Origin of the sequence: Croceicoccus naphthovorans (assembly GCF_001028705.1) — a bacterium.
In the GTDB taxonomy this organism is placed as follows: Bacteria; Pseudomonadota; Alphaproteobacteria; order Sphingomonadales; family Sphingomonadaceae; genus Croceicoccus; species Croceicoccus naphthovorans.
Genome location: NZ_CP011770.1, coordinates 1,645,825 through 1,702,995, shown reverse-complemented (window position 1 = coordinate 1,702,995; position 57,171 = coordinate 1,645,825). Strand labels below are relative to the sequence as shown.

General features: G+C 62.6%; 55 protein-coding genes (2 of these 55 cut by a window edge). 20 read left to right on the top strand and 35 right to left on the bottom strand.

Features of this window, described 5'->3' with window-relative positions:
• The 4 genes from AB433_RS08655 to AB433_RS08640 all read right to left on the bottom strand — a co-directional run.
• Positions 1–280: the beginning of an anti-sigma factor gene (locus tag AB433_RS08655; protein WP_047820712.1), read on the bottom strand. 446 nt of this gene lie to the left of the window's left edge; the window shows 280 of its 726 coding nt (coding positions 1–280); the start codon lies at positions 278–280; the stop codon falls past the left edge of the window.
• Positions 273–845 carry a sigma-70 family RNA polymerase sigma factor gene (locus AB433_RS08650; protein WP_047820711.1) on the bottom strand — a complete coding sequence of 191 codons (573 nt, stop codon included), beginning with the start codon at positions 843–845 and terminating at the stop codon, positions 273–275. Before AB433_RS08650 ends, AB433_RS08655 begins: the two co-directional genes overlap by 8 nt.
• A gap of 152 nt (positions 846–997) precedes the next feature.
• Complete coding sequence (locus AB433_RS08645) at positions 998–3,133, bottom strand: Ig-like domain-containing protein (protein WP_156170750.1); 2,136 nt, start codon at positions 3,131–3,133, stop codon at positions 998–1,000.
• 182 nt (positions 3,134–3,315) lie between these two features.
• On the bottom strand, positions 3,316–4,362 hold the full coding sequence (locus AB433_RS08640) for a helix-turn-helix transcriptional regulator (RefSeq protein WP_047820709.1): 1,047 nt from the start codon (positions 4,360–4,362) through the stop codon (positions 3,316–3,318).
• A 278-nt stretch (positions 4,363–4,640) separates the two neighbouring features.
• Between AB433_RS08640 and AB433_RS08635 the strand changes: the two genes are divergently transcribed.
• Entirely contained in the window at positions 4,641–4,829 is a 189-nt protein-coding gene (locus AB433_RS08635; RefSeq protein WP_047820708.1) for a hypothetical protein, read from the top strand.
• 79 nt (positions 4,830–4,908) lie between these two features.
• On the opposite strand, the gene AB433_RS08630 is transcribed toward AB433_RS08635, so the two are convergent.
• The gene (locus AB433_RS08630) at positions 4,909–5,271 is read right to left on the bottom strand and encodes a PilZ domain-containing protein (RefSeq protein ID WP_082134849.1); all 363 of its coding nucleotides are present in this window, start codon (positions 5,269–5,271) and stop codon (positions 4,909–4,911) included.
• A 200-nt stretch (positions 5,272–5,471) separates the two neighbouring features.
• Here AB433_RS08630 and AB433_RS08625 point away from each other — a divergent pair, with 200 nt between their 5' ends.
• Positions 5,472–6,107 carry a hypothetical protein gene (locus AB433_RS08625; RefSeq protein WP_053059070.1) on the top strand — a complete coding sequence of 212 codons (636 nt, stop codon included), beginning with the start codon at positions 5,472–5,474 and terminating at the stop codon, positions 6,105–6,107.
• 19 nt (positions 6,108–6,126) lie between these two features.
• On the opposite strand, the gene AB433_RS08620 is transcribed toward AB433_RS08625, so the two are convergent.
• The 5 genes from AB433_RS08620 to AB433_RS08605 all read right to left on the bottom strand — a co-directional run bounded on the left by AB433_RS08620 (position 6,127) and on the right by AB433_RS08605 (position 10,193).
• On the bottom strand, positions 6,127–6,777 hold the full coding sequence (locus AB433_RS08620; protein WP_053059069.1) for a YitT family protein: 651 nt from the start codon (positions 6,775–6,777) through the stop codon (positions 6,127–6,129).
• A gap of 39 nt (positions 6,778–6,816) precedes the next feature.
• Complete coding sequence (locus AB433_RS20480) at positions 6,817–6,978, bottom strand: hypothetical protein (protein WP_156170749.1); 162 nt, start codon at positions 6,976–6,978, stop codon at positions 6,817–6,819.
• A 109-nt stretch (positions 6,979–7,087) separates the two neighbouring features.
• Entirely contained in the window at positions 7,088–8,503 is a 1,416-nt protein-coding gene (gene lpdA / locus AB433_RS08615) for a dihydrolipoyl dehydrogenase (protein ID WP_047820706.1), read from the bottom strand.
• A gap of 5 nt (positions 8,504–8,508) precedes the next feature.
• Positions 8,509–8,901 carry an acyl-CoA thioesterase gene (locus AB433_RS08610; protein ID WP_047820705.1) on the bottom strand — a complete coding sequence of 131 codons (393 nt, stop codon included), beginning with the start codon at positions 8,899–8,901 and terminating at the stop codon, positions 8,509–8,511.
• A gap of 11 nt (positions 8,902–8,912) precedes the next feature.
• Positions 8,913–10,193: a pyruvate dehydrogenase complex dihydrolipoamide acetyltransferase gene (locus AB433_RS08605; RefSeq protein ID WP_047820704.1), complete on the bottom strand. Its 1,281-nt coding sequence runs from the start codon at positions 10,191–10,193 to the stop codon at positions 8,913–8,915.
• Between the two features lie 147 nt (positions 10,194–10,340).
• Here AB433_RS08605 and AB433_RS08600 point away from each other — a divergent pair, with 147 nt between their 5' ends.
• Entirely contained in the window at positions 10,341–10,796 is a 456-nt protein-coding gene (locus tag AB433_RS08600) for a universal stress protein (RefSeq protein ID WP_047820703.1), read from the top strand.
• 3 nt (positions 10,797–10,799) lie between these two features.
• Here the strand turns inward: AB433_RS08600 and rnr are convergent, their stop codons facing one another.
• Positions 10,800–13,097 (bottom strand): ribonuclease R, encoded by a 2,298-nt coding sequence (gene rnr, locus AB433_RS08595; RefSeq protein WP_047820702.1) that lies wholly within the window; start codon positions 13,095–13,097, stop codon positions 10,800–10,802.
• Between the two features lie 158 nt (positions 13,098–13,255).
• Here rnr and AB433_RS08590 point away from each other — a divergent pair, with 158 nt between their 5' ends.
• Entirely contained in the window at positions 13,256–15,295 is a 2,040-nt protein-coding gene (locus AB433_RS08590) for a M3 family metallopeptidase (RefSeq protein ID WP_082134848.1), read from the top strand.
• Positions 15,296–15,334: 39 nt separating this feature from the next.
• On the opposite strand, the gene proS is transcribed toward AB433_RS08590, so the two are convergent.
• The 7 genes from proS to radA all read right to left on the bottom strand — a co-directional run bounded on the left by proS (position 15,335) and on the right by radA (position 22,826).
• Positions 15,335–16,879, bottom strand: a complete 1,545-nt coding sequence (gene proS, locus AB433_RS08585; protein ID WP_082134847.1) for a proline--tRNA ligase — start codon at positions 16,877–16,879, stop codon at positions 15,335–15,337.
• Positions 16,880–17,021: 142 nt separating this feature from the next.
• Complete coding sequence (gene phaR / locus AB433_RS08580) at positions 17,022–17,585, bottom strand: polyhydroxyalkanoate synthesis repressor PhaR (RefSeq protein WP_047820701.1); 564 nt, start codon at positions 17,583–17,585, stop codon at positions 17,022–17,024.
• Between the two features lie 108 nt (positions 17,586–17,693).
• Positions 17,694–18,749 carry an alanine racemase gene (gene alr, locus AB433_RS08575; RefSeq protein ID WP_047820700.1) on the bottom strand — a complete coding sequence of 352 codons (1,056 nt, stop codon included), beginning with the start codon at positions 18,747–18,749 and terminating at the stop codon, positions 17,694–17,696.
• On the bottom strand, positions 18,749–20,383 hold the full coding sequence (locus tag AB433_RS08570) for an MFS transporter (RefSeq protein ID WP_245626623.1): 1,635 nt from the start codon (positions 20,381–20,383) through the stop codon (positions 18,749–18,751). The genes alr and AB433_RS08570 overlap by 1 nt, the downstream gene beginning before the upstream one ends.
• Before the next feature lie 98 nt (positions 20,384–20,481).
• A complete protein-coding gene (locus AB433_RS08565; RefSeq protein WP_047820698.1) occupies positions 20,482–20,907 on the bottom strand; it encodes an iron-sulfur cluster assembly scaffold protein in 426 nt (141 codons plus the stop codon).
• Positions 20,904–21,440, bottom strand: coding sequence for a CvpA family protein (locus AB433_RS08560; RefSeq protein ID WP_047820697.1), 537 nt, complete (start codon positions 21,438–21,440; stop codon positions 20,904–20,906). The genes AB433_RS08565 and AB433_RS08560 overlap by 4 nt, the downstream gene beginning before the upstream one ends.
• A 9-nt stretch (positions 21,441–21,449) precedes the next feature.
• A complete protein-coding gene (gene radA / locus AB433_RS08555; protein ID WP_047820696.1) occupies positions 21,450–22,826 on the bottom strand; it encodes a DNA repair protein RadA in 1,377 nt (458 codons plus the stop codon).
• A gap of 86 nt (positions 22,827–22,912) precedes the next feature.
• Between radA and AB433_RS08550 the strand changes: the two genes are divergently transcribed.
• A complete protein-coding gene (locus AB433_RS08550; protein ID WP_047820695.1) occupies positions 22,913–25,219 on the top strand; it encodes a patatin-like protein in 2,307 nt (768 codons plus the stop codon).
• A 10-nt stretch (positions 25,220–25,229) separates the two neighbouring features.
• On the opposite strand, the gene dnaJ is transcribed toward AB433_RS08550, so the two are convergent.
• Together dnaJ and dnaK are read right to left on the bottom strand one after the other, a co-directional pair.
• Complete coding sequence (gene dnaJ / locus AB433_RS08545; protein ID WP_047820694.1) at positions 25,230–26,351, bottom strand: molecular chaperone DnaJ; 1,122 nt, start codon at positions 26,349–26,351, stop codon at positions 25,230–25,232.
• Positions 26,352–26,570: 219 nt separating this feature from the next.
• Entirely contained in the window at positions 26,571–28,481 is a 1,911-nt protein-coding gene (gene dnaK / locus AB433_RS08540) for a molecular chaperone DnaK (RefSeq protein ID WP_047820693.1), read from the bottom strand.
• 176 nt (positions 28,482–28,657) lie between these two features.
• Between dnaK and AB433_RS08535 the strand changes: the two genes are divergently transcribed.
• Positions 28,658–29,191, top strand: a complete 534-nt coding sequence (locus AB433_RS08535) for a copper chaperone PCu(A)C (protein WP_053059067.1) — start codon at positions 28,658–28,660, stop codon at positions 29,189–29,191.
• Positions 29,192–29,265: 74 nt separating this feature from the next.
• Positions 29,266–29,673, top strand: coding sequence for a hypothetical protein (locus AB433_RS08530; protein WP_047820692.1), 408 nt, complete (start codon positions 29,266–29,268; stop codon positions 29,671–29,673).
• A gap of 53 nt (positions 29,674–29,726) precedes the next feature.
• Here AB433_RS08530 and AB433_RS08525 read toward each other — a convergent pair whose 3' ends face one another.
• From AB433_RS08525 to hrcA, 3 genes are all read right to left on the bottom strand, one after another.
• Complete coding sequence (locus AB433_RS08525) at positions 29,727–30,017, bottom strand: YMGG-like glycine zipper-containing protein (protein ID WP_047820691.1); 291 nt, start codon at positions 30,015–30,017, stop codon at positions 29,727–29,729.
• A gap of 84 nt (positions 30,018–30,101) precedes the next feature.
• Positions 30,102–30,671 carry a nucleotide exchange factor GrpE gene (gene grpE, locus AB433_RS08520; protein ID WP_047820690.1) on the bottom strand — a complete coding sequence of 190 codons (570 nt, stop codon included), beginning with the start codon at positions 30,669–30,671 and terminating at the stop codon, positions 30,102–30,104.
• A gap of 18 nt (positions 30,672–30,689) precedes the next feature.
• On the bottom strand, positions 30,690–31,772 hold the full coding sequence (hrcA, locus tag AB433_RS08515; RefSeq protein WP_047820689.1) for a heat-inducible transcriptional repressor HrcA: 1,083 nt from the start codon (positions 31,770–31,772) through the stop codon (positions 30,690–30,692).
• Positions 31,773–31,866: 94 nt separating this feature from the next.
• Between hrcA and rph the strand changes: the two genes are divergently transcribed.
• Positions 31,867–32,580: a ribonuclease PH gene (rph, locus tag AB433_RS08510; protein ID WP_047820688.1), complete on the top strand. Its 714-nt coding sequence runs from the start codon at positions 31,867–31,869 to the stop codon at positions 32,578–32,580.
• Positions 32,577–33,212, top strand: a complete 636-nt coding sequence (gene rdgB, locus AB433_RS08505) for an RdgB/HAM1 family non-canonical purine NTP pyrophosphatase (protein WP_047820687.1) — start codon at positions 32,577–32,579, stop codon at positions 33,210–33,212. The genes rph and rdgB overlap by 4 nt, the downstream gene beginning before the upstream one ends.
• On the opposite strand, the gene AB433_RS08500 is transcribed toward rdgB, so the two are convergent.
• The gene (locus AB433_RS08500; RefSeq protein ID WP_082134845.1) at positions 33,209–33,760 is read right to left on the bottom strand and encodes a CAP domain-containing protein; all 552 of its coding nucleotides are present in this window, start codon (positions 33,758–33,760) and stop codon (positions 33,209–33,211) included. The genes rdgB and AB433_RS08500 overlap by 4 nt on opposite strands.
• Positions 33,761–33,806: 46 nt before the next feature.
• On the opposite strand from AB433_RS08500, the gene hemW reads away from it, so the two are divergent.
• Positions 33,807–34,961 carry a radical SAM family heme chaperone HemW gene (gene hemW, locus AB433_RS08495; RefSeq protein ID WP_047820686.1) on the top strand — a complete coding sequence of 385 codons (1,155 nt, stop codon included), beginning with the start codon at positions 33,807–33,809 and terminating at the stop codon, positions 34,959–34,961.
• Positions 34,958–35,875 carry a tyrosine recombinase XerC gene (locus AB433_RS08490; protein WP_082134844.1) on the top strand — a complete coding sequence of 306 codons (918 nt, stop codon included), beginning with the start codon at positions 34,958–34,960 and terminating at the stop codon, positions 35,873–35,875. The genes hemW and AB433_RS08490 overlap by 4 nt, the downstream gene beginning before the upstream one ends.
• On the opposite strand, the gene AB433_RS08485 is transcribed toward AB433_RS08490, so the two are convergent.
• The 4 genes from AB433_RS08485 to rsmI all read right to left on the bottom strand — a co-directional run bounded on the left by AB433_RS08485 (position 35,876) and on the right by rsmI (position 38,791).
• A complete protein-coding gene (locus tag AB433_RS08485; RefSeq protein ID WP_047820685.1) occupies positions 35,876–36,496 on the bottom strand; it encodes a DedA family protein in 621 nt (206 codons plus the stop codon).
• Between the two features lie 65 nt (positions 36,497–36,561).
• A complete protein-coding gene (gene gshB, locus AB433_RS08480; RefSeq protein WP_281177795.1) occupies positions 36,562–37,560 on the bottom strand; it encodes a glutathione synthase in 999 nt (332 codons plus the stop codon).
• Positions 37,561–37,574: 14 nt separating this feature from the next.
• Positions 37,575–37,937 (bottom strand): YraN family protein, encoded by a 363-nt coding sequence (locus AB433_RS08475; protein WP_281177794.1) that lies wholly within the window; start codon positions 37,935–37,937, stop codon positions 37,575–37,577.
• On the bottom strand, positions 37,934–38,791 hold the full coding sequence (rsmI, locus tag AB433_RS08470) for a 16S rRNA (cytidine(1402)-2'-O)-methyltransferase (protein WP_047820684.1): 858 nt from the start codon (positions 38,789–38,791) through the stop codon (positions 37,934–37,936). Before rsmI ends, AB433_RS08475 begins: the two co-directional genes overlap by 4 nt.
• Positions 38,792–38,830: 39 nt before the next feature.
• On the opposite strand from rsmI, the gene AB433_RS08465 reads away from it, so the two are divergent.
• Both AB433_RS08465 and parE read left to right on the top strand, forming a co-directional pair.
• Complete coding sequence (locus tag AB433_RS08465) at positions 38,831–39,994, top strand: penicillin-binding protein activator (protein WP_082134843.1); 1,164 nt, start codon at positions 38,831–38,833, stop codon at positions 39,992–39,994.
• 75 nt (positions 39,995–40,069) lie between these two features.
• Positions 40,070–42,079 (top strand): DNA topoisomerase IV subunit B, encoded by a 2,010-nt coding sequence (gene parE, locus AB433_RS08460; protein ID WP_047820683.1) that lies wholly within the window; start codon positions 40,070–40,072, stop codon positions 42,077–42,079.
• Here parE and AB433_RS08455 read toward each other — a convergent pair.
• Positions 42,076–43,236, bottom strand: a complete 1,161-nt coding sequence (locus tag AB433_RS08455; RefSeq protein WP_047820682.1) for a glycosyltransferase family 87 protein — start codon at positions 43,234–43,236, stop codon at positions 42,076–42,078. The two genes, parE and AB433_RS08455, sit on opposite strands and share 4 nt — an antisense overlap.
• Before the next feature lie 125 nt (positions 43,237–43,361).
• On the opposite strand from AB433_RS08455, the gene AB433_RS08450 reads away from it, so the two are divergent.
• The gene (locus AB433_RS08450) at positions 43,362–44,210 is read left to right on the top strand and encodes an AAA family ATPase (RefSeq protein ID WP_047820681.1); all 849 of its coding nucleotides are present in this window, start codon (positions 43,362–43,364) and stop codon (positions 44,208–44,210) included.
• Between the two features lie 10 nt (positions 44,211–44,220).
• Positions 44,221–45,402: a vWA domain-containing protein gene (locus AB433_RS08445; RefSeq protein WP_047820680.1), complete on the top strand. Its 1,182-nt coding sequence runs from the start codon at positions 44,221–44,223 to the stop codon at positions 45,400–45,402.
• Position 45,403: 1 nt separating this feature from the next.
• Here the strand turns inward: AB433_RS08445 and AB433_RS08440 are convergent, their stop codons facing one another.
• Together AB433_RS08440 and AB433_RS08435 are read right to left on the bottom strand one after the other, a co-directional pair.
• Positions 45,404–46,600 carry an exo-beta-N-acetylmuramidase NamZ family protein gene (locus AB433_RS08440; protein WP_047820679.1) on the bottom strand — a complete coding sequence of 399 codons (1,197 nt, stop codon included), beginning with the start codon at positions 46,598–46,600 and terminating at the stop codon, positions 45,404–45,406.
• A complete protein-coding gene (locus AB433_RS08435) occupies positions 46,597–47,127 on the bottom strand; it encodes a DOMON-like domain-containing protein (RefSeq protein WP_053059066.1) in 531 nt (176 codons plus the stop codon). The genes AB433_RS08440 and AB433_RS08435 overlap by 4 nt, the downstream gene beginning before the upstream one ends.
• Positions 47,128–47,250: 123 nt before the next feature.
• On the opposite strand from AB433_RS08435, the gene tyrS reads away from it, so the two are divergent.
• The 3 genes from tyrS (at position 47,251) to AB433_RS08420 (ending at position 49,725) form a co-directional block, all read left to right on the top strand.
• Positions 47,251–48,480 carry a tyrosine--tRNA ligase gene (gene tyrS, locus AB433_RS08430; RefSeq protein ID WP_047820678.1) on the top strand — a complete coding sequence of 410 codons (1,230 nt, stop codon included), beginning with the start codon at positions 47,251–47,253 and terminating at the stop codon, positions 48,478–48,480.
• A 109-nt stretch (positions 48,481–48,589) separates the two neighbouring features.
• Complete coding sequence (locus AB433_RS08425) at positions 48,590–48,934, top strand: PilZ domain-containing protein (RefSeq protein WP_047820677.1); 345 nt, start codon at positions 48,590–48,592, stop codon at positions 48,932–48,934.
• A gap of 62 nt (positions 48,935–48,996) precedes the next feature.
• Positions 48,997–49,725, top strand: a complete 729-nt coding sequence (locus tag AB433_RS08420; protein WP_047820676.1) for an NYN domain-containing protein — start codon at positions 48,997–48,999, stop codon at positions 49,723–49,725.
• Positions 49,726–49,798: 73 nt separating this feature from the next.
• Here the strand turns inward: AB433_RS08420 and AB433_RS08415 are convergent, their stop codons facing one another.
• On the bottom strand, positions 49,799–51,025 hold the full coding sequence (locus AB433_RS08415) for a tetratricopeptide repeat protein (protein WP_169749323.1): 1,227 nt from the start codon (positions 51,023–51,025) through the stop codon (positions 49,799–49,801).
• Positions 51,026–51,370: 345 nt separating this feature from the next.
• Between AB433_RS08415 and gyrA the strand changes: the two genes are divergently transcribed.
• Complete coding sequence (gyrA, locus tag AB433_RS08410; protein ID WP_221403581.1) at positions 51,371–54,133, top strand: DNA gyrase subunit A; 2,763 nt, start codon at positions 51,371–51,373, stop codon at positions 54,131–54,133.
• Between the two features lie 19 nt (positions 54,134–54,152).
• On the opposite strand, the gene AB433_RS08405 is transcribed toward gyrA, so the two are convergent.
• Positions 54,153–54,815 carry a lysoplasmalogenase family protein gene (locus AB433_RS08405; RefSeq protein WP_047820673.1) on the bottom strand — a complete coding sequence of 221 codons (663 nt, stop codon included), beginning with the start codon at positions 54,813–54,815 and terminating at the stop codon, positions 54,153–54,155.
• A gap of 109 nt (positions 54,816–54,924) precedes the next feature.
• Between AB433_RS08405 and trmFO the strand changes: the two genes are divergently transcribed.
• Positions 54,925–56,295 carry a methylenetetrahydrofolate--tRNA-(uracil(54)-C(5))-methyltransferase (FADH(2)-oxidizing) TrmFO gene (trmFO, locus tag AB433_RS08400; RefSeq protein WP_047823656.1) on the top strand — a complete coding sequence of 457 codons (1,371 nt, stop codon included), beginning with the start codon at positions 54,925–54,927 and terminating at the stop codon, positions 56,293–56,295.
• On the opposite strand, the gene AB433_RS08395 is transcribed toward trmFO, so the two are convergent.
• The gene (locus AB433_RS08395) at positions 56,296–56,760 is read right to left on the bottom strand and encodes an EF-hand domain-containing protein (RefSeq protein ID WP_047820672.1); all 465 of its coding nucleotides are present in this window, start codon (positions 56,758–56,760) and stop codon (positions 56,296–56,298) included.
• Positions 56,761–56,830: 70 nt separating this feature from the next.
• Positions 56,831–57,171, bottom strand: the 3' portion of a protein-coding gene (locus AB433_RS08390) for a squalene/phytoene synthase family protein (RefSeq protein ID WP_156170748.1). 328 nt of this gene lie beyond the right edge of the window; only the last 341 of its 669 coding nucleotides appear in the window; its start codon lies off the right edge, out of view; the stop codon is at positions 56,831–56,833.

Here is a 57,171-nt window from a genome sequence, read left to right as displayed (position 1 = left end):
CCGCAATGCTCCACGGCGCGGGACCGCGGCGGATTGGCATAACGACATCGTCGCCCGTTCCATTCAGGTAGACCTCGATCGCCTGCCATACGCTCGCCGAGGGCTGAACGGCGGCAATCTGCTCGGACCACGTGCCCAGCCGGTTCTCCCACCACGAAACCTCGGTCGCAAAAGCCCGGTCGGACAACATCCGCTGGCGCGCTTCGGCCAGTTCCTGCCCTTCCAGGACGCGGAGCGCATATTCGCCGGCCAGCATATCGGGATCGCCAGCCTCAGCCACCAAGACACCCCTTCAGACTGGCGAGCCCGCGCCTGATCCAGCTTTTCATGGTGCCCAACGGTACGCCAACCCGTTCGGCCAGTTCGGAATGGCTAAGTCCGTCAAAGAACGCGAGGCGGATCGAACGGCGATGGTCGGTCTGCAACCCTTCGAGACATTGCTGGACCCGGTCGGCATCCTCAAGGTCGCACAACACTTCGTCAGCAAGCGCTGCGTCGTCCTCGATCTCTGGCAAGGCGTCTTCGTCCATGGGCGTTTCCCGACCGGTCCGCCGTCTGGAATCGATGGCCGCGTTGCGTGCAATCGCGCAAAGCCACGTGATAGGACTGGCCCGATCCGGGTCGAAGCGACCTGCCCTGCGCCAGACTTTTACATAAACGTCCTGCAAGACATCTTCGGCGGATTCGCGATCCCGCTCGATCCGGACAATAACGCCGAACAGCTTTGCCGAAGTCAGGTCGTAAACCGTCTTTAAAGAAGACCTGTTGCCATGCGCGACTTCGGCCAGCGCAAGCGCCAGTTTCGTCCGATTTTCGCTCGGCTCTTTTGATGCCGCTGCATCCATCCCGTTCAGACGTATAGCATAAATTGGTAGAGAGCGAATCTCGATTGCGCTTGACACCAATTGAAGCAGCGATCGACGGTCCGCCAAACATAGAAGGGCCAAGGCTTTCGCCCCGGCCCTCCTCCCCCAACGAAGCGCAAAGGGACTTGCGCTTATCGCGTGCCGGTAACCGACGTGGTACCCGAGCAGAACGTGCCATTCGGCCCGCTGTAGCTCCACGAGCCGGAGCCCGAGAGGTGGTTGCTGTCGGGGATGCGGATCGTGATGGATTCGGTCGTCTCGCCCGGGTCGTCATCGTAAGTGACCGTTTTCGACCCAACGAGACCGTTCGGATCGTCCTTGCTTCCCATCGAGAACGGGATGGTGATACCGCTGTAGACCGTCTGGTACTGTGTATCCGAAAGCTTGGTCACCGATGTCGCGAAGCTCTGCGCTTCGTTTGGACACAAATTGGGCGAGCTTTCCGATGTTGTGGTTGAGGTGGTGCTTACCTGCCATACGCCATCGAACTTACGGACGACGTTGATCATCACAGTCGCGGTGTTCGAATATCCGTCTTCGTTCAGAGCGCGGAACGTGAACTTGTCCGTGCCGAAATAGGTGCCCGACGGGGTATAGGTGAAACTGCCGTCTGCGGTCAGGTTGAGCGTGCCGTGCGCGGGCCCGGTCACCACCTCGTGCGTGTCGGCGCCTTCGGATACGACCTGCGCACTGCCCGACCGGCCCTGAACGACCTCGACAGCGGAATCGATTGCTTTCGGAAGATCGAACAGGAGCTTACCGGGCACGGAAAGAGCCTCCTCCTGCGATCGGTTGATCAGGAACGTGAAGTCGACTTCGGTACCGCTCGCGGGCTGCGGCGCGTCGAAGGTGAGCTTGAAAACTTCTGCATCAACGGCGGTCAGACTGCCGGAGGCATTGCCGCCGCTTACCGAACCCAATGATATCCGCGACGTGGGAACGGTAACGGTCTTCGCCATCTGGATCTGCTCTAGGCCGTCGATCAGGTTGGCAGGCAGGAACGAGAGCGTTGCGATCGCCGTGTCGATAAGCGACTGCACCTTGAACGCCTGCGCGGCAATCGCCGGAGCGGGTGAATGGGTGCGCGTTATGCGGAACGTGCGGGACGTTTTAGGCCGAAAGGCCTGCTCCGATACCGCGATCGTCAACGGACGCGCGCCATTGACCTGCAGGTCCTCGAAGGGGGCCAACGCGGCAGTCTGCTGCAGGCAGATGTTCGCATAGTTTTCCCAGTTGGCCGTGGCATAGATGAAAGCGGCTGTAAGCGCACCAAGCCCGAGGCCGACGCTGCCGATCCCGGCGATGCCGAGGGCCGGCGCGATCTTGCCGGCAAAACCGGCGGTTACCGAGAGGACAAGCAGAGGCCCGAAATAAAGCGGCGCCACCTTTGTCAGGCAGTCGCCGGAAGTGGGCGTGTAGTTGACCGGGATATACCTCCAGGCTTGGGTCGTTTGCCCAACGCTGATCAGGCCATTGGCGGCGAGAAACGAGGCGAGCTGGGCGACGTCGGCATCGTTGGCCGTCGCAAGATTGGCCTGCGCGGTATTCAGCGTCGCCAGATCCGCTTCGAGCCGGGACTTGTCGTTGGCGTTGATCGTCGGGGTGGCAAGATAGCTGTTGATCAGCTGGCGCATTTCGTTCGCGAAGGTTGCCACCTTCGTGCGGGCATCGGGCACTGCGATCGCGGCATTTACGCTGATCGGAACCGAAAACTGGCGGTTGCCGATCGTGATGTCGAGGGTGCCGGTACCTGCCGTCGTCCCGACCGGGACGGCATAGGCAAGCAGGCCGTTGCCGACCGGAATAACCTCGATGGCCTGCCCGTTGAATGTCGCCTGATAAGTGGCTGCGTCCAGATTGATTCCATCCGCCGCAAGGTACCCGATGCCGCCTGCGCGAATGGTCTGCGACCCCAGCATGGCCTCTACGGTTGCCGTCGCGGGCTGAACAGTGATCGTGACCTTGGCGCTTGCTTTCTTGCCCCCGCTGTCGGTGGCACTGGCGGTACAGTCGATCGTGGTGTTCGCGGTAACGTCAGGCACCGTCAGCAGCGTGCCGGTCAATGATCCGCCGGTGCACGACAGCGTGTAATCGAGGTTTGCGTCCTTGTCGTCCGACACGCTGACGGTCAGTGGCACGATCTCGCCGCTCTCTGCCGTGGCCTTTGCGGTCAGTGTGACGACCGGTGCGCGGTTACCGTCCGATCCGCCGCCGCCACACGCGGTAAGCGAGCCGAGGACAAGCAAAGTGGCAATCGTATTTCTCATGTTTCGCGACCCCTGTTGGTCCGCACCGGCCATTTCGTGGCTGGCGGACAGTCCCTGCAATCCGAAGGTGGGTTCGGATCGCTCCGGGCCGGGGGCATAAACCGCGGTGATTCTGCGAAAATCTGCAATTGTGTAGATGTCGGGATTTTCTTCGGATCGCGGCGCAATCCTGACGGAACTTGTCAGAAATATTGAGAAAGTGTTGCGATCAGTTCCAGCTGGCTGCCGCTGTTCGACTTCGACAGGATGCGGTGCAAGTGGGTGCGCACCGTGCCAAGGCCGATGGCCATCGCATCGGCGATTCCGGCCGCCGCCTTGCCGTCAAGCAAGTGGACCAGCACCGTCGCTTCGGTCGGGGTCAGGGCAAAGGCAGAGCGTGCCCACTCCGCCCGCCGAATCGACCGCGCCCGCCCAAGGTGCAACACCACCATCGCGCAGGGATCAAAATCGAGATCGTGCAGGCGGGGTGCCGGGGTTATGTCGATGTGCAGGGGAATGCCTTTGCGATCACGCAGAACAATCGATGCCGGGGGTGCCGCGGTCAGATCGGCATGGGCAAGGCACGCGGCAGCCAGCGCGGTATCGAATAGCGACTGCAGTTCCGAGACGCAGGTGACGACGCGGCCGTTGGCAAGCGAGATCCAGCGATCGCGTGCAAAGGTTTCAGCTGCGGCATCCGAAACCGACCGCACCCGCCCGTGCCGGTCGCAGATCAGCACCGCCGCGCTGATCCGGTCCATTGCGCCGGTCAGCATGGCAAAGGCCTGACGCTCCAGCGCGAGTTTCGCGGAGACCGCCGATTGCGCATGACGAGAGAGCAGTTTGAACCGCTCTTTGTCATCCGTGTCCATCGCCTCTTGCGACTGGCTGCGGATCGCGCAAAGGCCGATCAGCGCATTGTCCCGCACCAGCAGGTTGGTCGTGCAGGTATAGCCCACGTCATGCCGATCCAGCCACGCACCGAATTCGGGTGAGAAGCGCTTGTCCTCCTCTGTCGTATAGTCGGCCTCGTCCCGAAACTGCAGCTCGCGCGAGACACGGCCGATCCGCACGCGCGAATTGACCGTCGGGTTGCCGCCACCTACCAGTGCGAACTCTACATCCGCGCCCGGCGCAATCTCGGTCATGATGTTGAAGTCGACAACGGCGCCCGCGCCGATGCCCACCATCTGACCCGTTCGCGCACCGATCGCATCGGAAAACCGACGCAGCGCCGCATCCCACGGCAACAGCCCAAAGGCTGCGTCGCGAAAAGCAGTGGCGGCAGTATCGAGAGGGTTGAGCGATGGCAGAATAGCACCCGGGGGAAAGCACCAAAGTTCAGACCTTTAATGCATGTCAGCCGCTTTGCACCTGCAATTTTGTATAGCTGTAGAAATCGGACCGGACGAACCGGGGCTACAGTGACGCTTGCCGCCTACCGAACGCCGGGATTTGCCACATCCACGCTCCCGGTGTCATGATTTTTGGTCCCTCTCTCTGAAGAAGCGCCGGCCCAGCGCGAGCCGTGAAAGTCATCGTCGATACCGACATATCTGGCGATGTGGACGATGCGCTGACGCTTGCTCTTCTAGGCAGGCGAGAGCTTGACGTTCTGGCGATGACTCTTGGGCACGAGGCGCCGGGGATTGCGCCCGCTATCGATGCGGTGAACCCTATTAGGCTTATCCAGGCATTCCGATTGGCGCGGTTCTAAAAGACAGCGCCGCAGTCAGTGGTGCCTGGATCGATCAGCCCGACATGGCGGAAGGCAATGAAGCGCACTGTTCGCCCGGCTAGCCAACGGGTCGAAGGTTCTTCGCTTCCAGCGGTACGGTCTTGCGCGGGCCCGGTCCAAGGATCGACCGCAACTGCGACATGCGCGTAATCGTATCAACCTGCGCGGCCGCCAGCGCGCGGCGGAAGCGCAGGCCTGCGCTTTCACCGTGACGCAGCCAACGAACCTCTGCCTCTACCCGGCCAACGTCATCAATGTCGAGAATGACCCAATCCGACCGGCGCAGCGACAGGCGCGGTCCGCGTAGCGAGCACCCCTCGCTGGATACGTCGGAAAGAACGCCCTTGCGCGACAATCCCGGCCCCGACCGAAATCGGCAATCCGCGCTAATGTCGCGACGTGGTTCCTGGCGGCAATGCATGGTTTGAAAGTCCCCAACTTAACATATGCTAACGCAATGATGCTTCTCACTCAGAACCGCCGCGCGTTTCAATTTTGGTAACCATAGCGCACCGCCCCTGTCCCAGCCTTGCACAGTTTGGGGGCGAACTCGGGAACACGCCGCGCGACCAGCAGTTGGATTGACAACCTAAGGCGGGAGGATGCCGAAGGAGAATTACTGTGCAAGGCATCAATCCGCTGGTCTGGATGATCGTGGCCGTCGTCGTCATCGCCCTGCTCGTCATCTGGTACATGATGGCCCGCCGCCGTACCGCCAACCTGCGCAACCGGTTCGGAGACGAATATGACCGCACCGTCGACCATGTCGGTCATACCGGCAAGGCAGAGGCTGCACTGGAAGAACGCGAACGCCGCGTGGCCCAGCTCGACATCCGCCCCTTGACTGCCGCCGAGCGCGATACGTTTTCGCACGAGTGGCACGATATCAAGGCCGTCTTCGTTGAAAGCCCGGCAGAGGCCGTGCTCCATGCCGACCGCATGTTGCCCAAGGTGATGAAGGCCAAGGGCTTTCCGATGGGCGATTTCGATCGTCGCTATGAAGACCTGACCGTCGATCATGGCGAAGTCGCCCGTCACTACCGCGCCGGTCGCGATCTGGCAGAGCGTCAGAACCGAGGTGAGGCATCGACCGAGGATCTGCGTCAGGCGATGATCCATTATGAAGCGCTGTTTGACGAACTGGTCGCCGACGTTGCCGATGACCGCGATCTTGATCGTCGCGACGACGGCCCAGTTACCTCGTCCCGCCCGGTTAGCTCGCGCCCCGTGTCCTCTCGCGCGCAGCCGGTGGACTAAGTCGCAGCGGGGCGCTGCATCAATATCCGGTGTAGCGCCCCGGCTTGTGATAGGCGATCAGGATACCGCTGACCGCAGCCACGCTAAGGATCGAATAGAGCGCCAGTTCGGATGGGATCATGAGCACCGCAGTGACGATGATCGCGGCGTCGAGCACGAAACTCATCCAACCTACGCTCCAGCCCTTTTTCTTTTGCAGCCAGATCGACAGGATGGTCACGCCGCCGACGCCCGCCTTGTGGCGCAGCATGGCCAGAATGCCCGCGCCCGAAGCGGTGCCCCCGGCCAGCGCCGCGAAAGCGGGGTGGATATAGCCGATCTCCATCGACAGCCGCGTGATCGCGGTCCAGATTGAAACCAGCCCGACGGCGGCAATAGACTTGATCAGGAACGACCGCCCCATCGCGCTTCCTGCCAGCAGGAAGAAGGGCATGTTCAGCAGCCAGAACGCCGCATCGACCGTGATCGGCGTGAGGTACGAGACGAGCAGCGCCACCCCGCCCATGCCCGCCGTAACAATCCCGCTGGCCTTCATCAGCGTTAGGCCGATGGCCATCAGGACAGAGCCGGTCGCGAGGCCGTAGATGTCCTCGCCCAATGTGTGCGGCGTTGCTTTCGGGAACAGCGCCTCTGACGCCGAAGCCTGAATTTCAGGTGTCTCGCTCTCCATCGCTGACCGCTAACGCAGCCGGTCGATGGCGGCAAGTTGTCAGCCTGCCATTTGCTGACTTACCTCTGGCAAGCCGTCAGATCGGCTGGGCCGCGCCTCTCGCGTTTGTTGGCGATTGCGCGCGCCCCGGTCGAGCTGACGGATCACCGGACGCGGTTCTTGCGAAGGCAGGGTTTCGTGATCGCAAATCTCGAATTCCATCGGCCGTCTCCCAACAGGCTGTTATGCCACGGGAAACGCCGATGGTTTGCGCCGGTTCCGCCAGATGCGCCGAACCGAAAATCCGGCGCGGCGGGCGGTCGGAATGACTTCAGATATGCACGGCCCTACCATATGCGGCGAGGACGGACTCGTGCATGGATTCGCTGATCGTCGGGTGCGGGAAGACGGTCTGCATCAGCTCCGCTTCTGTCGTCTCCAGCGTCTTGCCGACCACGAAGCCTTGAATCATCTCGGTCACTTCCGCACCGATCATGTGCGCGCCTAGCAATTCGCCGGTCTTGGCGTCGAACACCGTCTTCACGAAGCCCTCCGGCTCACCCAGTGCAATCGCCTTGCCGTTGCCGATGAACGGGAAGGTGCCTGCCTTGACCTCGTAACCCGCTTCCTTCGCCTTCGCTTCGGTCATGCCGACGCTGGCGATCTGCGGGTGGCAGTAGGTGCAGCCCGGTATATTGTTGCGGTCAAGGCCGTGCGGGTGAACGTCCTTGTTGCCGAGTTCCAGCGCGATTGCTTCGGCCGCAGTGACGCCTTCGTGGCTCGCCTTATGCGCCAGCCACGGACCGGGGGTGCAGTCGCCGATGGCCCAGACACCCTTCACGTTCGTCCGACCGAAGTCATCCACCTTGATGTGAAACCGGTTGTCGGGTTCGATATTCAATTCATCCAGACCGATGTTTTCAACGTTCGGCACGATGCCGATGGCGACGATGACGTGGCTGAATTCGACTTCTTCCGCTTTGCCGGACTTGTCGGTGATTTTCGCCTTCACCGCCTTTGCGCCATTGTCCAGAAGCTCGACCTTGGCGCCTGTCTTGATCGTCATGCCCTGTTTCGTCAGCGCTTTTTCAAGGAATGCTGAAACATCGGCATCCTCGACGGGGACGACGCGATCCATCATCTCAACCACCGTCACATCCGCGCCCAGATCGTTATAGAAACTGGCGAATTCGATGCCGATGGCACCCGAACCGATGACCAGCAGTTTCGACGGCATTTCAGACGGGGTCATCGCATTGCGATAGGTCCAGATACGCTTGCCGTCGGCGGGGAACTTGGGCAGGTCGCGAGCCCGTGCGCCGGTGGCGATGATTATATGCTTCGCCGTCAGTTCTTCGGTGCCCTTGTCGCTGGTCACCTCCAACTTGCCCGGCGCCATCAGCTTGCCGGTTCCCATGTGCACCGTGATCTTGTTCTTCTTCATCAGGTGCGTCACACCCGCATTCAGCTGCTTTGCCACGCCGCGGCTGCGCTTCACCACAGCCTCTAGGTCGGCGGTGATTTCCTTCGCCGCCAGACCATAGTCCTTGGCATGCTGCATGAAATGATAGACCTCCGCCGAACGCAGCAGCGCCTTGGTCGGGATACAACCCCAGTTGAGGCAGATACCGCCGAGCAGCTCCCGCTCCACGATCGCGGTCTTCAGGCCCAGTTGCGCAGCCCGGATCGCAGCAACATAGCCGCCGGGGCCCGAACCGAGGACGATGACATCATAATTGGCCGACATACTTTTCAGAGCTCCTGCCCGGTCGGGTACGTCGGGCGGTCTTTTACCGCTCTCGGACGTCCCTCATCATTGACGACGACGAAGGTAAAGCTGCCGCTGCACACTTCCTTCGTAGCCTCTCCATTCCGTTCGCGCGAAATGCCGCGAACCGCTATTTCGATCGAAGTATTTCCTTCACCCGCGATGTCGGCATAGATCGACAGCTCGTCCCCCACCGCCATCGCGCCGGGAAAGCGAAAATCGGTCGCGCCGATCACCACCGCCGTGCCGTTCGCATGGCGCGAGGCGAGCGAACCCGCGCCCAGCGCCATCTGGCTCATCAACCAACCGCCGAACACCCCGCCATAGGGGTTCGTATCGGCAGGCATGGCGGTGACGCGGATGACGGGTTGCCCCATCCCCCCACTCATCAGGCCAGCAAACCCATCGGCTTTTCGATCAGGTCCTTGAACACCTGCATCAACTGCGCCCCGTCGGCACCGTCGATGGCGCGGTGGTCGAAGCTGCCGGTGGCGGACATCACGGTCGCGATCTGCAGGCTGTCGTCGACTACATAGGGCCGTTTTTCGCCCGCGCCGATGGCCATGATCATACCCTGCGGCGGGTTGATGACCGCTTCGAACTGCTTGATGCCGTACATGCCCATATTCGACAGGCTGGCCGTGCCGCCCTGGTATTCCTGTGGCTGCAGCTTGCCTTCGCGGGCACGGGCGGCAAGGTCCTTCATCTCGGTGCTGATCTTCGACACCGTCTTGTCGCCGGCATCGACTACGATCGGCGTAATCAGGCCCGCCGGAATCGACACGGCAACCGAAATATCGGCGCGAGTAAAGCTAAGCAGCTGATCGCCCGCGAACTGCACGTTGCAGGCCGGAACCGCGATCAGCGACTTGGCCAGCGCCTTTATCATCAGGTCGTTGACCGAAAGCTTCACGCCGCTGCTGGCCAGACTGTCGTTCAGTTCGGCGCGCAGCTTCAGCAAGGCGTCGAGGCGGATATCGACTGTCAGGTAGATGTGCGGCACCTGCTGCTTCGATTCCGTCAGGCGGCGCGCGATGGTTTTGCGCATGTTCGACAGCTTTTCCGCGGTGTGCGGGATGCCGAAATCCTGCGCGGCGACTGGGGCGGGCGTGATCGCGGATGCAGAAGCGGGAGCCGGGGCCGCAGCCGCAGCCGAGCCGGCCTTCGCGCCTTCGACGTCGGCCTTGACGATACGCCCGTTCGGGCCGCTGCCCTTGATAGCGGAAAGGTCGATGCCACGGTTCGCTGCAATGCGGCGAGCCAGCGGAGAGGCGGCGATCCGGTCGCCGTCGCTAGACGACGCCGCCGGGGCAGGCTTTGATTCAGGTGCGGGCGTCGGCGCAGGGGCGCTTTCCGCGACTGCCGGTTCTGCCTTTGCTTCCGACTTCGGCTCTGCCTTCTTGGCGGGAGCGGCTGACACGTCTTCACCCTCTTCGGCCAAAGTCGCGATCACGGTGCCGACCTTCACGTTTTCGGAACCGGCCTCAATCGCGATGTCGGCGATTACGCCTTCGTCGATCGCTTCGAATTCCATCGTCGCCTTGTCGGTTTCAATCTCGGCAATGACATCGCCGGGCTCGATCTTATCGCCCTTTTTGACGAGCCATTTGGCAAGGGTCCCCTCTTCCATGGTGGGAGAGAGAGCGGGCATTTTCAGTTCAATTGCCATCGATTTCCTTGAGGGTAGGAAGCAGGAGTTTCGTAGCGTTTTTGCGCTGTGCGGCATGACGGGTCAAGCCACCATCCAAGCGTTTTTCTTGCGTATTTGCCACCGAACGCGCAACAAAGGCGCAACAAAAATAACAAGTGAAACCGCATGCGCGTATATTTGGTCATCATGGACGAAACGCCCGAAGCCCGCGTGGCTCTGCGCTTTGCATCGCGCCGTGCGGCCAAGACCGGCGGTACCGTCCACATCATCGCGTTGGTCCCGAAACAGCAGTTCGTGGCGTTCGGCGGGGTGCAGGCGACGATCGAGGCCGAGGCGAAAAGCCGGGCCGAAGTGCTGGTCATGGCGCCCGCCGGAAACCTGTTCAACGAAAGCGGACGGATGCCCGCGATTTCAGTCCGCGTCGGCGACGGGGCCAAGGTGGTGCAGGAGTATCTTGCCGAACATGGCGAAGTCGCCGCGCTGGTTCTTGGCGCAGCGGCAGAGGGTACGCCGGGGCCTCTGGTCGGCCACTTCGCGGGCCAGCGCGCGGGGCAGTTGCCCTGCCCGCTGATGATCGTGCCCGGCAGTTTGGACGACGAGCAGATCGACGCGCTGAGCTAAACCCTACTTCCGCTTGCCCGAATGGCGGATATTGCCGGGGCGTCCGCGCTTTCCCTGCATGTACCCGGTCTTGTTCTGCCGCTTGGGTTTCCCCTGCGGCCTGCCCCCACGCGGTTCGATTCGGCCTTCGAATTCCGGCGGTTCGAATTTCAGTGCGCCAGTCAGCGGATTGGCCTCGGCCAGACGCAGCTTCATTCTGTCGCCAGAGCGATATTCGGTGCCCGTCCGCTCACCACGTAGGACTTGCGCGCGATCATCGTAATGGAATCGCTCGTCGCCAAGCACCGATACCGGCACCAGTCCGTCTCCGCCAAAGCCGAGAATCGTGGCGAACAGACCGAATTTCTGCACGCCCGTCACGCGGGTATCAAAGGTCTCACCCACCTTACCCGACAGCCACGCCGCGACATAGCGGTCGATGGTATCGCGCTCCGCCTCCATCGCGCGGCGTTCGGTCTTGCTGATGGCGTCGGTCACGCGCTCCAGCGAAGCGCGGTCGCGGTCCGAAAGGCCCGAATGCGCCGGGATCGTCGCGTCTTTCGGCTTAGGCTGTTCCAAGCCATAGGCCTCGACCAGCGCGCGATGCACCAAGAGGTCCGAATAGCGGCGGATCGGCGAGGTGAAGTGCGCGTAAGACCCCAGCGCCAGCCCGAAATGCCCGGCGTTCTTCGGCCCGTAATAGGCCTGCGTCTGGCTGCGCAGCACTTGCTCCATCACCAACGCCTTTTCCGCCTCGTCCGACACGTCCTTGATCAGGCGGTTGAACAGCGAAGGCGTGATCACTTGGCCCAGCGCGAGGTTGCGATCCATCGTCGCGAGATAGTCCTTCAATGCGACCAGCTTTTCCCGGCTCGGCGGTTCGTGCACGCGATAGACGACCGGCGCGGCCTTTGCCTCCAGCGCCTTGGCCGCCGCGACATTGGCGGCGATCATGAATTCCTCGACCACCTTGTGCGCGTCCAGCCGTTCGCGCACCGCGATCTCGGCGATACGGCCCTTTTCGTCCAGCACCACGCGGCGTTCGGGCAGGTCGAGATCGAGCGGATCGCGCGCTTCTCTCGCCCCATGAAGCACCTTCCAGCAGGCCCAAAGGTGTTTGAGATGATCCGCCGCCGATCCGTCGTCGATCCGTGCCTGCGCATCCTCATAGGCAATGACTTCGGCGATCTGCACGATCGCGCGGGTAAAGCGCCAGTCGCGCACGCGCCCGTCCCGGTCGATGGTCATGTGACAGGCCATCGCCGCCCGCGCCTCGCCCTCACCCAAAGAGCATACTTCGGCAGACAGAACCTCGGGCAGCATCGGCACGACGCGGTCGGGGAAATAGACCGAATTGCCGCGTTTGCGCGCCTCACGGTCAACGGCCGATCCGGGGCGGACATAGAACGACACATCGGCAATCGCGACCAGCGCCTTCCAACCGCCCGCGTTCGCCGGGTCGTCATCGGGCATGGCCCAGATCGCATCGTCATGATCGCGCGCGTCGGCGGGATCGATGCCGACGATGGGCAGCGCACGAAGGTCTTCGCGCTTGTCCTCGCTCAGCGGCAGTTTCGCGGCGATGTCCGCTTCGGACAGTGCCTCTGCCGGGAAGACATAGGGTATGTCGTGCTTGTGGATCGCGATCAGCGAGTAGGACTTGGGCGCCAGCGGATCGCCCAGCAATTCCACCACGCGCACCCCCGCACGCGGGCTTTTGCCCGCCGGTTCGGCCAGCACAAGGTTGCCCTTCTCCGCCCCGCCAAGGTCCGCGATGGGCACCGACGACCGCACCGATTTGTCGATGGGCGCGAGCCAGCCCTTGCCGCTGCCATCGATCTCCACCACGCCCATCAGGCTGTCGTGCACCTGCGGCAGCTTCTTCATCGGGTGCGCGAGATAGCCGGTGCCGGTTTCTTCGGTTCGCGCCAGCACCCGGTCACCCTTGCGCAGTGCGGGCATCTGGCGCGATTTGCCGCGGCCCTTGCTTTCGATCAGACGGATGCGCGGCGGCGGCATGGCGTCGTCGGGCTGCCAGTTGTCGGGAATGGCGATCGCGTCGCCTTCCTCTATTGCCACCACTCGCAAAACCGTCACCTTGGGCACGCCGCCCATGCGATGGAACGCGCGGCGGTCGCCGTCGATCAGGCCTTCGTCTGCCATGTCTTTCAGCAGCGCCTTGAGCGCAATCTTCTCCTGCCCCTTCAGCCCGAAGGCCTTGGCGATCTCTCGCTTGCCGGCGGGCGTGTCGGAACTGCGGATGAACTCCATGACCTGCTCTTTATTGGGCAGGCCGGTCGGGCGCTTGGGTGTACGGGCCATTGGCCCTTATTTGGCGATGGCCGACGCCCCGCGCAAGCCGCTGTACCGGTTGCACACGGTTGCTTCATTGCGCAGTCATCCCCGCCGCGCTATTCGGTTTCACATTAAACCAGTTTTCAGCGCTTACCCCCTTGCGCGCAATTCGAGTACGGACCGTCATGAAAGCCCTCTTTTCCGCCGCCCTTATGGGAGCAACCAGTCTGACCGCCCTTCCCGCCACTGCCGCCGATTTTCAAAGCCCCCGCGACTTTCTCGGCCTGCCGCTGGCCGACGCCGCCGATGCCGCGCCGCTGGCTGCGCGCTGCGATGCGGTGCTTTCGGAACTGGATCGTCGTCTTGCGGCGATGGAAAAGCAGAAGGGTCCGTCCACCGTCGATACGACCCTGCGCGCCTATGACGACATGACGAACATCCTGAACAGCGCGTGGGGCGAATTCGCCGTCTATCGCGAAGTCATGCTTGATGCCGAACGTCGCGCGGCGGGGAGCGATTGCGAAACGCGGCTCGAAGAATTCGAAGGCAAGATGCAGCTTTCGCGCCCGCTTTACGACCGGCTGAACGCGATTGACGCATCGGGCGAGGATGCCGCGACGCAGCTGTACCTGAAAGAAATCATCGCTTCGTTCGACCGCAACGGCGTTGGCCTGAGCGAGGACAAGCGCGCCAAAGTGGCCGAGCTGAAGGCCGAAATCGCCGACGCGGGTGCCGCGTTCGACCGCAACATTGCCGAGAGCGACAAGTCGATCAAAGTCCTGCCCAGCGAACTTGCGGGCATGCCCGAGGATTTCCTCGAGGCGCACCCCGTGGGCGAGGACGGCTTGATCACGCTGACCACCAAGTCCACCGACTGGGTGCCGATCCGGTCCTATGCCGAAAGTGATCTGGTGCGCGAACGGCTGATGCGGACCTATTATTCCAGCGCCTATCCGGAAAACGACGCGGAACTGCGCCGCCTGTTTAACGCGCGCGACGAACTGGCCAAGCTTTTGGGCCGTCCCAACTATGCGGCGATGGTGTTGGAGGACAAGATGCTGACCACGCCCGAAGAGGTGGCGGCCCAGATCGACAAGGTCGCCACCGCAGCCCTGCCCGCGGCGCAGAGCGACATCGCGATCAAGCAGGCCATGCTGCAGAAGATCAAGCCGGGCGACACGCTGGACATCTCCAACGGTTCCTACGTCAGTACACAGGTCAAGAAAGACCGTTTCGCGCTCGATCCGCAGGAAGTGCGCCAGTACTTCACCTATGACAAAGTGCGCGACGGTACGTTCCAGCTGGTGGAAGACCTGTTTCAGGTCGATATCGAGCCGTGGGACACCTCCGTCTGGCACGAGGATGTGCAGACCTACAAGATCGTCGACCGCACCGACATTCGCGGCAAGGGCAAGCTGCTGGGGTATTTCTACCTCGATAGCCACCCGCGCGACGGCAAGTATACCCATGCCAACCACGTCACGATCCGGCGCGGCATTGGCGACAATCCGGCAATTTCCGCGCTGGTCCAGAACCTGCCCAAAGGTGGGTACGACACCGGGTTGATGGAACACCGCGACGTGGAAACGTTCCTCCACGAATTCGGCCACCTGATCCACAATATCCTTGGCGGCGGGCACAAGTGGTACGGCCAGAACGGCGTCGCGACCGAACGGGATTTCGTCGAAGCGCCGTCGCAGATGCTGGAGAACTGGGTCTACGACTACGACACGCTCGCCAAGTTCGCAAAGAACGAACAGGGCGAGGTAATTCCGCGCGAACTGGTCGAGAAGATGCAGGCCGCGCGCTATTTCGGGAATGGCGAGAACGAGCGGACGCAGGCGGGCTATGCCAATGCCTCGCTGCGCTACCACCTCGGCCCTGCGCCGGAGAACATTTCGGACGCCTATCGGGAATGGGTAAACGCCTACGCGATGCTGCCCTTCCCCGAGAATACGCATAACGAGGCGCGGTTCGGCCATCTCAACGGTTATTCGGCGGTCTATTACACCTACGGCTGGTCGCGGGTGATCGCGGCGGACATGTTTACCCGGTTCGAAGAGGCAGGGCTGCGCGTTCCGCAAGTGGCGATGGACTATCGCACCAAGGTGCTGGGCGGTGGCGGGACCAAGCCTGCCGCGCAATTGGTCGAGGATTTCCTCGGTCGCCCCATCTCGTTCGACGCCTTTGGCGAACAGCTGAAAAAGGGCGGCGAGGCCAAGTAATCCGGTACGGGGCGCGTCAATGGCGCGCCCCGGCCAGCCTTAGTAGGAACGACCGACGTAGATCGTTTCGACCGAATCCGCACCGGTGAAGAAGCACGGCTTCTCCGGCTTGCCCGCATCCATCGGCGTGTTGCGGATCGTCAACTTCAGCGACTTCAGCTTCTCTACCACGGCATCAAGGTCCGCCCCGGTCGGGCGCGACCATGCCAGTTCGACCCAGCCCGGCTTGTCGTTGCCATCGGCATAGTGCGCGGTCAGCGCGTCGAAATCGGCGATGTCGCGACGGATATTGTCGTCGCGGCGCTTCTTCGCCTGTTCAAACAGGTTCTTCTGGATCGCCTCTAGCGTGCCCGCGGCGCAGAACAGGAAATCGTCGCGGGTCTGGATGTCGAAATCGGGCTTGCCGTCTTCGCGCCACAGGCGATCGCGGCGCAGGACGGAGACGTTGCCGCCCTCCATATCGCGCGGGCCGACCTCGACGATGATCGGCGCGCCCTTGCGCACCCAGTCCCACCGCTTTTGCGCAACCTTGCCGGGCTTGCTGTCCAGTAACACGCGGATCGGCTCGCGGAACGCGCTTTGATCGGTCAGACCCATGCGCAGCTTCTCGCAATAGGAAATCAGATCGGCATCGCCTTCCTTGTCGCGCAACATCGGCAGGATCACGATCTGATGCGGTGCTATACGGGGCGGCACGCGCAGCCCGTCGTCATCGCCGTGCGTCATGATCACGCCGCCAATCAGCCGGGTCGATACGCCCCAGCTGGTCGTGTGGCACAGCGTCTGCTGCCCGCTCTGATCCTGATAGCGGATGTCCGCCGCTTCTGCGAAACCGGTGCCAAGGTAATGCGAGGTACCCGCCTGCAGCGCCTTGCCGTCCTGCATCATCGCCTCGATCGAAAAGGTCGATACCGCCCCGGGAAACCGCTCGTTCTCGGGCTTTTCACCGGCGATCACCGGCATGGCCAGCACCTCTTCGGCAAAGCTGCGATAGAGTTCGAGGATCTTCAGCGTCTCTACCATCGCATCGTCCTTGTCGGCGTGCGCGGTATGGCCTTCCTGCCAAAGGAATTCACTTGTGCGCAGGAACATGCGGGTCCGCATTTCCCAGCGCACGACGTTGGCCCATTGGTTCAGCTTGAGCGGCAAGTCGCGCCACGATTGCACCCAGCGGCTCATCGCCTCGCCAATCACGGTTTCGGATGTCGGGCGCACGACCAGCGGTTCTTCCAGCTTCGCCTCGGGATCGACGACCAGCGTGCCGTCCTTCGCGGTCAGGCGGTGATGCGTGACGACCGCCATTTCCTTGGCAAAGCCTTCGACGTGGTCCGCCTCTTTCGCGAAGTAGGACAGCGGAATGAACAGCGGGAAATAGCAATTGTCATGCCCCGTCGCCTTGATCTCGTCATCCAGCACGCGCTGAATACGTTCCCAGATGCCGTACCCCCACGGACGGATCACCATGCAGCCGCGCACGCCCGATTCCTCTGCCATGTCGGCTTGCGAAACGACGGCCTGATACCAGCCGGAAAAATCGGCTTCGCGCGTGATGTCGAGGGCGTGGCGGATCTTTGAATTCGACAAGGGGAGACTGCCTTCGTTTGATCGGGTCTTTAAAATGCTGGCCCGACGAAGAAGGGGCGCCCATCACAGCCGCCCCATCTTTGTGCCATCGGCACCGGACCATCAGCCCACTAGGCGGGCTGGGACATATTGCCAAGCGGGCTTACTTGCCCAGCTTGTCCAGCTGCTTCTGCATTTCGGACATCTGCTTGCGCAGCGTGTCCAGCTCGTCCGATTTTTCCTCGCCCTCGGCGGGCGCGGCTTCGCCGCCGGCATTCGGGCGCGCGGCCATGAATGCTTCGGTCGCGGCCTGGAACATCGCCATGTTCTGCTGCGCCAGCTTGGCCAGCGGGTTGGTGCCAAGGCTATCTTCCAGCGCCTTGCGCATCTTCAGCTGATTTTCGCGGAAATGCTGCATCGACATTTCAAGGTAGTGCGGGATCATCGACTGCATCGAATTGCCGTACATCCCGATCAGGTCGCGCAGGAAACTGACGGGCAGCATCTGCGAACCGCCGGCCTCTTCGTCCATGATGATCTGGGTCAGGATCTGGTGGGTGATATCCGCACCGCTCTTCGCGTCGATAACCTGAAAATCGACGCCGTTGCGCGTCATCTCGGCAAGGTGATCCAGCGTGATATAGCTGGACGAGTCGGTGTTATAGAGGCGCCGGTTGGCGTATTTCTTGATGATGATCACATCATCTTTCTTCTCGGTATCAGCCACAGATATCCGTGCCTCCTGCCCAAAAGCGGTCACGTGCCGCAGGTTTATGCTGCAACCGCTATTAGCATATGCACAATGGCCGAGCCAACTGAAATAGGGCCAGACGGTTCAGCTACGAATTCTGGGTCCAAGGACGGTCAGCAACTCGTACTGGCTAAGCCCGCTTTTTTGTGCGGCGGAAGGAAGATCGTACTCGACCGAGACCCAGTCGCCTTCGGCGAGATCGGGGGCGGCGGACAGGTCGATCGCGGTCATGTCCATCGAAACGCGGCCGATTACGGGTAATTTGCGCCCTTCGCTGCGCAACATGCCCAGATCGCTCCAACACCGCAGATAGCCATCGGCATAGCCCAACGCGACGATGCCGACCGCCGTGTCCCGTGTTGCGCGGTAAGTGCCACCATAACCGACGGTTTCTCCGGCAGGAACGTGGCGAACTTGCAATATCGCGGCCTCTGGCGTGACGACTTGCGACAGTTTGCCATGCATTTCGTGCCGGGGCACGCCGCCGTAGAGCGCAAGGCCGGGACGGGTCAGGTCGAAACGATACGCTTCGCCAAGCGCGATCCCCGCACTGTTGGCCAGGCTGGCCCGGTGGTGCGGGACGGTGCCCAAAATCGCTGCAAAGGCGGACCGCTGGTGGTCATTCGCCGCACTGTCCTCATCTGCACAGGCAAGGTGCGACATCAAGACATCGACTTCCAACCGAGCCACCAGCGGATCGCCCAATTCCTCTGGACGCAGGCCGAGCCGGTTCATGCCCGTATCAACCATCAGATCGCAGGGACCTCCGCCACTTTCCAGCCAGATGCGCACCTGCTGCAAGCTGTTGAGCACTGGCCGCACACCGGTCGCCCGCGCATAGGCGCAATCCGCAGCATTCACCGGCCCATGCAGGACGGCCAGCGACGCCGCATCGCAATGGTCCAGCGCCCCGACAACCTCACACCAATGCGCCACGTAGAAATCGCGGCATCCCGCTTCCAATAGCGCAGGCATTGCGTTGTGAATGCCCACGCCATAGGCATCCGCCTTCACAGCCGACGCGGTTGCCGCCCGGTCTGACATCGCATCAAGCGCGCGCCAGTTCGCGGCCAGAGCGGCGCGATCGACCGACAGGCGCAGGGCGGGCGGGGGTATTTCCGGGTGCGGCTTGGCGGACATCAGGCGGTGGTTTCGCTATCCTCAAAATCGCGCGGCGGACCGCCCTTCAGGCCCCACGCCGCGACAACAAGCGATATGGCGACGAAGACCCACGTATACCACAGCCCCGAATAGGGATTGCCCGTCTTGGCAATGATATACCCGGCGATCAGAGGCAAAAACCCGCCGAAATAACCCGCCCCGATGTGATAGGGGATCGACATGGAACTGTACCGGATGCGCGGTGGGAACATCTCTGCCAGCAAAGCCGCAACCCCGCCGTAGTTTGCCGCTGAAAGGAACCCAAAGACAAGGATCAGGCCTACGATACCGACAATGTTGGCAAACGGCGGCACCTGCTTTTCGAAATTGTACCCGTCCTGCTGTAATGCGCCGAGCACGACATCCTTGCGCGCCGCGCCATCGGTCCAGTCGATGCCGGAAAGATCTACCGCGCGCCCGCCGACCGTCATGGCCACCGCATTGGCCTCGGCCAACTCGTACGAGACACCCGCCCCGGTCAGCGTTTCCAGCAACCGTCCGCAGTCCGATTGCTCGTCGCCGGTCAGGTCCGCGAAGGGGTTATAGCTACAGTCCGGCCCGCTGACGACCACCGGATTTCGCTCCGCCGAACGCGCCAGTTCGGGATTGGCGAGCGCGCCAATACCCCACATCAGCGGGAACATCAGGATCAGAATCGCGGCGTTGCCCCAGACAATCGGCTTTTTTCGGCCGATCTTGTCCGACCATTTGCCGATGATCACATAAAACGACATCGAGATCAGCCCGGCAACCAGCATGATGAACTCTACCGTCTCATCCTCGACCTTCATCGGACCTTTGAGGAACGACAAGGTCGAGAAAAACGCGGTATACCAGATCGTCGTCAAACCTGCCGTCACGCCGAACAGTGCGACGAAAATGCGCCTCGGATTGCCGGGATAAGTAAAGCTTTCGACGAAGGGGTTCGCGGCCGTCTCGCCAGCCGCCTTCATCGCGCGGAATACCGGGCTTTCCGAAAGCTTCAGCCGCATCCACAGCGATACGCCAAGCAACAGGATCGAAATGAGGAACGGCACGCGCCAGCCCCAGTCGGCAAACACCTCCGCCGGAATGAACCAGCGACACAAGAGCACGACGATGATCGACAGCACGAAGCCGCCGACGACGCTCGCCTGAATGAACGAGGTATAGAAACCGCGCTTTTCCGGCGCCGCATGTTCGGCAACGTAGATCGCCGCGCCGCCATATTCGCCCCCCAGCGCCAGCCCCTGCAGGATGCGCAACAGGATCACGATGGCGGGCGCGAGCAGGCCGATGCTTTCCGCCGAAGGAACCAGCCCGACCCCCGCCGTCGCCACGCCCATCAGCGTGACGGTGACGAGGAACGTGTACTTGCGCCCCAGCTTGTCACCCAGATAACCGAACAGGATCGCGCCAAGCGGACGAAACCCGAAGCCGATGGCGAACCCGGCCCAGACGAGCAGGGTCTGCAAAACCGCGTTGTCACCGGGAAAGAACGCCGCGCCGATCAGGCCCGAAAGCGTGCCGTAAATGAAGAAATCGTACCATTCGAAGATGGTGCCGACCGACGATGCGCCCACCACCAGTTTCGTGTCGGACTGGCTGAGTTCGCCATCCGGTTCACTTGCCACGACGCCGCCCAAGTCCCTCTCCCCTGCTTGCCGTAAGAGAAACGGCCCTTAATCCGCCAACCCCACCTTTGCCAAGCATTGCGCGGTCTTGGGGAGCATCAGGCCTCCACCCTGCCCAACGCCCGGCATGCCGCGATCCACGACAACATGATCGCGCCGTGCCGCGCCGGATAGGCCCGGGCAGGTGCGATCAGATCGAGGCCGGGCCAGTCGGGCTTGGCATCCTTGCCAACCAGCCATGCGGCCAAATCCATTCGAGCCCTATCGATATCGCTCGCTGTTTTGCCAGTAACGCCGTCGGCAAAAATGGCCGCACTCGCCTGACCGATTGCACAGGCGCGGGCGGCGATCCCGATATCGGAAACAGTGCCCGCGTCATCGAGCAACAGCCCTAGTTCCAACTGGCTGCCGCAACTTGCCGAGCGTGCCGTTCCGCGCAGTTCGAAGCGCGGATCAAGCGGGCGCGCGGCCAGCGATACCGCCGCCGCCAGCACTTCGGGCGTATAGAGCCGCTCCGCGCTCACGCCTCTTCCTTTTGCGCTGCCTCGCGCTCCTCCAGCAAAAGGTCTTTACGCTTCGATACCGTGTCCACCAGCTCGTTGCTGGCCGCATGCACGAAGGGATAAACCCGCGCCTTGGTGACCCATTCAGGCCGCCCCTCGGCGCTCCACGCGGTGTCATAGCCCAGCGCGATGATCGAGAAGGTCAGCACGACCAGCACGATCCCTTTCACCAGTCCAAATCCCAGACCGAGCACGCGATCGACAAAGCCCAGAGCCGATTCCCGCGTCTTCGACCCGGCCCAACGCGCCAGTGCCCGCATCACGAAGAGCGGCACCAGAAGCAGCAGGATGAACGCCACCAACGCTGCATTCAGCCCGTTGTCGGCAAAAAAACCGAGGATCAGATCGGTCAAAACGCCATGAAACAAATAGATTGCAACAACCGCCGCGACCCATGCGGCCAGCGCCAGCACCTCGTGCACGAAACCGCGCGAAAGGCCGCCAAGGGCCGAAAGGGCAACGATCACAAGGACCGCGATATCGAATGCCGTCATGAGGGGACGCTATTTACTACCTAATATCCGGTCAACGAGATTAAGCACGGTTGTGAGACCGTGAAAGTTCACGCCGCCTCCATTCCCCCCGTTTTTCCCGCCGTCCGACGGACCGAATGCGACGTCGAACCCCAGCTTTGCCGCTTCGCGCAAACGGATCGACGAATGCGCGACCGGTCGGATCTCGCCCGCCAGCGATACCTCCCCAAACCACACCGACCGCGCGGCCAGCGGATTATCCGACAGCGCAGAGATAAGCGCCGCCGCCACCGCAAGATCCGCCGCCGGATCGGTCAGGCGATAGCCGCCCGCGACATTGAGGTAGACCTCCGCCGTCGAAAAGCTCAGCCCGCAGCGCGATTCGAGCACCGCCAGCAACATCGCCAGCCGCCCCGAGTCCCAGCCCACGACTGCACGCCGCGGCGTTGCCCCAGATTGCAATCGCACGATCAGCGCCTGAATCTCGACCAGAACGGGCCGCGTGCCCTCCAGCGCCGGGAACACTGCGCTTCCCGCCAACGGTTCGTCGCGGCCCGACAGAAACAGACTGGACGGGTTGGAGACTTCGGCCAGCCCTGCTCCCTCCATTGCGAACACGCCGATCTCGTCCACCGCGCCAAAGCGGTTCTTGATTGCCCGTAACACGCGGTACTGGTGCGAGCGTTCCCCCTCAAAACTCATCACCACGTCGACCATGTGTTCCAGCACCCGCGGACCGGCGATGTTACCGTCCTTGGTGACGTGGCCGACCATGACCATCGCGCAGTCGCTGGTCTTGGCAAAGCGGATCAGTTCCTGCGCACAGCCGCGCACCTGACTGACCGTCCCCGGCGCGCCCTCTATCCGGTCCGAATGCATCGTCTGGATCGAATCGATCACCAACAGGTCGGGCGATTCCATCCCGCCCAATGTCGTCAGGATGTCGCGGACCGACGTGGCAGAGGCCAACTTGATGGGCGCATTGGCCAGCCCAAGCCTCTCCGCCCGCAGCCTAACCTGCCCCGATGCCTCCTCACCGCTGATATAGACGACGCTGCCGCCGCTGCGCGCAATCGCTGCCGCCGTTTGCAACAGCAGGGTTGACTTGCCGATCCCCGGATCGCCGCCCATCAGAACCGCACTGCCCGGCACAAGCCCGCCGCCCAGCGCGCGGTCAAACTCCGCCAGCCCGGTCTTGCGCCGCACCGGCAAGGGCTCTGGCGTATCGAGTGATACGAAAGTAATCGCCCTGCCCCCGCCCGACAGGTCGTGCTTGGCGGAGAACACCGTTTCCGGCGCTTCTTCTACCAGCGTATTCCATTCGGCGCAGTCGGCACATTGCCCCTGCCAGCGGTTAGAGACGCTGCCGCAAGCCTGGCAGACATATCGGCGTTTCGGTTTGGCCATGCCCCTCGCCTAATCGGAACATAAATGGAACGCAAGCGCGCAGGTTTGCCTTTGCAACATGGCCCGCGTGGTGCCATCTATGGGCCATGCGGGAGAAGGAACTACGGATCGCGCTCGTCTGCTACGGCGGGGTCAGCCTTGCCGTCTATATGCATGGCGTGACGAAAGAGGTCCTGAAGCTGGCCGAGGCGAGCCGGGCTTTCCGTGAGGATGAGCCGGCCCCATCGGGATCGCCCGCCGCCTACCACCGTCTCTTGCAGTCGATCCGCCGTCACGGCGGCACGCGGCTGCGGATCGTGCCCGACATCCTGTCGGGCACCAGCGCCGGGGGCATGAACGCGGTGTTTCTGGCGCAGGCCCTGCTGACCGGGCGTTCGCTCGATCCGCTGACGCGGCTGTGGCTGGATTGTGCCGACAGCGATGTTTTGCTGGCACCAGAGGCGCGACCCGGACATCGATTCTCGAAAATCTGGGCGCAACCGCTGGTCGAGTGGGCCTTGCGCCGCCCCGGCAATGCGGTCAGCCGCACTGTTGCGCCGGAAACGCGGGCCGAAGTGCGGGCCAAACTCTCACGCCTGATGCGCAGCCGATGGTTCGCGCCGCCCTTCTCCGGGATCGTTTTTTCGCGGCTGATCGATGATGCCCTGACCGCGATGCGTGACCAACCTCCGGGTCAGCCGCTGGTGCCTGAGGGCCATCCGCTCGACCTCTTCGTTACGACGACGGACTTTCGCGGCTATCGCGCGCCGCTCCACGTCAACAGCCCTGCCGACGCGACCGAGGCCGAGCATCGCCTGTCCATTTCATTTCGCGCACACGGCGGCGAAGCAGAGATGGCCGCCCGCCCAGAACTGGTCATGGCCGCGCGCGCCACGGCCAGCTTTCCCGGAGCTTTCCCGCCGCTGGTCCTGTCGGAGATCGATGAGCTTGCGGAGGAGCGCTGGTTCGAATGGCCGGGGCGCGACCTTTTCTTGCGCCGGATCATGCCCCACCATGTCCATGCAGGCGATCTGGATAGCGTGGCGCTCATCGATGGGGCCGTGCTGGTCGGCGCGCCCTTTGCGCAGGCCATCTCCGCGCTGGAAAACCGGCCAGCTTCACGCGAGGTTGACCGGCGTTTCGTCTACATCGACCCGCACCCCGATTTCCGTCTTGGCGGGATGCGGAGCGAGACGCGTCCCATAGGTTTCTTCACTGCGATCTTCGGCGCGTTGTCCTCGATCCCGCGCGAACAGCCGATCCGCGACGATCTGGAGCGAATCGCCCGCCATTCGGCCGATGCCATGCGGATACGCGGGATTATCGACGCCCTGCGCCCAGAGGTGGAGGCAACGGTCGACAAGCTGCTGGGCCGAACGCTTTTCCTCAACCGACCCAATGCCGACCGCCTGACCAAATGGCGCAGGCGCGCGCAGCAGGCGGCGGCGGAAAGGGCCGGGTTCGCGTTCCATTCCTATGCGCAGGCGAAATACGCCGGTATCCTTGACGGACTGGCGAACCTGATCTGCCGCGCGATAGAGGCCGATCCGCCCGAACAGACCGCCGTGGTCAGTAGCCTGATGCGCCATTTCGAGGCGCAGGGTCTGGTGACTCTGGCTGCCCCCGGCGGCGGTGCGAACGATGACGCCATCGCGTTTTTCCGCATGCACGACATCGGCTTTCGCACACGGCGATTGCGCCTGATGGCGCGCCGTCTGGCACCGGGCGATATTGGCGGAGAGCTGGAGCCGGAGACACGAGAAATCGCGCGAGAGGCGATTTACAAGGCGCTATCGCTCTATCGCAAGCTGGAGCAGATCGAGGCGCTGGGCCGCGATTTCGCCGGGATTGCCGAGCAAGTGCTGACCGATCCGAGGGCAGTTCTGACCGCAATTGCCGAGAAACGGAACCTGAAGGACACCGATCCACAGGTCGACTCGATCCTTGCCGATGGCCTGTCCCCCCTTCCTCGAGAACAGCGGCGCAAACTCCTACTGACCTACCTCGGCTTTCCATTTTACGACATCGCCACGCTCCCGCTGCTCGGCGCGAGGGGTTTGGATGAGTTCGATCCGATCAAAGTCGATCGCATCTCGCCCGAAGACGCCAGCACCATCCGCCCCGGCGGTGCGGTCGCCAGCTTGCGGGGGATCGAGTTCTACAACTTCGGCGCGTTCTTCAGCCGCGCCTATCGTGAAAACGACTATCTGTGGGGCAGATTGCACGGGGCGGAACGATTGATCGACATTACGGCATCGACCCTCGCGGGCGAAGGCGTGGTGCCGCAAGAAGAGATCGTGGCGATCAAGCGCGAGGCTTTCCTCGCGATCTTGGAGGAAGAGCGTCAGGCCAAGTTATGCCGGAGCGGTCTGATCGAGCGGTTGGAAACCGAGGTGCGCGAACGGTTGGGCTGACCGGCGCGCGTTATCGTTTGCCGGTGAAGCCCGCTTTGATCTTCTCGAAAAAGCTCTGCGATTCCGGGCACTGCGCATCGGTTTCGCTCTGCTGGAATTCACGGAGCAATTCCTTCTGCTTGGTCGATAGCTTGCGCGGGGTCTCGACCTTGACCTCGACCACCAGATCGCCGCGCCCACGGCCCTGCAATACGGGCATGCCATCGCCGCGTTTGCGCAGCTGTTCGCCCGACTGCATCCCGGCAGGGATGTTCACGGTGATCCACTCGTCATCCAAGCCCGGCAAGCGGACGGTTCCGCCCAAGGCAGCCTTGGTGAACGTAATCGGCACGCGGGTCAGCAAGGTCGTACCATCACGTTCATAAACATCATGGCGGCGGACGTGGATGAAGATGTAGAGATCGCCCGGAGGCGCACCCATCGGCCCCGCCTCGCCCTTTCCGGACAGGCGGATACGCGTGCCGGTTTCGACGCCCGGCGGGATGTTCACTTCCAGCTTCTGGGCAACGTCGACGCGGCCCTCTCCGCGACAGGCGCGGCATGGCTTTTCGATGATTTCACCGCGCCCGTGGCAGGTCGGGCAAGGCCGTTCGACCATGAAAAAGCCCTGTTGCGCGCGGACCTTGCCGTGTCCGGCGCAGGTGGGACAGCCGCGCCGGTCGGTCCCCGGCTCCGCACCCGATCCGGCGCAGGGTTCGCAGGTCTGCGAAACCTCGATTTCGATCTCGGTCTGCTTGCCGTGGAACGCTTCTTCAAGCTTGATCTCAAGGTCATAGCGCAAGTCCGCGCCGCGCCGGGGCCTTGCCCCCGCGCCGCCGCCGAACGCGCTGCCGAAGATCGTTTCGAAGATGTCGCCGATGTCGGAAAATCCGCCGGCGCCGCCAGCGCCGCCCTGCTGCGCCTGTGCATAGGCGGCGTGGCCGTAACGGTCATAAGTCGCGCGCTTCTGCGGATCCTTCAGACAGTCATAGGCTACGCTGATCGCCTTGAACTTCGCTTCGCTGTCCGCGCAACCCGGATTGCGATCCGGGTGAAAGCGCATGGCAAGCTTGCGATAGGCGGACTTGATCGTCTTGTCGTCCGCCGTGCGTTCGACTTCGAGCAGCTCGTAAAAGTCGACCTCGGTTTCCACTGACACTCGATCCCCACTTGGTCTTGTGTGTTTCGCATTACCCGTGCCGAGATCCCTGTCGGCGGGGCAAATCGAAGGGGCGAATCGGCGAGTCCGATCGCGCCCCGAATTTCTACGGCATCCAGAATACGTCCGGCCCGCTCTCTCCAAGGTTAACGCGAGTGGGCGTACCTTGAAAGGAGCGAGCCGGAAAAATCATGGGATTACCGTTCGATAGGCTCAGTTCTTGTCCGCGCCTTCGTCGACTTCCGAGAATTCGGCATCGACGACTTCCTCGTCGGCACCGGCATCGGCAGGCGCGCCATCGGCGGGAGCCGCTTCGGCCTGCTGCTTCTCGTAAATGGCCTGACCCATCTTCATCGCCTTTTCGGCAAGGGCCTGCGACTTGGCATTGATCGCATCGGCGTCGTCGCCCTCCAGGGCGGTCTTCACCTCGGCCACGGCAGCCTCGATCTCGGACTTCAGCGAAGCGTCGATCGCGTCGCCGTGTTCCTTGAGCTGCTGCTCGGTCGAGTGGACAAGGCTGTCGGCCTGGTTGCGCGCCTCGGCACGCTCCTTGCGCTTCTTGTCCTCGTCCGCGAACTTCTCTGCATCCTGCACCATCTGGTCGATGTCGGCGTCGGAGAGGCCGCCAGATGCCTGGATACGGATCTGCTGTTCCTTGCCGGTGCCCTTGTCCTTGGCGCTGACGTTCACGATGCCGTTGGCGTCGATGTCGAAGGTAACCTCGATCTGCGGAACGCCGCGCGGTGCGGGCGGAATGCCGACAAGGTCGAACTGGCCGAGCAGCTTGTTGTCGCTCGCCATCTCGCGCTCACCCTGGAAGACGCGGATCGTCACGGCCTGCTGATTGTCATCGGCAGTCGAATAGACCTGGCTCTTCTTGGTGGGGATCGTCGTGTTGCGGTCGATCATCTTGGTCATGATCCCGCCCAGCGTCTCAATGCCCAGCGAAAGCGGGGTCACGTCGAGTAGCAGCACGTCCTTGACGTCGCCCTGAAGCACGCCCGCCTGAATGGCCGCACCCATGGCGACCACTTCGTCCGGGTTCACGCCGGTGTGCGGTTCCTTGCCGAAGAAGTCCTTAACGGCCTCGCGCACCTTGGGCATGCGAGTCATGCCGCCGACAAGGACGACCTCGTCGATTTCCTTCGCCGTGACACCGGCGTCGGCAAGGGCCTTCTTCATCGGCTCTTTCGTGCGGGCGATCAGGTGCTCGACCATCTTTTCAAGATCGGTGCGGGTGATCGTTTTGACTAGGTGCTTTGGACCGTTCTGGTCGGCGGTGATGAACGGCAGGTTCACTTCCGTCGACTGCGCGCTCGACAGCTCGATCTTGGCCTTCTCGGCAGCTTCTTTCAGACGCTGCAGCGCAAGCTTGTCGCCGCGCAGGTCGATGCCTTCGTCCTTCTTGAACGCATCGGCCAGGAATTCCACGACTGCGGTGTCGAAGTCTTCACCGCCGAGGAAGGTGTCGCCGTTGGTCGACTTCACTTCGAACACGCCGTCGCCGATCTCGAGGATCGAGACGTCGAAGGTACCGCCGCCAAGGTCGTAGACCGCGATGGTCTTGCCGTCTTCCTTGTCGAGACCATAGGCCAACGCAGCCGCCGTCGGCTCGTTGATGATGCGCAGCACTTCAAGCCCCGCGATCTGGCCGGCGTCCTTGGTCGCCTGACGCTGGGCATCGTTGAAGTATGCGGGAACGGTGATGACCGCCTGCGTAACGGTTTCGCCCAGATAGCTCTCGGCAGTTTCCTTCATCTTCTGCAGGATGAAGGCCGAAATCTGGCTGGGGCTATAGTCTTCGCCACCGGCCTTGACCCATGCGTCGCCATTCTTGCCCTTGACGATGTCATAGGGGACCAGCTCCATGTCCTTCTTGGTCATGGGGTCGTCGAAGCGGCGGCCGATCAGGCGCTTGATCGCGAAAAGAGTGTTGTCGGGATTGGTCACAGCCTGACGCTTTGCAGGCTGACCGATCAGGCGTTCGCCATCCTTAGTGAACGCGGTGATCGAAGGCGTGGTGCGCGCGCCTTCCGAATTCTCGATTACCTTGGGCTTGTCGCCATCCATCACTGCGACGCAGCTGTTGGTGGTGCCCAGGTCGATGCCGATAACTTTAGCCATCTTTACGTATTCCCATCCTTCAATTTTGACACCGTGCCTTCGGGGCCCCCCACATGCGGGCAGGCCCGCCACACGGCTCGTTTCTGCAGGGGCGATATAGGGGCGGTTTTTGGTGGCACAAGGGTTCGTACATCCCTATTTGGGGACGAAATCGAATGCCTGTGGAGCCGTTGAAAATGCGCACGAAACACCTGATCCCCGCCCTGATCGTACCGCTGGCACTGGCCGCCTGCGGTGCCGAAGCGCCCGCGCCCGCGCCGACTGAGGCAGTAGATGTTCCCGCCGCCGCCGATGCACCTGCAGGCGTCTCGCTGACCGCTGCCGAAGTGCGGATGCCCGCGGTAACGGGCCGCCCGGGGGTCGCCTATTTCACCATCGCATCGGAAGATCCGCGCACGATCGTCGGCGTATCGGTGATGGGGGCGGGTCGTGCGGAAATGCACCAGACGACTTCGCAAGATGGCAAGATGTCGATGGCCCTGGTTGAAGAAATCGCCCTGCAACCGGGTGAACCCATCGCGTTCCAGTCGGGCGGATACCACGCGATGCTTTTCGATATGGACGCTACGATTGCGCCGGGCGGAACGACCGACCTGACGATCACTTTCGCCAATGGCGACAAGGCCTCCATCGCGGCGAATGTCGTGCCAGCTGGCGGTATGGCGGAAGACGACATGGCCAATGGCGACATGGCTGGAATGGACCACTGAGCACCAAGTCCCCGGCCTGCCCCGCCGGGGGTACACGCGGATTGACCGATGGCGAGAAATCGCTCGTGCGGTCGATGTTCGGCGATGCGGTGAACGTCGATCCGGTTACGATCCGCCGGAAACGCTGGTTCCCGTTTCAGCCGACGAACACCGCGATGGCCCCGATGGGACATATCCACTTCCCGGCGGAGCACGTTTCCTACGCCGACGATTTCGCCGCCGCGTCGCTAAGTGCGCAGGGCCTGTTCCTGCACGAGATGACACACGTGTGGCAGGCGCAAGAGCGGGGCCGCTTCTGGCTGGTTCTGATGCGGCAGCCGTTCTGCCGCTATGATTATGCGGTCAGGCCGGGTCAGCCTTTGGCGAGTTATGGGATCGAACAGCAAGCAGAGATCGTGCGTCATGCCTTTCTGTTGCGAAATGGATTTGCGTTAAGGGGTGCGCCTGCGTTGGCGCAGCTGGAGAGTATTCTGCCCTTCTAATAGAACGGCGCAGGCTTTCGCCCGCGCCATTTCGCATCATCCAGATCGCCGCGTTATCGCGGATCCACCGGATACCCATAAGTCCCGTAGCAGTCGTCATCCAGACGCCCGTCGCGGTCGTATCCATCGCAGCCGTCGTTCTTGTCGATAAAATAGCCGCCCGCAGCACCGGCTGCAGCGCCCACCGCAGCAGCCGTGCCAATATCCGCACCGGTAACGGCGCCAACCGCAGCACCAGCGGCGGCCCCGGCAGCAGCGCCTTCCACGGCGTAATTCTCTGCACAGCCAGCCGTGGCCAGCGCGGCGGCGGCCATGACGGGCATGGCGATCATCCTGGTCTTCATCGTCTCGTCTCCGTTTCGTGCCCTGTTGCAAGACTTACGGAGCGCGAGACACGAAGTTCCGGGAATGCAGAGACTTTTTTTGTATCAGCCGGGCTTTTTCGCCACGCCGACCATCGCCGGACGCAGCAGGCGATCTTTGATCATATAACCCGACTGCATTTCCTGCACGACGGTGCCCGGCTCGGCTTCGTCTGACGGAATTTCGACCATCGCCTGATGCTGGTTCGGGTCCAACGGCATACCGATCGCGGCGATGCGAGTGATGCCGTGCTGACCAAAGACCTTGTCGATTTCGCGCGCGGTTGCCTCGATCCCGGCGATCAGGCCCTTCAGCTTCTCGTCCTCGCGCAGGTCTTCCGGTACGGCCTGAAGCGCGCGGGTCAGGTTGTCGTGCACCGACAGGATATCGCGGGCAAACCCGGTTGCGGCATAGGCGCGCGCGTCCGACACGTCCTTTTCCATCCGGCGACGCACGTTTTGCGTCTCTGCACGGGCATAAAGCACCTGCTGCTTCGCCTCGGCCAGTTCCTCTTCCAGCGCGGCCAGACGATCGCCCTCACCCGTGTCGTCGGTTTCGTCGCCGTCGATCATGTCCTCGGGCACGCCCTTCAATTCCTGTTCGACCGCTTCGTCGCGGGTCTTGTCGTCGCTCATGACCTAATGAAATTCCTGTCAATTCTGTCCGGGTATACGCCCGAGGCCCCGTGCGGGGTTGATCCCAAGGCTGCGCCCCAAACTCTGTGCGGTGAAATCCACCATGGGGACGAGACGCGCGTAATTCAACCGAGTCGGCCCGATAACGCCCACCACGCCGATGACCCGTCCGTCCCTGTCGCGATAGGGCGAGGCGATGACGGAAGAGCCGGAAAGCGAGAACAGCTTGTTCTCCGATCCGATGAAGATACGGGCGCTCTCCGCCTCTCTTGCTGAGGCAAGCACGGCGGCAACCTGTTCGGACCGCTCGATATCGTCGAGCAGCGAGCGTACCCGCTCGAGGTCCTCCACCGCGCTTTCGTCCAACAGGTTCGCCTGCCCGCGCACGATCAGCACCGGGCGGCGGGCCGCATCCTCGCTCCACACGGCCAGCCCGCGCTCCACCAGATCGCGCGCAGCGGCGTCGAGCGAGGCGCGCTCGCTGGCCAGTTCGCGCTTCACCAGCAGCGCCGCCTCGGCCAGCGTGCGTCCGGCCAGACGTGCGGATATGTAATTGCCCGCCTGTTCCAACGCGGAGGGATCGGTGCCCGGCGGCAGGTCGAGCACGCGGTTTTCCACCGCGCCATCCTCACCCACGAGCACCGCCAGCGCCCGCCCGTCGCCCAAGGGGACAAGGCTTAGCTGCGTGAGGCGCGGTTCGCGGGCGGGCACCATCACGACACCCGCGCAGGCCGAAAGGCTGGAGAGCAATGCGCTCGTCCGGCCCAGAGCATCCTCGATCGGACCGGGGCTGGCCAGTTCACGCTCTATCGCTGCGCGTTCAGCGGCGCTGGGTTCGGCAACCTGCATCATGCCGTCGACAAACAGCCGCAACCCCGTTTCAGTCGGCATCCGCCCCGCGCTGGTATGCGGCGCGGCCAGCAGGCCCAGACGCTCAAGATCGGCAAGGACCGAGCGAATCGAGGCTGGCGAGAGGTTCAGGCCTTCCCCTGCCAATGTCTTCGATCCCACCGGCTGGCCCGAATCCAGATAGCCCTCGACGACAAGACGGAAAATCTCTCGCGCGCGGTCTGTCATTTCGTTGAGCGGTGGGCTGGCCATGGATGCTTATTTAAGCCCTCCCCTTGCGGCCTCAAGCCCGATCGGCCTAACGCGGCGTGCATATCTGACGACATCACGAAGGAATCACCAGAAAATGCGCCCATCCGGCCGCGCCGCAGACGAAATGCGGGCCATCACTATCGAGACCGGCTTCACCAAGCACGCCGAGGGATCGTGCCTGATCAGCTTCGGCGACACCCGCGTGCTGTGCACCGCCAGCATCGAGGAACGCCTGCCGCCATGGCTGCGCGGGAAGGGCGAAGGCTGGGTCACGGGCGAATACTCGATGCTGCCTCGCGCTACGCACACGCGCGGTTCGCGCGAAGCGGCCAAGGGTAAGCAGTCGGGTCGGACGCAGGAAATTCAGCGCCTGATTGGTCGTTCGTTGCGTGCCGTCACCGACCTGAAGAAGCTGGGCGAACGGCAGATCACGCTCGACTGCGACGTGTTGCAGGCCGATGGCGGCACCCGCACCGCCTCGATCAGCGGCGCATGGGTTGCTCTACGCCTGGCCGTGCAGGGTTTGCTGGACAGCGGCGCGATCAAGGATGATCCGCTGACCCGGCGCGTCGCCGCCGTTTCTTGCGGCATCTTCAACGGCACGCCGGTGCTGGACCTCGACTATGCCGAGGATTCAAATGCCGATGCCGATGCAAACTTCGTCCTGATCGAAGGCGGTCAGATCGCAGAGGTTCAGGCAACCGCCGAAGGTGCGACCTATGATGAAGAAGGTCTGCTGCGCCTGCTCCGCCTCGCCCGCACCGGTTGCGACGAGATTTTCAAAGCGCAAGACGCAGCTGTAAAATGAGCGATTCACCCCGTCTCGGTTCCGGCAAGCTGGTCATCGCCACCCACAACGCGGGCAAGTTGAAGGAAATTTCGGCCCTGCTTGCGCCCTATGGCGTGGATTGCATCAGTGCAGGATCGCTGGGCCTGCCGGAACCCGCCGAGACGGGGACGACTTTCATCGAAAACGCGCTGATCAAGGCGCGGGCGGCGGCGCAGGCCTCGCAGATCGTCAGCCTTGCCGACGATTCCGGCCTGTCGGTCGTGGCCTTGGACGGGCGGCCCGGCGTTTATACCGCCGACTGGGCAGAACGGCAGTGGTTCGAAGGGCCCGCCGGGCGTGACTGGTACATGGCGATGGGCAAGGTCGAGGGGATGCTGGCCGAAAAGGGCCCTGAGACGCCCCGCGAAGCGTGGTTTTCCTGCGTTCTGGCCGTGGCATGGCCCGACGGGCGAGAGGCGGTTTACGAAGGCCGGGTCGACGGATCGCTGACCTGGCCGCCGCGTGGCACGATGGGTTTCGGCTACGACCCCGTCTTCGTGCCGCAGGGCCGCGATGCCACGTTTGCAGAGCTGCAACCGGAAGAGAAACACGCGATGAGCCACCGCGCTGATGCGTTCCGCAAGCTGGTGGCAGAGCAGTTCGGCGCCTAGAGCACCGGCCTTCCATAGACATTACCGGCGGGCCAGTACCGGCACACCAGCCAGTCGTTGCCGCCACCCGGCACTACGGCGCATCCGACTTCTGTCGTCTCGCGCCAGATTACTTGCGTGTAGTGGCCCACGTCGGCCCATTGGCCGGTCGTGCTGACCTGCGGGAAGTTGCCGCGTTTGAAGTGGCGCTTTTCGTCCACCATGCCTTCGATCATTTCCTCGGCAGAATAAAACCCGGCGCGGCCATGCCAAAGGTTCTCACCCGCACCGCCGCGTTCGGCGCGGCTGGCGTGAACCAATGAACGGCCTTTCGAAAGTTTTTGCGCATAATCGCGGGCCTGTGCGGCCAGTTTCGGGCTCCAGCGCAATTCGGGAACGCCGACGCGCCGGCGTTCTTCGTTATGCGATTCCAGCAGCCGGTCGGCAAAGCTGCCCTCGCCGATTTCCTCTACCCATTTCAGTTCGCGGGCCGAACCCGACCCGATCAAGCCTGCCGAAAGTGCGATGGTGCCGGCAATGCCCAGCACGATTTCCGTGACCCGTCCCATGCCCCCTTCTTGACATTGCCGGGTTAACAGGCGCTGAAATGGCGGCATGTCGCTTGCCCTTTATATCCACTGGCCGTTCTGCCTGAAGAAGTGCCCCTATTGCGACTTCAACAGCCATGTCCGCGACGGCGTGGACGTGGATGCGTGGCAGAGGGCGTTACTGGCGGACATGGCGTTCGAGGCGGAGGCTACCGGGCGGCGCGAGTTGGGCTCGATCTTTTTCGGTGGCGGAACGCCTTCGTTGATGCCGCCCGCTCTGGTTGCGGGACTGATCGAGCAGGCCGCGCGACATTGGGACTTTGCGCCCGATATCGAGATTACATTGGAGGCGAATCCGTCGAGCGTCGAAGCCGCGCGCTTTGCCGACCTTGCAACGGCCGGCGTGAACCGAACTTCACTCGGCTTGCAAAGTCTGGATGACAACGCACTGAAATTTCTTGGAAGGCTGCACGATGCTAGTGAGGGAATCGCGGCGCTGGACGTTGCGCAAAAGCACTTCGGCAGGGTAAGTATAGACCTCATCTATGCACGCCCCGGCCAGTCCGAGAGCGAGTGGCAAGATGAGCTGCGCCGCGCGCTGGCGTTCGGTACGGGGCACATTTCGCTCTACCAATTAACCATCGAACCGGGCACGCGCTTTGCCACCGATTTCCGGAAAGGCGCGTTCGAATTGCCCGAGGACGACCTGGCCAGCACGCTGTTCACGATGACCGGGGACATGACCCGCGCTGCCGGTCTGCCGCTTTATGAAATCAGCAATCATGCCCGACCCGGCGAGGAAAGCCGCCACAATCTGACCTACTGGCGATACGGTGACTATGCGGGGATCGGCCCCGGCGCGCATGGGCGGCGCTGCGGCACGGCGACGCAGCGTCATCGCAAGCCAGAGAACTACCTGTCCGCCGTGACCGAGCACGGACACGGCATGGTCGAGCAACGCCCCCTTCCCCGTGCGGAACAGGCCGCGGAGGCCTTGATGATGGGCCTGCGGCTTGCTGAGGGGGTCGATCCGGCTGCCCTCGCCCGACGGTTTGCGATTACCGTCCCCGAGCTGGTCGATGCCGACCGTATCGGGTTATACGAGCGACTTGGTTTCGTCACGAGGCACGACGGTCGCGTCGCTGTCACCGACAAGGGCATGATCGTCCTCGACAGCCTGATCGCCGACATCGTCTCGCCCAGCCTGATGGACGCCCCGTGAGCGAGGAGCCGGACTTTCGCGTCGAGCGCCTGATCGGCACGTGGCATCGGCACCTGACCCACGATTTGCGGCGTTCCGAGCACACCGTGCGGGCCTATACGACGACTGCCCGGCGCTTTCTGAGATTTGAAAACGTGGAGCCCGAATGGGGGCCGTTGGCCGATTGCGATCACCTGACGATGCGCCGCTACCTGGCGGATCGGCGCAAGGATGGTTTGACCAACGCCTCGACCGCGCGAGAATTGTCGGCTATCAAAACGTTTCTGAAGTTTGCGGCGCAACAGGCTGGCAAAAAACAGGAAAATGTACCGAGAATGCGCGGGCCGCGCGTCAAGAAAGGCATCCCCCGCGCGGTCACGCCGGATGATGCAATCGGCTTGGCCGATCTCGTCGCAGATGAGCCGCAAGAGCTATGGATCGGGGCTCGCGATCGGGCGGTTCTGCTGTTGCTCTACGGATCGGGCCTGCGCATTGCCGAGGCATTGTCACTCAACGGCGATGCCCTCCCGCTAGGCGACCGGCTGACCGTTACCGGCAAGGGATCGAAGCAGCGAACGGTTCCGCTTCTCCCCTTGGTCAAGCAGGCGATCGATGCCTACGTCGATGCCACGCCCTACACCCTGAACCCGCACCAGCCACTGTTTCGCGGGGCGCGCGGCGGTCGATTGTCGCAAGGGGTTCTCCAAAAGGCGGTGGTACGGGCGCGGCAGGCATTGGGACTGCCACCATCGGCGACGCCGCACGCCCTGCGTCATTCGTTTGCGACGCACCTTCTGGCCGCCGGGGCCGACTTGCGCAGTCTGCAGGAGTTGCTGGGCCATGCAAGCCTCGGTTCGACGCAGATCTACACCAAAGTCGACGCGGCAACGCTACTCGATGTCTATCGCAATGCCCACCCGCGAGAGGCGGAGTAGCTATTCGGCGGGGTCTTCCGCAGGCGTGCTGGGCCGCCACGTCATCACGCGCCAGGCGTACCAAACCGCACCCACGGCGATCATGCCGATCACGATATAGCCCAGCACTTCCTCAAAACCCGTGAACCAGCTGGCCAGCAGGGTTGCACTGCCGATCAGGGCCGCATTCCACACGGCGGACCCCAAGAACGTGAAAATCAGGAACCGCCCCGTACCCATGTGCGCCAAGCCGGCGGGCAGCGAGATGATCGTCCGCATCAGCGGCGAGAAACGCAGAAAGAACACGACCCACTGGCCGTGCTTGCGAAAGAATTGCGAACTGGCCTCAACATGGCTCCAGTCCATCGTCAGCCAGCGGCCATGCTTTTCGACAAAGGGGCGCAATCGTTCATACCCGAGCCGCTTGCCAAGGTAGAACCAAGCATAGTTGCCGACGGTAGCGCCCAATGTGCCCCACCAGAGCACCTGCCAGAAATCCATCCGACCGGCATGAACCGCCACGCCTGCCACGCCCATGATGACTTCGCTGGGGATCGGCGGGAATACGTTTTCCAGCGCCATAAGGAAGGCGATGCCAAGATAGCCGCCGCCTTCGATCAACTGGATGATGAAGTCGTTCATATTTGTCCCAACGGATCAACGAGCCGAAAGCTCCGCCTTTTGGCGCAAGGGCCGCGCCGTTTGCCTTATGTGGCGGCGCGTTCGGCGATTCGGCGCTCTATCGCGTTCCAGATCATGCCCGACGTGTCGGTGCCGTTGAAACGGTCTATCGCGACGATCCCGGTGGGGCTGGTGACGTTGATTTCGGTCAGCCACCTGCCGCCGATCACGTCGATGCCGACGAAGACGAGGCCCAGCTTTTTCAGTTCCGGCCCCATCGCGGCGCAGATTTCCTGTTCGGTCTCGGTCAGTTCAGTTGCCTCGGCGCTGCCGCCTTGGGCAAGGTTGGATCGGAACTCCCCCTCGCCCGGCAGGCGGTTGATCGCGCCCGCGACTTCGCCATCGACCAGCACGATGCGCTTGTCGCCCAACGAAACGTCGGGAAGGAACGGTTGGACCATGAAGGGTTCGGGCCAGGTCTGGTTGAAAATCTCTACCAGCGCGGACAGGTTCGATCCCTCTGCATCCACCTTGAACACCGCCTTGCCGCCATTGCCGTGCAACGGCTTCATCACGATGGCGCCCCCACTCCAATCACGATGTTCGCGCTGAAATTCGCGCACATCCTCGATCCGGCGGGTGATCAGCGTCGGCGGCATGAACCGAGCGAAATCGAGGACATAGACCTTTTCCGGCGCATCGCGGACGGAGACCGGATCGTTGATGACCAGCGTCTCGCCCTTGATCCGCTCCAGCAGCCAGGTGCCGGTCAGATAGCCGATATCGAACGGCGGATCCTGCCGCATCAGCACGACATCGACATCGCGGCCAAGGTCGATGGTGCGATGCTCGCCCATCGTAAAGTGGTCGCCCTCAACACGCTGCACCGTCACCGGCGCGGCCCATGCCGTGACGCGTCCGCCGCCCTGCCCGTCCGACTTCCATGCCAGCGTCCGCACATCGTAGTGGAACAGTTCGTACCCACGCGCCTGTGCCGACAGCATCAGGGCAAAGCTCGAATCCCCGGCGATGCCGATCGATTCCATCGGGTCCATCTGGACGGCGACGCGCAGGGGTGTTGTCACGGGGATAAGATCCTTCAGAATTGGCCGGCGTTCGCCAGATGGCGTGGCAATCGCCCCGGCGCAAGGAGCAGGACATCAATCCGCATGTCGTCGCCGTCGGTCAGGTAGTTGTGCGCCTCCGCCTCCGCAGCAGCGGATACCCGGGCGAGGCGGCGCGCATCGATGGCCAGATCGAGGTCCACCGCCTTTTGCCGCCACTTTACCTCTACGAAAATCACCATCGACCCGCGCCGGGCGATCAAGTCGATTTCGCCCGCCGGATTGCGCACGCGTTCGGCAAGGATGCGCCAGCCCTTGGCACGCAGATACATCGCTGCCGCAGCCTCGCCCTTGCGGCCCTGCTTCTCGGCACGGATGCGTTTGGGGGCGGCGGTCACTTCAGTTCCATCGCGCGAGCGTAGAGCGCCTTGCGGTCCAGCCCATGCGCCTTGGCCAACCTTGCTGCCGCCTGCGACGGCTTGTGATCGCCCAGTTCGGCGCGGAGTAGCGCATCGATGTCGAGATCGGCGGCCGGCTCCTCGCCCGGCGGCCCGATCATCAGCACGATCTCACCTTTCGGGGTATGCGCGGTGTAGTGATCGATCAGGTCTTGCGGCGACCCGGTACGACATTCCTCGAACTTCTTGGTCAATTCACGCGCCACCGCGACCTCTCGTCCCGGCAGCGCGGCGTTGATCGCACCCAACGCGCTGACCAGCCTCGGCGCAGTCTCATAGAACACCAGAGTCGCGCGCACCGCGCCCAGTTCCGCGAAGATATCTCCCCGCGCCTTGTCCTTCACCGGCAAGAAACCGCCAAACAGGAACCGGTCCGTCGGCAAGCCCGAAAGCGTCAGCGCCACGATCAGCGCGCTCGGCCCCGGCACGCTTACCACGGAGATGCCTCTCTCGCGCGCCTCTCGCACCAGTTTATAGCCTGGGTCGGAAATCAGCGGTGTGCCCGCGTCGGACACCAGCGCCACCGGCCGTTCCGCCGCCAGTGCCAGCAGGTGTTCGCGCGTCGCATCGCTAGCATGATCGTCATACCGAATCAGGCGTTTCTTCATTCCGGCGTGGTTCATCAGTTTGCCGGTAACGCGCGTGTCTTCACAGGCCACCGCTTCGCAGGCCCCCAATATCGCAATCGCGCGCGGGCTAAGGTCGCCGAGATTGCCAATCGGGGTCGCGACTATATAGAGGCCTGATTCAACTACGAGACGTGTAGACACGGAACTTTCAGGTGCGTCGGACATAGGGATGCAGATGCACGGGGTTTTCAGGGAGATGCAAGCATGATTACGCGGGTCAATGCCTCGCGCCGCCACACGGTCCGCGCTGGACTGGCCGGGATGACCGCGCTGTTGCTGGCCGGTTGCGCCGGAATGGTGCCGAAAAGCGAGGCTCCGCCTCCGCCTCAGCCCGACCAGCCGACCGCCGGGCAGTTGCCCTCTGGCGACGAGACGCGGCATCGCATCGCGCTGCTCGTGCCGCTGTCGGGCTCGAATTCGGGCGTGGGCCAGTCGCTGTCGAACGCGACGACGATGGCGCTGCTCGATACGAATACCTCGAACATTCGCATCACCACGTATGATACCGCCGCTGGTGCGCGGAATGCGGCGCAGCGCGCGATTGCGGACGGGAACCGCCTGATCCTCGGCCCGCTGCTGTCGGACAATCTTGATGCGGTGAAGTCGATTGCAGGCCCCGCGCGGGTGCCGATCATCAGCTTTTCGAACGACGAGCGCGCGGGTGGAGACGGCGTCTGGGTGATTGGGCAAGTGCCCGCTCAGTCCCTAGAACGGTCGATGAAATTCGCGGTCGGTCAGGGCATGACGACGTTCGGCGCGCTGGTGCCCAGCGGCGACTATGGCCGCGCGGCCAGCGATGCGATCATGGACACTGCCCGCGCTTCCGGGGCCAAGGTCATGGCCATCGAAAGTTATGACCGCGATGCGACCTCGCTTTCCAATGCGGTGAAGCGTCTGGCTGCCAAGGGCGATTATCAGGCGGTGATCATCGCCGACGGGTCGCGCATGGCGGTCCGTGCCGGGCCGCTGATCCGCGACGCCGAAAAGGCGGCGAAGATAATCGGCACTGAATTGTGGAGCGGCGACGAGCAGATTGCCCAGTCCTCCGCTCTGCGCGGCGCATGGTTCTCCGCGATCAGCGACGGACGCTTCAAGCGTTATTCCGACAGCTACAAGAGCCGGTTCGGCGCTTCGCCCTATCGCATTTCGACGCTGGGCTATGACGCGGTCCTGCTGACCATCAAGGTCGCGCGCGACTGGAAAGTCGGCGATCGCTTTCCGACCCGCCCGCTGGCCGACGCAGGCGGGTTCATCGGGCTCGACGGGGCATTCCGTTTCGACGAAGGCGTCGTGGAACGCGCTTTCGAGGTTCGCGAAGTCACTTCGGGCGGGGTCAAGGTCGTATCCCCCGCGCCGACCAAGTTCTGACAATCACGCCACCACTGGCGATAACTTACCCCGCGCGCTTGCTTCACAGGCGCGCGGGGCGTTAGCGTTCGCGTTATGTCCGACGATCTGTTCGAAAATGCACCCGCCGGTTCGGCAGAGGCCTATGACAGCTCTGCAATCGAGGTTCTCGAAGGGCTGGAGCCTGTTCGCCGCCGCCCCGGCATGTACATCGGCGGTACGGACGAACGCGCGCTGCACCACCTTGCCGCCGAAGTGCTCGACAACTCAATGGACGAGGCGGTTGCAGGCCACGCCAACCGGATCGAGGTAACGCTGGAGGCCGGGCCGGACGGCACCGCCGGCACGATTACAATCAGCGATAACGGTCGCGGCATGCCGATTGACGAGCATCCGAAGTATCCGGGCAAGTCGGCGCTGGAGGTCATTCTCACCACGCTGCATTCGGGCGGCAAGTTCAGCGGCAAGGCCTATGCCACCAGTGGCGGTTTGCATGGTGTCGGCGTTTCGGTCGTCAATGCGCTGTCGGTAAAGACCCGCGTGGAAGTTGCACGCAACAAGGAAGTCTACGCGCAGGAATTCTCGCAAGGCCTGCCGACGACGAAGCTGCAAAAGGTCGGCGCGGCGCCCAACCGGCGCGGCACCACGGTCAGCTTTACGCCCGACCCGGAAATTTTCGGGGCGCAGAAGTTCAAGCCGGCCCGCCTGTTTCGCCTCGCCCGGTCAAAGGCCTATCTGTTTGCGGGCGTCGAAATCCGCTGGAAATGTTCACCTGAGCTGGCCAGCGACGACGTTCCGGCAGAGGCTGTGTTCCAGTTCCCCGGCGGTCTGGCCGATCACCTGAAAGAACAGGTTGGCGCGCGCGAATGCGTGACCAGCGATTTCTTCGCCGGGTCGCAGGACTTTCCCGCGAACGAAGCCGGGCAACAGCAGGGCCGCGTCGAATGGGCGATCGCATGGCCGCTGTGGTCCGACGGATCGTATAGCTGGTACTGCAACACGATCCCCACGCCCGACGGCGGCACCCACGAACAGGGGTTGCGGGCCGCGCTGACCAAGGGGCTGCGCGCGTTCGGCGAACTGGTGAAGGAAAAGAAGGCCAAGGACATCACGCCCGACGACGTGGTGACCGGCAGCGAGATCATGCTCTCGCTCTTCATCCGCGACCCGCAGTTCCAGAGCCAGACGAAGGACCGCCTGACCAGCGCCGAGGCCGCGCGCCTTGTCGAAAACGCAGTTCGCGATCACTTCGACCACTTCCTCGCCGACAATATGGAGCGCGGGAAGGCGCTGCTCTGCTCCGTCATGGAGCGGATGGACGAACGCCTCCGCCGCAAGCAGGAGCGTGAGGTAAAGCGCAAGACCGCGACCAACGCCAAGAAACTACGCCTGCCCGGCAAGCTGACCGATTGCAGCGGCGAAGGGGATGGCGATACCGAACTGTTCATCGTCGAGGGCGACAGCGCAGGCGGCAGCGCCAAGCAGGCGCGCGACCGCAAGACGCAGGCGATCTTACCGATCCGCGGCAAGATCCTGAACGTCGCTTCGGCCAGCGCTGACAAGATTCGCGCCAACCAGGAAATCGCCGACCTGACGCTGGCGCTGGGCTGCGGCATTCGCAAGGATTGCGACCCGGAAAACCTGCGCTACGACCGCGTCATCATCATGACCGACGCCGATGTCGACGGCGCGCATATCGCGACCCTGTTGATGACGTTTTTCTTCCGCGAAATGCCGGAAATCGTGCGGCGCGGGCACCTCTACCTCGCCCAACCACCGCTCTATCGCCTGACCGCCGGGAAAGAGAGCCGCTATGCCCGCGACGACGCGCACCGCGCCGAGCTGGAGGCGACGGTATTCAAGGGAAAGAAGGTCGACGTGGGCCGGTTCAAGGGCCTTGGTGAAATGAACCCGCAGCAGCTGCGCGAAACGACGATGAGCCCCGAAAGTCGCAGCCTGATCCGCATCACCCTGCCGCAGGAATTCGAACAGCGGGCCAGCGTCGGTCGACTGGTCGACGAACTGATGGGCCGCAACCCGGAACACCGGTTCAACTTCATCCAGAACCGCGCCGCAGAGATCGACCGCGACCTGATCGACGCCTAGGCAGCGCGGGGCGGTACGCATTTTAGCAAGAACGCCAAGATCAGGGCCAATACAAACGGCATGATCGGCACCCCGACCTGCATCGCCAGCGGGCGGGCAATGATCGGCGCAACAAACGCAAGTGCGCAGCCCCAGCGTTCAAAGTCGCGAAATCCCGTCGCCGCGATCCACAGCAGCGGGAAGCCCAGCAAGAGCAGATCGTAATCGAGCGCGAATGGCGTCGCCAGCGCCGCCCCGGCCAGCACCAACGCCGCCAAGGCGTCGCTCCACCCGCGTCGCCAGCTTGCCCAAGCGATTGCCGCAATCACAGTGATGCTGGCAATGGCCTGCAACGCGAAGGCCACCCCATCGGACAGCCCGATCAACCTCGCCCCTGCAAAAACCGTTATCATCTTGGCGAAACCGATTTCGCCACTGGCCGTCGCATCCTGCGCCTTTGATGTCAGCGCGTGCCAATCGGCCCAGACCTCCGGCCCGAAAAGCACCGTGTTCACCAGTGCCAGCATGGCCGCGCTGAACACCGCCGCAGCAATGGTGCGCCAACTGCCGGTCAGCAACAACGCAACCGGGATCAGCAAGCCGAACTGCGGCTTGAACGTCGCGAGGCCCAGCATCAGCCCGGCAATTACCGGCTTGCGCGGTACGAGAAACAGGCCCGCCCCCAGCAGCGCGGCACTGAGGAAACTCGTCTGCCCATGCGTAATCGTCAGGAACACCGGCGAGAATGCCGCCAGCCACAGGGGCAGCGATAGCCGGAAGTCCAGTTCCTTCAACCAAACCCGCAATGCCGCGACATAGGCCGCGCCCGTTATGGCAAGCCACGCGGCAATCGATACGAAGTAAGGCGCAAGCCCAAGCGGCAGGCAGAAAATCAGGAACAACGGCGGATAGAAAAACGCCGGATAACCACCCGGCGCATCGAACACCGCACTCTGCACCGCGACATGCGCGGCGGCATCATAGGGTGCGGCTCCGGCGATCAGCATCTTGCCGGCTGCCCAGAAGCTGAGGAAATCGGTGCCTAGTATATGCCCGAACCGATCCACCCCGCCGCGCGAGGTCGCCAGCAGGAAAGCCAGCGACAGCAGGTTAAGCCCCGCCAGAATCCAGCCATAATGCCGAACCGACCTTGCATCGAGGCGGCTACCCGACCGCATTTCAGTGCAAATCCGGGCTACGATACCTGTCATGCGATCCCCTTCGCACGCGCAGCGAAACCGGTTGTCATCATGCTGGCCACGCCCTACCTCAAGTCCAAAGCACAGTTAATCAGGATCGATCAATGCAGCGTTTCGAAGGCACCAGCAACTATGTCGCGACCGACGATCTGAAAGTCGCCGTCAACGCGGCCGTAACCTTGCGTCGCCCGCTTCTCGTCAAAGGGGAACCGGGTACGGGCAAGACGGTGCTGGCCCATGAAATCGCAAAGGCCACCGGCGCGCCGCTCATCGAATGGAACGTGAAATCGACGACGAAGGCACAGCAGGGCCTGTATGAATACGATGCGGTCGCTCGTCTGCGCGATGGCCAGCTGGGCGACGAACGCGTCCACGATATTTCGAACTACATCAAGAAGGGCAAATTGTGGGAAGCATTTACCGCGCCCGAACTGCCCGTCCTGCTGATTGACGAGATCGACAAGGCCGACATCGAGTTCCCGAACGACCTGCTGCAGGAACTCGATCGCATGAGCTTCGATGTCTATGAAACCGGAGAGCGGATCGAGGCGCGCGAACGGCCCATCGTGGTCATCACCTCGAACAACGAAAAGGAACTGCCCGACGCATTCCTGCGCCGCTGTTTCTTCCACTACATCAAATTTCCCGACGCCGACACGATGCGCGACATTATCGAGGTCCACTTCCCCGGCATCCAGAAGGCACTGGTCAGCAAGGCAATGGAGATCTTCTACGAATTGCGCGACGTGCCGGGACTGAAGAAAAAGCCCAGCACCAGCGAATTGCTGGACTGGTTGAAGCTGCTGTTGGTCGAGGATATGCCGCTGGAGGTTTTGCAGGACCGCGATCCGACCAAGGCGATCCCGCCGCTCCATGGCGCGCTGCTGAAGAACGAGCAGGACGTCATGATGTTTGAACGCCTCGCGTTCATGGCGCGGCGGCAGGGGCGCTGAGCGCGCGACCATGCTCCTCAACTTCCTCGACGAACTGCGCGCTGCGGGCATTCCGGCCAGCCTGAAAGAGCATCTCGTCCTGCTCGAGGCGCTCGACCGCGAAGTGATCGAACAGTCGCCCGAGGCGTTCTATTACCTCAGCCGCGCGACGTTCGTGAAAGACGAAGGCCTGCTCGACCGGTTCGATCAGGTGTTCCAGAAAATCTTCAAGGGCGTTTTCTCTGACTACGGCCAGAACCCGGTCGACATCCCCGAAGACTGGCTGAAAGCCGTGGCCGAGAAGTTCCTCTCACCCGAGGAGATGGAAAAGATCAAGTCGTTGGGCGACTGGGACGAGATCATGGAGACCCTGAAAAAACGGCTGGAGGAACAGAAGGGTCGGCATCAGGGCGGCAACAAGTGGATCGGGACAGGCGGCACCAGCCCATTCGGCAACGGCGGATACAACCCCGAAGGCGTGCGGATCGGCGGGGAAAGTCGGCACAAGCGCGCGATCAAGGTTTGGGAAAAGCGCGAGTTCGCCAATCTGGACAACACCAGGGAACTGGGCACCCGCAACATCAAGATGGCGCTGCGCCGGTTGCGCCGTTTCGCGCGCGAAGGGGCGGCGGACGAGCTGGACCTCGATGCCACGATCAAGGGCACTGCGCGGCAGGGTTTTCTCGACATCCATATGCGCCCGGAAAAGCGCAATGCGGTGAAACTGCTGCTATTCCTCGACGTTGGCGGATCGATGGACCCGCATATCAAACTGTGTGAGGAACTGTTCAGCGCCGCCACGGCGGAGTTCAAGAACCTTGAATTCTTCTACTTCCACAACTGCCTCTACGAAGGGGTCTGGAAGGACAACCGGCGCCGCTGGAACGAGCGGGAGAAGACGTGGGACGTGCTGCACAAATACGGGCACGACTACAAGATTGTCTTTGTCGGCGACGCGGCGATGAGCCCCTATGAGATCAGCCACCCCGGCGGCAGCGTCGAACATATGAATGAGGAATCGGGCGCGACATGGCTGCAACGCGTGGCGCACACTTATCCCGCCTGCGTCTGGCTGAACCCCGAACCGCAGCGCGTCTGGGATTACAATCAGTCGAACAAGATGATCAGACAGTTATTGAACAACCGGATGTATCCGCTGACGCTGGACGGGCTGGACGACGCGATGCGAGAATTGAGCCGGAAGCAAGGCTAACCTAATACAGCAGCAGTGGCGCAATCGTCTCGCGCCACTCGCCCTCATCCTTGCCCGCCACGGCATCGAGATCGTCCGCTTCGCTGCCCGCATCGTCGACCCATTCGCGCAGCGCGGGGCCGCCGTTGATCACGTCGATGGCCAACCGGTCGAACTCATACTCGTAGGGAAAGTCGCGCCAGATCGGGTAATCGGGATAGAGCCGCCGGATCGCCTTGAACGCCAGCGCCTGCAAGCGCCACGGACGGAAGGCGTGATGATCGTAAAACGCACCCTCGGCGTGGACCATCAGCGCATTGCAAAGCTGTCCGGCGTGCTTGTGAAAAGTCGGCTCGAAAAAGCATTCGCGGATTGCACAGCCCGTCAGCCATTCCGGCGCGAAGCGCTGCATCTCGCCCAACACTGTCTTCGCGTCGATGTCGGGCGCGCCGAACAGCACTTCAAGCGGGCGCGTCGTGCCCCTGCCCTCGCTCAGCGTCGCGCCTTCGATCATCACCGTACCCGCATAGGCACGCGCCATGTTCAGGTTGGCGGCATTGGGGCTGGGATTGATCCAGATGCGGCTTTCGGGCCAGCCAAAACCCGGCCCTTCGGGCTGCCAGCCCTCCATCTCGACCACCCTATAGCGAACGTCGAGATTGAAGTGCCGGATGAACCAGTGCCCCATCTCGCCCAGCGTCAATCCGTGGCGCATAACCATCGGACCTGCGCCGACAAAACTTTCCTGCCCCGGGATCAGCAGCGTACCCTCAACCGGACGACCGGCGGGGTTCGGGCGATCCAGCACCCAGACTTCCTTGCCTGCTTTCGCCGCCTCTTCCAGCATGTAGAGCAGCGTTGTCACAAAGGTATAGATACGGCAGCCAAGGTCCTGCAAGTCGAACAGAAAAACCTCGGCGGTATTCATCATCGCCGCAGTCGGGCGGCGCACTTCGCCATAGAGGCTGAAAACCGGAATGCCGTAGACCGGATCGACCTCATCCTCGGTCTCGACCATGTTGTCCTGCTTGTCGCCCTTCAGCCCGTGCTGCGGGCCGAACGCGCTGGTCACGTTCACCCCCGCCGCAATCAGCGCGTCGAGCGAATGGGTCAGGTCCTGAGTAACCGAAGCGGGATGGGCGACGAGGGCGACGCGGCGGCCGTCAAGCGCGGCGCGCAAGCCGTCGTCGGCGAGCAGGCGATCGATACCGAATTTCATGCAGGCGCTGCTGCGCCAAGCTCTAATGCAAAGCAAGCCGGATCGTGAAAATCGGGCCGTTCACCGCCATGCGCGAGCGCCCAGTAAGACATGTGCCCGCCCGACTCCTCTATCACCGCTGTCAGTCCCGCATGCGACATGCCGCGCAAGTCCCCCTCGGCAATAAAGGCGACCGCCGTTGCCATCATGTCGCCGCTCTCGACCGAGATCTCGGGGATGTGGATAGGGTCGAACGACTTCATGCCTTCGCGCACACTGTCGAACGCATAGGCCGCCCATCGGCCAGAGGGCGCAAAATTGTATTCGCGATAGGCCGCGCCATCGCCCTTCAGAAACAGTTCGAAACAGGTCGTGCGCCACAGATCGTTCTGCCGTCCCCTTCCCGCGAATTCCGGCAGAACCAATTCATCGATGCCGGTAATGCGATACCGCGCCATTGCCCGCCCGTCGGAAAGCCTGACAAGATCGGCAAGGACCGACCGGATGGACCGCGGCGGATGCGCCGGGTGCGGAATCAAGGGGCTCATGGCGCGCACTCTGCGCCGCGCCGCAATATCTGGCAATGTCATTCGGCATGGATCGCGCACGGTTTGGCCGCCACTCACGGCATCTTTGCCTTGGTCGATCCGCGTGCTAGGCGGCGCGGCATTATGAGCACCTACCAGTCCGAGCTTTTGAACCTGCTGTCCTCGCGCGGCTACATCCACCAGATGACCGATGCGGAGGGGCTTGATGCCCTTGCCGCGAAACAGGTCGTGCCGGGCTATGTCGGATTTGATGCGACCGCGCCGTCGCTGCATGTCGGCTCACTAGTGCAGATCATGCTGCTGCGCCGCCTGCAACAGGCCGGGCACAAGCCGGTCGTCCTGATGGGCGGCGGCACGACGCGGATTGGCGACCCCACCGGTCGCGACGAAAGCCGCAAGATGTTGAGCGACGAGACGATCGAGGACAACATCGCCTCGATCCGCAAGGTCTTCCGGCGTCTGCTGACCTTTGGCGACGGGCCGACCGATGCAGTGATGGTCAACAACCACGACTGGCTGGGCCAGCTTGGTTACATCCAGTTGCTGCAGGAAGTGGGCACGCATTTCACCGTCAACCGGATGCTGACGTTCGATTCGGTCAAGCTGCGGCTGGATCGCGAGCAGCCCATGACCTTCCTCGAATTCAACTACATGATCCTGCAGGGATACGACTTCCGCCACCTGTCCAAGGAAATGGACGTGCGCCTGCAGATGGGCGGGTCGGACCAGTGGGGCAATATCGTCAACGGCGTCGAATTGGGCCGCCGCATGGACGGGCAGGAACTGTTCGGCGTGACCACCCCGCTGCTGACTACGGCCAGCGGGGCCAAGATGGGCAAGACCGCCGCCGGTGCGGTCTGGCTGAACGAGGATATGCTGCCGAATTATGATTTCTGGCAGTATTGGCGCAATTGCGACGATGCCGACGTGGGCCGGTTCCTGCGCCTCTTCACCGATGTTTCGCTGGAGGAAATTGCCAAGCTGGAAACGCTGGAAGGCGCGGCGATCAACGATGCCAAGGTCCGCCTTGCCAACGAAGTGACGGCGCTTGTGCGCGGCCCCGAAGCTGCCGCCGCCGCCGAAGCCACCGCTCGCGAAACCTTCGCCGGTGGCGGGCTTGGCGCGGATCTACCGACGCTGGATATCCCGGCGGACGGTACGACGGTCATGGAGGCGCTGAAGGCGTTGAACTTCGCGGCTTCGAATGGCGAGGCAAAGCGCAAGGTCGGCGAAGGCGCTGTAAAGCTGGACGATGCACCGGTCGGCGATCCGAACCAGATCGTGACACTGAAATCGGGCACCACCGCCAAGCTCAGCCTAGGCAAGAAAAAGCACGCGATCCTGCGCAGATAGTTTTACCCGGGGCGGCTGCGGAAACGTTCACCCAAAGCCGCTCCGTTTACCAATTGTTCGCCATTGGCGGTTACCTTCCCATTCACACGGACAGGAAGGACCCCCAATAGTGATCGGTGGCGCACAACTCTCGGTTACAGACCTTCGCCAGGCAGCTCGCCACCCGGTCGATTACCCGGTTCTGGCCGAACATCGCCGCATCGGCGACATCCACATGCACATCACCAATGTCTCTTCCAACGGCTTCATGGTCGAAGGTGATCTGACGATCGGCCGAGGCGAACGCGTCATGCTCCGTTTGCCCGAAATTGGCCGGATAGAGGCCCACGTGATTTGGGTGGCCGAAGGCCGCGCCGGGTTTCAGTTCGAACGCATTTTGCGCCCCGATGCCTTTGCCTGCATGGTGAACGAGATGAAGCCGCGCGCTAAAGCGAGGCCCAGACTTCGCAAGTAGAGGCTGCGCAGGGAAGTGCGCGCCCTTGTAAATCCGTGCCATAGCCCGCACATCGCGGGGCAATGACAGAACAACTTCTTAAAAACATCGCGTTGTTGATCGACGCGGACAACACCACCCCGGCGGGTATAGATCCGGTGCTGACGGCCCTGGCCGAATTGGGCCAGGTCAACATTCGGCGCGCCTATGGCAACTGGGCCAAGCCCGGCCTGAAGAACTGGGCGCAGATCACCAACGATTACGGGATTCGCCCGCAACAGCAGTTCGACCTGACCAAGGGCAAGAACGCGACCGACATGGCGATGACCATCGACGCACTCGACCTGCTCTATCAGGGTAAGGTCGACGGTTTCGGCATCATGAGCAGCGATAGCGACTTTACCCCGCTGGTATCCCGGCTGCGGCAGGACGGTCTGGTCGTTTACGGCTTCGGATCGAAGAACCGCGCGCCGCAAGCATTGCAGACCGCATGCACCCGCTTCATCGATATCGACGCCCTGATCCGCGACGATGCCGACGATAGCGACACCGGTGGCAAGTCGAACGCAAAGTCGGACAAGGAACCGGTAGACGAAGCATTGATCACACTGCTGGGCAAGGCATGGCGCGCGGCCAATCGCGGAGAGGACGGCTTTGCCCGGCTTGGCGAGGTCGGCCAGATCGCGGGCAACCGGTCGAACTTCGACGTGCGCAACTATGGCTACAAACGGCTGACCGACATGATGGAGGCGCTCCCCAATTTTGAGGTGCAGCGCCGCAACGGCCAGTCTTGGGTAAAGCGTTTGCGCTGATTGCCAACATTCAATGAAAAGGGGCGGCACCTGCGAAGGCGCCGCCCCTTTTGTTTTCAGATCGGATAAAAGATCAGGCCGCCTGATCGTTCACGTAAGCGATCCAAAGCCGTGCCAGCGACGAACGGGTCGTGCCCTGCACCTGCTCGAACGTGGACTTCGCCTCGTCGAACTTGCCTTGATCGGCCAGCGCAATGCCAAGGCCGGTCAGCGCGCGATCCTTGTCGGCCACGCCAGCCGAAATGGCCTTGCGGTACATCGCTTCGGCTTCGGCACCCTTGCCGTAACCGAGGTAGACGTCACCGATGGCCGATGCGGCTGCACCGTCGCTGGTGCCCTTGGCGTCGGCGTTCAGTTCCTTGAGGACCTGATCGTAACGCGACTTGGCCAGCTTCAGCTCGTCAGCCGCCAGCGCGCTGCCAGAGAACATGCCCGCGGCATTGCCCTTTTCAACCAGAGCGACAACCTCTGCCGGACGACGGCGCGCGTCGGCTGCGGCAAGGTACGCCATGTACTGGCGGCGATCGCTCAACGCGTCGGCGCGATACATCAGACGCAGCAGGTCAAGCTCTTCTTCCTTCGAATAGGACGAAAGCGCGGAAAGAACCTTGTACGCTTCGGTCCGGTATTCGGCGCGCGGATTGCTTTCGATCACGCGAACGGCCCACTTGGCCGCCTCGTCGTTCAACCCGTTGTTGGCGGCAATTGCCAGACCACGGAACGCCGAGACATCCGAAGCGGCTTCACCGGCAGCCTTGCGCTGGGCGATACCCTTGTCGATCGTGGCAAGCGCCTTCGCAAAGTTCTGATTCTGGACGTAGACCTCGGCCAGCGTATCGGACACCGCCGGGTCGTTCGGCATCAGCGTGGCGGCCTGTTCAAGATAGGTGCCCGCCGCTGCATAATCCTTCATGTTATAGCCAAGCTGACCGGCGGCCAGATAGACCTTGCCCTGGCTTTCGGCAGGCAGCTGACCACTGTCGAGCATCAGCTTGATGCCCTGATACTGCATGGCGATATCCTGGGTCTTGGCTCCGATGTTGTAGATCAGCTGACCACCGGTGAGCTTTTCGTCCGCAGACGCGATCGTGGCGGCAAGCGCAGGCACGGCGGCCTTGGCACCGGCGGCATCGGTTTCAACCTGCTTGGCCAGCGGCTGGTAAGCGCCGACGAATTCCTTCGAGAATTCCCCAGCCGATTTCTTCTTGGCCGCAACGGCCGGTGTGGCCACACTGACCATGCCAACGGTACCCATGGCAAGAACAGCGGCCATCGCGGCGCGCGAGATCGAACGTTTCATCAATTGCTCCTCAGTCATCCAGCGCAGCGCCGACCATCCCGGTTCGCCACTGCTCACATAATTTCGTTCGGGCGACGCCATGCCGATTTTTACCCAAGGAGGCAACCGGACACCGGGGTCGCTCGGTGCTTGCAATCCAACTAGGGGACCGCGACTGAACGCGCATTGAATGATGCGTTGGAAAGACCCATCCGGCAGTCCGGTCCAACAATGCGGCGAATTGTGGAAAAAAGGACGATTTGCAGGGCACAAATGCGCCGTTTGCTGGCCATTCCAGCCCCCCTCGCCTAGGGTTTTTCATGATCTGAATCATAGAGCCACAAGAGCCGCAATTTCGTGAACGACCTGACCGATTCTACCCCCCTGCCCGGCGATCCCGATATCGAGCCGATCGACATCGTCGATGAGATGAAGTCGAGCTATCTCGACTATGCGATGAGCGTGATCGTCAGCCGCGCGCTGCCAGACGTGCGCGACGGGTTGAAGCCGGTGCATCGCCGCATCCTCTTCGCCAGCCAGGAAGGTGGTTTCGTCGCCGGCCGGCCCTATCGCAAGAGCGCGAAGATCGTCGGCGACGTGATGGGTAACTATCACCCGCACGGCGACAGCGCCATTTACGACGCGCTGGCCCGCATGACGCAGGACTGGTCGATGCGACTGCCGCTGATCGACGGTCAGGGCAACTTCGGATCGATGGACCCCGATCCCCCGGCATCGATGCGTTATACCGAGGCGCGTCTGGCCAAAGTGGCGAATTCGCTGCTCGACGATCTCGACAAGGATACGGTCGATTTTGCCGACAACTATGACGGTTCGCGCTCTGAGCCGACGGTGCTTCCGGCGCGTTTCCCGAACCTTTTGGTCAACGGCGCGGGCGGCATTGCGGTCGGCATGGCGACCAATATCCCGCCCCACAACCTGGGCGAAGTGATCGACGGCTGTCTTGCCATGATCGAGAACCCGGGCATCACGGTGGACGAGTTGTTCGAGATCATTCCGGGGCCGGATTTCCCGACCGCACCGCTCATCCTTGGCCAGTCGGGCGCGCGCAATGCCTATCGCGAAGGGCGCGGTTCGATCCTGCAACGCTGCCGTCATGAGGTGGAGACCGGACGCGGCGACCGTCGTTCGATCGTGTTGACCTCGATCCCGTTTCAGGTCGGCAAATCCGGGCTGGTCGAAAAGATTGCCGAGGCCGCGAAGGACAAGCGGATCGAGGGTGTGTCCGACATCCGCGACGAATCGAGCCGCGAAGGCATGCGCGTCGTCGTCGACCTGAAGCGCGATGCCTCGCCCGAAGTCGTGCTCAACCAGATCTGGCGTTATACCCCGGCTCAGTCGAGCTTTCCGGCGAACATGCTGGCGATCCGTGGCGGTCGTCCCGAAGTGCTGAACCTGCGGGATATCCTGCAAAGCTTCATCCACTTCCGCGAAGACGTCATTACCCGCCGCACCAAGTACGAACTGAACAAGGCGCGCGAACGGGCGCACATCTTGCTCGGCCTTGTCATCGCGGTTTCGAACCTTGACGAGGTGGTGAAGATCATCCGTGGTTCGGCCAGCCCGGCAATTGCGCGCGAAAGCCTGTTGGCCCGCGAATGGCCGATGGGTGAAATCGCACAGTACATTCGCCTTGTCGAAGCGATCGAGGATGATGACGACCTCGACAAGCTGCCGACCTATCAGCTTTCCGAAACGCAGGTTCGCGCGATCCTCGACCTGCGTTTGCATCGCCTGACTGCGATGGGCCGCGACGAGATCGGTGCAGAGCTTGAGAAGCTGGCTGCCGATATCGCAGGTTATCTCGCGATCCTTGGCGATCGGGTAAAGCTGTACGAGGTTATGAAGGGCGAACTGCGCGAAGTGCGCGACGCCTATGCCACCCCGCGCCGGTCCGAGATCGCGCCCGCGTGGGACGGGATCGAGGACGAAGATCTGATCGAACGCGACGAGATGGTCGTGACGGTCACGCTGGGCGGCTATATCAAGCGAACCCCGCTCTCCACCTTCCGCGCCCAGGCACGCGGCGGCAAGGGCCGCGCCGGGATGGCGACGAAGGAAGAGGATGCGATAACCAACCTCTTCGTCACGAGCACGCACAATCCGGTCCTGTTCTTCTCGACCGCGGGCAAGGTCTATCGCCTGAAGGTGTGGAAGCTGCCCGAGGGCGGTCCAACAACGCGCGGACGACCGATGGTGAACCTGCTGCCGCTGGCCGAGGGTGAGACGATCCAGACGGTGCTGTCTCTGCCGGAGAACGAGGACGAATGGGGCGGTCTGAACGTCATGTTCGCCACCGCCAACGGCACCGTGCGCCGCAACTCGATGGCGTCGTTCACCAACGTGCCGTCGAACGGCAAGATCGCGATGCGCTTCGACGACGATAGTGACGATATCCTGATCGGCGTGGCGCTGCTGACACCAGACGACGACGTCCTGCTGGCCAGCCGTCAGGGCAAAGCGATCCGCTTTGCCGCCGACGATGTGCGGGAATTCCAGTCGCGGACGTCGACCGGTGTGCGCGGCATGACGCTGAAGGGTGATGACAAGGTCATCTCGCTATCGGTGTTGCACAAGTCCGACCTCGACAAGCGTGAGGAATACCTTCGCGCCGCTCCTTGGAAGGAAAACGAGGCCGAAGCGACGCTGGATGCCGAGACGATGGCCGCGATGGAAGATGCGGAGGAGTTCGTCCTTACCGTCTGCGCCAATGGTTATGGCAAGATGAGCTCTGCCTACGAATATCGCCGTACCGGCCGTGGCGGTCAGGGCATTACCAATATCGACAACATCGGTCGCAACGGCCCGGTCGTCGCCAGCTTCCCCGCTCACAAGGGCGAGCAGCTGATGCTCGTCACCGATCAGGCCAAGCTGATCCGAATGCCGTTGACCAGTCTGCGTGTGATCGGTCGCGGCAGTGCGGGCGTGCGCCTGTTCGATGTGGCCAAGAACGAACACGTCGTCAGCGCGGCCCGCATCGACGAGCAGGAAGCGCCCGAGAATGAGGCCGAGGAAGCGGTGGTTGAGGAAATCGTGGGTCGCGACGCCGATCCGACGACGCCCGAAACCACGCAGGATCGTGACGATCCTCCGCCGACAGACGTTTGATGCGAATAGCGAGCGGGCGTCAGGCCCGCTCGCGCCGCAGACGACTGACCACGCCGGTCGCAATCATCAACTGACCGGCATAGTAGACAGGCCAGACCAGCCACGCGGCGATGCTATTGTCGCGCAAGATCGGGCCTTGTGTGGCAAACAACAGCAGTTCGGAAACGACGAACAGCACCGCACCCACGCCCACGCGATAGCGCGAAAATCGACTGGTCCATGCCAGAGCCGCCATGATCGCCATCAACAGCGAGAACCCGGTCGCGAGGGCCCGACCCTCTTCGCCGGCCAGCAGCAACCACGACACGACCGGCACCGCAATCGCCAGCACAAGGGCCAGCGCCTTTTGCGAACCGACGATGTTTTCACGCCGGTTCGACCAATAGAGCCAAATCGCGGCAAGCAGAGAAAAGCTCATCACAGTACCGGCCGCGGCGAACTGCAACTCGCTGAACATGTCGGCAATCGCGGCCAGAACCAGAACCGCGGTAAGCAACATGCCGTCGCGCCCCAGATGCCGCTGAAACGCGTAAACCGCCAAAAGGGCGACCGGCACGCCTTTCCAGACAAACTTGTAAATGCCCGGAATCGCCGGATCGCCGCTCAGAAACAGCCAGGCGAGTGCGACCAGCAGGCTGGCGAACAACCACGGCCTGCGCTCGACCAGTGCGCGTTTTACCATGATGCGACCTTCATGCCTGCGTCCCCCGGATAAATTGCATCGAACGCCCCCTTTGCATTTGCCATCGGGGATAGGCAATCGCTAACGCGCGCCAATGGAAGATCAGGGCATGACACATCAGGTTCACATCATCGGCGGCGGACTGGCCGGAAGCGAGGCGGCGTGGCAGCTTGGCCGTCGCGGCATTCGCGTGCGCCTGTCCGAAATGCGCGGAGGTGGCGATACGACACCCGCGCATCAGGGCGATGGGCTGGCGGAACTGGTGTGCTCGAACTCGTTCCGTTCGGATGACGACACCGCGAACGCGGTCGGCCTGCTCCACCACGAAATGCGGCAATGCAATTCGTTGGTCATGCGCGCTGCGGCGGAGGCACAGGTCCCAGCCGGGTCGGCGCTGGCCGTGGACCGCGATGTCTTTTCCGCTCATGTCGAGAAGGCGCTGACCGAACTGCCCACCGTCGAAATCGTGCGAGAGCGGGTCGATGTTTTGCCAACCGATGGCCTGACCATTGTTGCAACCGGCCCGCTAACCGCCGCTTCGCTGGCGGAGAGCATCGGCGGCGCGACGGGCGCGGACAGTCTTGCCTTCTTCGATGCCATCGCACCCATCGTCCATCGCCATTCTGTCGACATGGACGTCTGCTGGATCCAGTCGCGCTGGGACAAGAAGACCGAGGCTTCGAATGAAGACGGCGACTACATCAACTGCCCGATGAACAAGGAGCAGTACCTTGCGTTTCGCCAAGGTCTGCTCGATGGCGAAAAGACCGAGTTCAAGCAGTGGGAAGCCGACACGCCCTATTTCGAAGGCTGCATGCCGATAGAGGTCATGGCCGCGCGGGGTGAAGATACCCTGCGCTTCGGCCCGATGAAACCGGTCGGCCTGGACAACCCGCACGACCGCACGCCCGAATTTCCGCAGGGCCGCTGGCCGTATGCGGTGGTGCAGCTGCGGCAGGACAACAAGCTGGGCACGCTGTGGAACATGGTCGGGTTTCAGACCAAGCTTAAGCACGGCGCGCAGGTCGACCTGTTCCGCACCATCCCTGGTCTGGAGCAGGCCGAATTCGCCCGGCTGGGCGGGCTGCACCGCAACACGTTCCTGAATTCGCCGCGGTTGCTGGATCGCCAGCTTCGCCTGAAATCTGCGCCGCATATTCGCTTTGCCGGGCAGATCACCGGCTGCGAAGGCTATGTCGAGAGCAGCGCGGTCGGGATGGTTGCAGGGATGATGGCGGCGGCGGAACTGGCGGGAGAAAACTGGACTTCACCCCCTCCTACGACTGCATTGGGCGCATTGCTGTCGCACATCACCGGCGATGCCGAGGCAGAGAGCTACCAGCCGATGAACATCAACTTCGGCCTGTTCCCGATGCCGGAAGAGCAAGTGCACAAGAAAGCGCGCAAGGCGTTCTATACCGAGCGGGCCAAACGCGACCTGTCGGCGTGGTTGGGCACGGCGCAGCCCGTTCCCGCCTGATCAGCAGGAGCAGCTGGGCTTCTTCTTCGGCTTCCGCTTCGGCGCGGTCGTCGCGAATTCGGCTTGCGTCAGGCGGTCGTTCTGGTCGGCATCCGCCCCTTCGAACCGATTGACCGTCGTCACCGCCCACTCCTCGAACGTCAGCAGGTTGTTGCCGTCCACGTCCAGCTTGCGGAACGCGGCAACGCGGGTCGACAGCATTTCGTTGCGCGTAATGATCAGATCGCGGTTGATATCATAGCGCGCAAACCGGCGCTGCTCGTCATCCATCTTCGCCGCCGTCGGTAAGGCGGGGCCCTGCAATTCGGCTACATCCGCACTGGGCAGTGCCTCCGGTTCGGCGCTCATGGTCTCGGCCGAAGGCGGGGGTGCGGCAACCGGGTCCAGCGCCCTGCCCTGCCACCAGAACAGGCCAACGGCGACAAGCAGCAAAGCCCCGAAGGCTCCAATGATCGTGCGGTTCATGATGTACGTCCTATTGCGGAGCGTATTTCTAACCGGTTGAGAACGAGTGAAAACCCCGCATCGCCATTCTTCAACGGCCAAGCCACCCAGTGCGCAACGCCGCCAGATAGCTGCCAAAACCGCCAGCCTGCCCCGCCATGGATCGCATTGCCAACTGTTCCAGAACCCGCACAGGCCGGGCGATCCGCGGCATGGAACCCTCCGCCGCCGCGCGATAGAGCGACAGCGCCATCGCGCGTTCGCCCTCGTCGGACAGGTGCGATGCGATGTCCGCCAAGGCCCAGCGATACCCCGCCCGAACCGCGTCTTCGGCCTGATCCGATTTGCCAGCCAACCGGGCGATAGCCCCCGCCACATCGCCCCGCGCCCCGGCCAAGGCCGCGACGGACGCGGCATCGAGCGGCTCTTCAC

Excerpts from the sequence above, each read along its gene's own strand:
- AB433_RS08650 (WP_047820711.1), bottom strand. The coding sequence starts at position 845 with ATGGATGCAGCGGCATCAAAAGAGCCGAGCGAAAATCGGACGAAACTG.
- AB433_RS08645 (WP_156170750.1), bottom strand. The coding sequence starts at position 3,133 with ATGAGAAATACGATTGCCACTTTGCTTGTCCTCGGCTCGCTTACCGCG.
- AB433_RS08630 (WP_082134849.1), bottom strand. The coding sequence starts at position 5,271 with ATGCATTGCCGCCAGGAACCACGTCGCGACATTAGCGCGGATTGCCGA.
- AB433_RS08620 (WP_053059069.1), bottom strand. The coding sequence starts at position 6,777 with ATGGAGAGCGAGACACCTGAAATTCAGGCTTCGGCGTCAGAGGCGCTG.
- AB433_RS20480 (WP_156170749.1), bottom strand. The coding sequence starts at position 6,978 with ATGGAATTCGAGATTTGCGATCACGAAACCCTGCCTTCGCAAGAACCG.
- lpdA (WP_047820706.1), bottom strand. The coding sequence starts at position 8,503 with ATGTCGGCCAATTATGATGTCATCGTCCTCGGTTCGGGCCCCGGCGGC.
- AB433_RS08610 (WP_047820705.1), bottom strand. The coding sequence starts at position 8,901 with ATGGGGCAACCCGTCATCCGCGTCACCGCCATGCCTGCCGATACGAAC.
- AB433_RS08605 (WP_047820704.1), bottom strand. The coding sequence starts at position 10,193 with ATGGCAATTGAACTGAAAATGCCCGCTCTCTCTCCCACCATGGAAGAG.
- AB433_RS08600 (WP_047820703.1), top strand. The coding sequence starts at position 10,341 with ATGCGCGTATATTTGGTCATCATGGACGAAACGCCCGAAGCCCGCGTG.
- rnr (WP_047820702.1), bottom strand. The coding sequence starts at position 13,097 with ATGGCCCGTACACCCAAGCGCCCGACCGGCCTGCCCAATAAAGAGCAG.
- AB433_RS08590 (WP_082134848.1), top strand. The coding sequence starts at position 13,256 with ATGAAAGCCCTCTTTTCCGCCGCCCTTATGGGAGCAACCAGTCTGACC.
- alr (WP_047820700.1), bottom strand. The coding sequence starts at position 18,749 with ATGTCCGCCAAGCCGCACCCGGAAATACCCCCGCCCGCCCTGCGCCTG.
- AB433_RS08560 (WP_047820697.1), bottom strand. The coding sequence starts at position 21,440 with ATGACGGCATTCGATATCGCGGTCCTTGTGATCGTTGCCCTTTCGGCC.
- radA (WP_047820696.1), bottom strand. The coding sequence starts at position 22,826 with ATGGCCAAACCGAAACGCCGATATGTCTGCCAGGCTTGCGGCAGCGTC.
- AB433_RS08550 (WP_047820695.1), top strand. The coding sequence starts at position 22,913 with ATGCGGGAGAAGGAACTACGGATCGCGCTCGTCTGCTACGGCGGGGTC.
- dnaK (WP_047820693.1), bottom strand. The coding sequence starts at position 28,481 with ATGGCTAAAGTTATCGGCATCGACCTGGGCACCACCAACAGCTGCGTC.
- AB433_RS08535 (WP_053059067.1), top strand. The coding sequence starts at position 28,658 with ATGCGCACGAAACACCTGATCCCCGCCCTGATCGTACCGCTGGCACTG.
- AB433_RS08530 (WP_047820692.1), top strand. The coding sequence starts at position 29,266 with ATGTTCGGCGATGCGGTGAACGTCGATCCGGTTACGATCCGCCGGAAA.
- AB433_RS08525 (WP_047820691.1), bottom strand. The coding sequence starts at position 30,017 with ATGAAGACCAGGATGATCGCCATGCCCGTCATGGCCGCCGCCGCGCTG.
- grpE (WP_047820690.1), bottom strand. The coding sequence starts at position 30,671 with ATGAGCGACGACAAGACCCGCGACGAAGCGGTCGAACAGGAATTGAAG.
- hrcA (WP_047820689.1), bottom strand. The coding sequence starts at position 31,772 with ATGGCCAGCCCACCGCTCAACGAAATGACAGACCGCGCGCGAGAGATT.
- rph (WP_047820688.1), top strand. The coding sequence starts at position 31,867 with ATGCGCCCATCCGGCCGCGCCGCAGACGAAATGCGGGCCATCACTATC.
- rdgB (WP_047820687.1), top strand. The coding sequence starts at position 32,577 with ATGAGCGATTCACCCCGTCTCGGTTCCGGCAAGCTGGTCATCGCCACC.
- AB433_RS08500 (WP_082134845.1), bottom strand. The coding sequence starts at position 33,760 with ATGGGACGGGTCACGGAAATCGTGCTGGGCATTGCCGGCACCATCGCA.
- hemW (WP_047820686.1), top strand. The coding sequence starts at position 33,807 with ATGTCGCTTGCCCTTTATATCCACTGGCCGTTCTGCCTGAAGAAGTGC.
- AB433_RS08485 (WP_047820685.1), bottom strand. The coding sequence starts at position 36,496 with ATGAACGACTTCATCATCCAGTTGATCGAAGGCGGCGGCTATCTTGGC.
- rsmI (WP_047820684.1), bottom strand. The coding sequence starts at position 38,791 with ATGTCCGACGCACCTGAAAGTTCCGTGTCTACACGTCTCGTAGTTGAA.
- AB433_RS08465 (WP_082134843.1), top strand. The coding sequence starts at position 38,831 with ATGATTACGCGGGTCAATGCCTCGCGCCGCCACACGGTCCGCGCTGGA.
- parE (WP_047820683.1), top strand. The coding sequence starts at position 40,070 with ATGTCCGACGATCTGTTCGAAAATGCACCCGCCGGTTCGGCAGAGGCC.
- AB433_RS08455 (WP_047820682.1), bottom strand. The coding sequence starts at position 43,236 with ATGCGGTCGGGTAGCCGCCTCGATGCAAGGTCGGTTCGGCATTATGGC.
- AB433_RS08450 (WP_047820681.1), top strand. The coding sequence starts at position 43,362 with ATGCAGCGTTTCGAAGGCACCAGCAACTATGTCGCGACCGACGATCTG.
- AB433_RS08445 (WP_047820680.1), top strand. The coding sequence starts at position 44,221 with ATGCTCCTCAACTTCCTCGACGAACTGCGCGCTGCGGGCATTCCGGCC.
- AB433_RS08440 (WP_047820679.1), bottom strand. The coding sequence starts at position 46,600 with ATGAAATTCGGTATCGATCGCCTGCTCGCCGACGACGGCTTGCGCGCC.
- AB433_RS08435 (WP_053059066.1), bottom strand. The coding sequence starts at position 47,127 with ATGAGCCCCTTGATTCCGCACCCGGCGCATCCGCCGCGGTCCATCCGG.
- tyrS (WP_047820678.1), top strand. The coding sequence starts at position 47,251 with ATGAGCACCTACCAGTCCGAGCTTTTGAACCTGCTGTCCTCGCGCGGC.
- AB433_RS08420 (WP_047820676.1), top strand. The coding sequence starts at position 48,997 with ATGACAGAACAACTTCTTAAAAACATCGCGTTGTTGATCGACGCGGAC.
- AB433_RS08415 (WP_169749323.1), bottom strand. The coding sequence starts at position 51,025 with ATGAAACGTTCGATCTCGCGCGCCGCGATGGCCGCTGTTCTTGCCATG.
- AB433_RS08405 (WP_047820673.1), bottom strand. The coding sequence starts at position 54,815 with ATGGTAAAACGCGCACTGGTCGAGCGCAGGCCGTGGTTGTTCGCCAGC.
- trmFO (WP_047823656.1), top strand. The coding sequence starts at position 54,925 with ATGACACATCAGGTTCACATCATCGGCGGCGGACTGGCCGGAAGCGAG.
- AB433_RS08395 (WP_047820672.1), bottom strand. The coding sequence starts at position 56,760 with ATGAACCGCACGATCATTGGAGCCTTCGGGGCTTTGCTGCTTGTCGCC.